The sequence below is a fragment of the Streptomyces muensis genome (genome assembly GCF_021474425.1).
GTDB classification, from domain to species: domain Bacteria; phylum Actinomycetota; class Actinomycetes; order Streptomycetales; family Streptomycetaceae; genus Streptomyces; species Streptomyces muensis.
In genome coordinates, this window is record NZ_JAKEIP010000011.1 from 1 (window position 1) to 56,749 (window position 56,749).

Here is a 56,749-nt window from a genome sequence, read left to right on the forward strand (position 1 = left end):
ACGTACAAGTGCCCCTCCGACACCTCGCAGACCTGCATGAAGGGCGGCGCCTACTCGGCGCCCGCGCTCGCGCTGCGCACCAAGGGCGACACCGCCGAGGAGGTCGCCAAGGCGGACATCGAGGCGAACGCCGAGGAGTCCTACGGCAAGGGGTACGGAGAGATCGCCTCGCACGACGTGCTGGCCTCCAAGGCGGTGACCGTGGCCGGGCAGAAGGGCTACCTCGTGCGGTGGAAGGCCGTCACGAGCAAGGGGTCCGACGGCTACGTCGAGTCGCTCGCCTTCCCCTCGCCCGTCAACGAGCGGCAGATCGTCGTCGTCCGCTTCGGCGTCGACGTCAGCGAGGGCCAGGCCGTCCTCGACGAGATAGCCAAGGGCATCAAGGTCGCCACGGGCGGCGGCAACGGCCAGGACGTCTGACGCCCGGCGTCCGGCGTCCGGCGTCCGGCAATGACACGGCCGGGTGGGGCGCCCCTCCGCTCAAGAGGAACCCCACCCGGCCGGGTGGTGCGCGCCGCCCCCGTCCCCACGGTGCGGCGCGGATCAGGTCACCGTCCAGTCATCCCGTGGACGGCGTCCTGAGTCTCAGGTGAGGCCGAGTGCGGGCAGCACGGCGGCCTCCACGAACCGGACGAGATAGTCGGGGTCGGCGTCCTCGCCCTCCAGCACGGGCCGGGCCCGCAGCACGCCGAAGATCTGGGCGGGGACGTACTCCAGGGCGGGATGGTCGGCGGCGACCTCCCCGCGCTCCACGCCCCGCCGGAGGATCTGCCGCAGCGCGTCGATCTCCGGGTCGATGAGCGCCTCGCGCAGCGCGCACTTCAGTTCCGGGTCCTCCATCACGGCGTGCCCCAGTGCCTGGAACAGCCGGGTGTCCTTGCCGGACCAGGCCCCCGCGGCCCGCGCCGCCTCGCGCAGGTCACCGGCGAGCGTGCCGGTGTCGATGCCCTCGAAGCGCGTGAGCCGGCTGGCCCGCAGGGCCGCCGCGACGAACTGGGGTTTGGTCCTCCACTGCCGGTACAGCGTGGACTTGCTGCACCGGGTGCTGCTGGCGACGCCCTCCATGGTGACGGCGTCATAACCGCACGCGCGGATCTGTTCGAGCACGGCGTCGAAGAACTCCTGCTCACGCTCGGGCGTGATCTTGGAGCGGCGCGAGGCGACGACCGTCTCCGGTCCGTCCGCGGCCTGCGACGTCATCGCTCTTCTCCTGACTTCCGGTGTGTCGTACGTCTATCGATACGCCACTGTACCGGAACGCTTCCGTATCGGTACAGTGACGTATCGGTACAGCAGCGTTTCGGTACATTGACGTTTCGGCACATCGACGTTTCGGTACGCCGTCGTATCGATGAGTTCGCCGGGTGCCACAGGTACCACCCAGCACCACCCACCGTTCGGCGAAAGGCCGGGGGAACATGAATGGCCGCACCGAGGCTGATCGGACGGAGACCGACGCGATAGCGCGGCCCCCACTCGTCCGGGAGCTCCTGCTCGTCGCAGGGCTCTTCCTCGTCTACAAGTTCGGCCGGCAGCTGGTCTCCGGCCACACCGGCGAGGCGTTCCGCAACGCGGACCGGGTGTGGGACCTGGAACGGGCCGTCCACCTGCCCGGCGAGGGCTCGGTGCAGCATCTGCTGCTGCACGGCGACACGCTGATACACATCGCGAACACCTACTACGCGACCGTCCACTTCCCGGCGACCGCGGCCTTCCTGGTCTGGCTGTACCTGCGCCGCCCCGCCCACTACGTCTGGGCCCGCCGCGTCCTCGCCGCCGTCACCGCCGCCGCCCTGGTGGTCCATCTGACGTTCCCGCTGGCCCCGCCCCGCATGCTCGCCGCGACCGGCCTGATCGACACCGGCCGGGTCTACGGCCCCTCCGTGTACGGCTCGCCCCAGACCGACCACCTCTCGAACCAGTTCGCGGCGATGCCCTCCCTGCACTTCGGCTGGGCCCTGATGGTGGCGATCGGCCTGATCGTGGCGACCCGCTCCCGCCGGCGCTGGCTGTGGCTGCTCCACCCGCTGCTGACCCTGCTGGTCATCGTGGGCACGGCCAACCACTACTGGCTCGACGCGATCGTGGCGACGGCCATGCTCGGCATCGCGCTCGCGGTCATCCAGGTCCCGCGGCGCACGGCGACCACGGCCGGACGCGGCACCCGCGAGCTCGCACCGGCAGCCCCTGACGCGAGCGCCGACGACGAAGCCGTACTCGTGGGAGCGGGCCGATGAACGCCACCCTGATCGCCGTCGTCCTGTCCCTGTTCTCCGCGGTCGCCTACGCCGCCGCGGCCGTCGCCCAGGAGCGGCTGGCCTCCCGCGCCCCGGGAACGAGCCTGATCCGGCTGCTGCGGTCCGGCGCCTGGTGGGGAGCCGTCCTCCTCAACGGCTCCGGCGCGCTGCTGCACGTCGTGGCCCTGAAGTACGGTCCGCTGACCGTGGTGCAGCCGCTCGGCGCGCTCACCCTGGTGGCCGCGGTGCCGCTGGGCGCGCGCGTCGCCGGCCGGCGGGTCAGCGCGGTCGAGTGGCGCGGTACGGCGCTGACGCTCGCCGGTCTGGCGGCGATCCTCGTCACGGCGTCCGGGCCCGCGCCCGAGGAGGTGCTGAGCACCTCCGAGGCGGTGGCGGTCGCAGCCGTGACGGTGGCACTGATCGGCATGCTGTCGCGGCCGGGCGCCCGGCCGGGGCTGCGGCACGCGACCGCGTCCGGTTTCGCCTCCGGGGTGGGCTCGGCGCTCACACAGACCGTGACCGTGGCCATGACGGACCACTCCGCCCCACTGCTCAGCCCGCAGGTGATCGGGGTGGCGCTGCTGGTCGCCGCCCTCGCGGCGAGCGGGCTGCTGCTGTCGCAGACCGCCTACCAGGGCGGCCTCGGCGCTCCGCTCGCGATGGTGACCCTGGCGAACCCGCTGGCGGCCGCGGTGATCGGCCTGGTGCTGCTGGGCGAGCGGTTGCAGGGCGGCGCGGAGGGGGTACTCCTCGCGCTGGCCGGGGCGGGCCTGGCGTCCTGGGGCGTGGTCCTGCTGAGCCGGGCGACTCCCGAACCGGGCGTCATGAAGTCCCGCGAGACGAACGGCAAAGACCCGGTGGCCCCACGAACTCCCCGCACGGCAGCGCCGCAAAAGGGGCGCGGGCCGTATCGATTCGCGGCTCCGCCGCGTGGGCGCGACCAACCACGTTTTACCCGCACCCGACGAACAATCCGACGCGGCACCCCCGTAGTCGCCTCCGTAGTCGCCCCCGCCCAGGAACCGGCGTTGGTGCCCCGGCAACCGGAACCGAGGCACCTCACACCACTCTGAGCAACACCCCTGTCCGGGCTACTCGGTGATGATCGCCGGATCGCTCACACCCGGCCGCCCGTTCTCGACATGCCCGGCGAACCGCCGCAGGAACGCCGGGTCCGCGTCAGCGGTCACGGTCAGGTCGTACCAGCGCCGGCTCCCGGCGAGGTCGACCGTGCGGCACACCGTGGCGCCGGGCCGCACCGTCACCGTCGTGGCCCGACCCCCGTATCCGTTGGCGATCTTCAGCCGGACGCTCGCCGCTCCCTTGTTGGTGAAGGTCAGCTCGACGTCGTCCCCGGTGTGCCGGGCCGTGACCTCGGGTCCGGCCGTCTTGTTCGAGCCCTTGAACCAGCGCACGAAACCGCCGGGGCCGTGCACGGTCAGGTCATAGGAACCGTTGGAGTACGCCGAGTTCCAGGTGTCCGCGATGCTCTTGCCGGCCTCGGTGGTGTACGTCCAGGGGCCGTCGGTGCGGTTGCCGGAGGTGACGTGGAAGGCGGCACCGGCCTTGGCGCCGGAGGCGAAGGTGAGCGTGAACCTGCCGGCCGCCGCGTCGACGGAACCGTCCACGTGCGGGGCGTACTTGAGCGGCCGGGTCGGGCGCAGGCCGCGCTCCTGGCGGGGCATGTCCGGGTCGGCCGGCGGGGTCGGCTTGTAGTCGGGGTGCCGCTCGCGGTCCTGCGGCTCGTACTCGTCCGTCCCCGGCAGGGCGGCCGGACGGCTGTCCTTGCGGGAGAAGTCGAAGGCCGAGGTCAGGTCGCCGCAGATGGCCCGGCGCCAGGGGGAGATGTTCGTCTCCCGCACGCCGAAGCGGCGTTCCATGAACCGCAGGATCGAGGTGTGGTCGAGGGTCTCGGAGGTGACGTAGCCGCCCTTGCTCCACGGTGAGACGACCAGCATCGGCACGCGCGGGCCGAGGCCGTAGGGGCCGGCCGGGCGGTTGCTGTCGCCCTTGTAGAGGTCGGGCGAGACGTCGACGGTGGACTTGCCCCGGGAGGCGTCCTTCGGCGGCAGCGGCGGCACGACGTGGTCGAAGAAGCCGTCGTTCTCGTCGTAGGTGATGAACAGGGCCGTCTTCGACCAGACCTCCGGGTTGGCGGTGAGGGCGTCCAGGACCTGCGCGATGTACCAGGCGCCGTAGTTCGACGGCCAGTTGGAGTGCTCGGAGAAGGCCTCGGGGGCGGCGATCCAGGAGATCTGCGGCAGCTTGCCGGCCTTGACGTCGGCCTTCAGGCGGTCGAAGTAGCCGTCGCCGCTCTTGGCGTCGGTGCCGGTGCGGGCCTTGTCGTACCAGGGGTCGCCCGGCTTGGCCTCGCGGTACTTGTTGAAGTACAGCAGCGAGTTGTCGCCGTAGTTGCCCCGGTAGGCGTCCTCGATCCAGCCCCAGGAGCCGGCCGCGTCCAGGCCGTCGCCGATGTCCTGGTAGATCTTCCAGGAGATACCGGCCTGCTCCAGGCGCTCGGGGTAGGTCGTCCAGCCGTAGCCGAGCTCGTCGTTGCCGAGGACCGGGCCGCCGCCAGTGCCGTCGTTGCCCGTGTATCCCGTCCACATGTAGTAGCGGTTCGGGTCGGTGGAGCCGATGAACGAGCAGTGGTAGGCGTCGCAGACCGTGAAGGCGTCGGCGAGGGCGTAGTGGAACGGGATGTCCTCGCGGGTCAGGTACGCCATGGTCGTGGTGCCCTTGGCGGGGATCCACTTGTCGTACTTGCCGCCGTTGTAGGCCTGCTGGCCGTCGGTCCAGCCGTGCGGGAGGCCCTCCAGGAACTGCATGCCGAGGTCGTCGGCGGTCGGGTGGAACGGCAGGATGTCCTTGGTGCCGTCCGACTGGTGCCAGTTCGACTTGCCGTTGTCGAGCTTCACCGGGCGCGGGTCACCGAAGCCGCGGACGCCGCGCAGCTTGCCGAAGTAGTGGTCGAAGGAACGGTTCTCCTGCATCAGGACGACAATGTGCTCGACATCCTCGATCGACCCGGTGCGGTGGTTCCCCGGGATCGCTGCGGCCCGCTGGATGCTGCTCGACAGAGCCGTGAACGCCGTGGTCGCGCCCGCGAGTTGAAGGAATCTGCGGCGATTGACTTCGGGCATGAGAGAGGGACCTCTTCCCATAGGGGGTGATTTGACCGCCGGCTGGTGACGGAAGCCGCGCGGAAGGAGTGTTCCAGGAGCACCAAACGTCAGGGAAGGGTCCGGTGGCGCTCGTGTGAAAGTCGTCGGTACGGGAGGTGTGCCGGGACTCGGGTGCGGGGATGGTCGCGATCATGACAGAGACGACGCGCACGGATTCCCCGCCGACGAATCGGCCCGTACGCCAGCTCCTCGCCGCCTCGGTCGGCAACGCCGTGGAGTGGTACGACTGGTACGCCTACACCTTCCTCGCCACCTACATCGCGGCCGAGGTCTTCCCGAAGAGCGCGGACAACTCCCTGGTGCCGCTGCTCTCGACGTTCGCCGTCTTCGCGGTGGGCTTCTTCATGCGGCCGGTGGGCGGGCTGCTGATGGGCGCCGTCGCGGACCGCCGCGGCCGGCGCGCCGCGCTGACCGTGACCATTCTGCTGATGGGCGGCAGCAGTCTGCTGGTCGGTCTGACCCCGACCTACGAGACGGCCGGTGTCCTCGCCCCGGTGATCCTGGTCCTGGCGCGGCTGCTCCAAGGCCTGTCCGTGGGCGGCGAGTTCGCGGCGTCGACGACGTTCCTGGTCGAGTCGGCGGGTCCTGGCAGGCGCGGACTGTTCTCCAGCTTCCAGTACGTGTCGACGACGGCCGGGCAGCTGGTCGCCTCGGGTATCGCGACTCTGCTGGTGGACACGCTGAGCGACGGGCAGATGAACGGCTGGGGCTGGCGGGTGCCGTTCGTGCTCGGGGCCGTGCTCAGCCTGGTCGGCTTCTGGATCCGGCAGGGCGCCGAGGAGACCAGGAGCGCCGAGCAGCGACAGGCCCCGCGTCCGGGCCTGTTGGAGGCGCTGCGCCGCCATCCGCGCCAGTCCCTGCTGATCTGCGGCATCACCGCGGGCGGCACCATCGCGTACTACACCTGGACGTCGTACCTGCCGACGTACGCCGAACTCAACGCGGGCATCGAGAAGTCGGACGCGTTGCTCGCGGGCACGATCTCGCTGGCCTTCTTCGGCCTGCTCCAGCCGCTCGGCGGCCTCCTCTCCGACCGCTTCGGCCGTCGCCCGCTCCTCCTCTTCTTCGGTCTGGGCTTCGCCCTGCTCACCGTCCCGCTGCTGCACGCCCTGCACGACTCGTTCGTGACGCTGCTGCTCGTGCAGTGCGCGGGCATGGTGCTGCTGACCGGGTTCACCTCGATCAGCGCGGCCGTGAACGCCGAGGTGTTCCCGCCGCGGGTGCGGGCGGCCGGCATCGGGTTCCCGTACTCGCTGACGGTCGCCATGTTCGGCGGTACGGCGCCGTACGTCGGCACCCTGTTCAAGGAGCTGGGTCACACGGACCTCTTCCCCTGGTACGTCGCCGTCCTGTGCCTGGGCTCGTCGCTGGTGTATCTGCGGCTGCCCGAGACCGCGCACCGGCCGCTGGAACGGTGACCGAGGCTCCTGATCAGCCCGTCACGGCTGCCGTGCCGGGCGTCTCACAGCGAGGCCCCGGCGCACTGGACGAGGTGCTGGCCGGTGATCGCGCCGCCCTCCGGGCCGAGGAGGAAGGCGGTGAGGCCGGCGACCTCGTCGGGCGAGACCAGCCGGCCGAGCGGCGGGAGGGCCGGAGGCGTGTGGGCGCGGCCGGGGTCGGACAGCATCGGGGTGTCGGTCGGGCCGGGGGCGACGACGTTGACGGTGATGCCGCGGCCGGCCAGTTCGGTGGCCCAGGAACGGGCGAGCGCGGGCAGCGCGGCCTTGGTCGCGGCGTACTGGCTCTTGCCGGGCACACCGGTGGCCGTACGACTGCCGACGAGGACGACCCGGGCGCCGTCGGGCAGGCGGTCGGCGAGCGTGTCGAGGAGGACGGTGGCGGCCTGGACGTGGACCCGCCACATCAGCTCGCCGTCATCGGCCGACAACTCGCCCAACGGTGCGGAGCGTTGGAGCCCGGCGGCGTGCACCACCGCGTCCGGGGCGGGTACGTCGTGGAGGACCGGCGGCAGTGCGGCGGGCTCGGCCAGGTCCGCCCGGAGCCAGGTGAGGCCGAATGCGAGGGCCGGACGGCGGCGGCTGATTCCGGTGACCTGCCAGCCGTCCCGCAGCAGACGGCGGCAGATCGCCTCTCCGATGCCCGAGCTGACGCCGGTGACGAGGGCGTGGCGGCTGTGCTCACCGTTCGGCTCGGTCATGCGGCGTCCGGCTCGGTGGGCGGCGGTACCTCGGTCAGTACCACCTGGATGTCGCGCCCGCGCAGTTCGGCCACGATCGACGGGTCGGCGGCGGCGTCCGTGATCAGGGTCCAGCCTGCGGGCAGCGTCGCCCAGGCGTGGAAGGGGCGGCGGCCGAGCTTGGCCGCGTGGGCGAGGACGTACACCTGGTCGGCGCGCCGGGCCATCAGTTCCTTCAGCCGGGTCTGGCGCAGGTCGGCCTCGCAGATGCCGTGCTCGGGCGAGATGCCGTCGGTGCCGAGGAAGACGCGGTCGAACGTCATCCGTTCCAGCGCGGCCTCGGTCAGCGGGCCGACGAAGCCCTGGCTGAGCGGTCGCAGGGTGCCGCCGAGGCATTCGACGTGGACCGTCTCGACGTCGGAGAGCTCCTGAAGGGCCGTCAGTCCTGTGGTGGCGACGGTGAGTTCCTTCGCCGAGCGCAGTTCGTGGGCGAGGGCGCCCACGGTCGATCCGGCGTCGAGCAGGACGGTCTCGCCCGCGCGCACCTCGGCTGCGGCCCGGCGTGCGATGGCCCGCTTCGCCTCGAACGCCTCACCCGTGCGCTGCCTGAGCGACGCCTCGGGGTGGGCGGTCAGCGCCATGGCGCCGCCGTAGGTGCGGGCGAGCCGCCCGTCGGCGGTGAGCTTGGCGAGGTCGCGGCGGATGGTGGAGGCGGTGACGCCGAAGCGCTGGGAGAGCTCTTCGACGCTGGTCAGGCCGGTCGTGGTGGCCAGGTGCAGGATCCGGTCTCGCCGGGCCTGGGATCCGTTGGGAGACATCTGTCGTGGCGTCCTTCGCTGCGGGTGCCGCCGGCCTGCGGCGGTCTCGGTGGGCCGGTCGGCAAAGGGGTCAGGGGGCCGGTACGGACGACATCTCGGCTGCCTGGCGCAGGGCCTCGACCATGCTACCGGCCTCGGCGATTCCCTTGCCCGCGATGTCGAAGGCCGTTCCGTGGTCGACGGAGGTGCGGATGACGGGCAGGCCCACGGTCATGTTGACGCCGGCCTCGATGCCCAGCACCTTCACCGGGCCGTGTCCCTGGTCGTGGTACATGGCGACGATCAGGTCGTAGTCGCCGCGCCCGGCGAGGAAGAAGGCCGTGTCGGCGGGGAGCGGACCGCGCGCGTCGATGCCGTCGGCGCGCAGCACCTCCAGGGCGGGGACGATCTTCTCCTCCTCCTCGCCGTAGCCGAACAGGCCGTTCTCGCCGGCGTGCGGGTTGATGCCGCAGACGCCGATGACCGGGTTCGCGACGCCCGCCCGCACCATCGCCTCGTGGCCGCGGCGCACGGTGCGTTCCACGAGGCCGGGCTCGATGCGGTTGACGGCGTCGATCAGGCCGATGTGGGTGGTGACGTGGATGACCTTCACCTTGGGCGTCGACAGCATCATCGACACCTCGGCGACACCGGTGAGGTGGGCCAGCAGTTCGGTGTGCCCCGGGTAGACGTGTCCGGCCGCGTGCAGGGCCTCCTTGTTGAGCGGTGCGGTGCAGATGCCGTGCACGGCGCCCTTCATCGCGAGGTCGGCGGCCACCCGTACGTAGTGGTAGGCGCCCTCGCCCGCGACCGGGGACAGTTCGCCCCAGGGCAGGTCGGCGGGGAGCAGGCCGAGGTCGACGACGTTGATGCGGCCCGGCGTGAACTCGGCCTCGTCCGGGGCTGCCACGGGGACGATGTCGCAGTCGACGCCCAGGATCGCGGCGGCCTGCCGCAGCCGTTCGGCGTCACCGACGACGACGGGTCGGCAGCGGGCGAGGGTGTCCGGGTGCAGCAGCGCCGGGACGATCACCTCGGGGCCGATGCCCGCGCCGTCTCCCATGGTCACCGCGATCAGCGGCAGAAGGCGGCGGTCGCCGGCGGTGGGGGTGGCGTTCACCAGGGAGTCTCCTTGCAGTGAAGGGGGTTGGAGGGCCGCGGCGATCCGCAGCAGCGAGTCGGTGTCGCCGAAGCTGCCGGGCCGGGTGACGACGTGGCGGCCGTCGGGGGTGCGGGAGCGGACGGCACCGTGGTGGATCCGGCCGAGCGGCGTCAGGTACGGAACACCGAGGGCGTCGAGCACGCGGCGAGCGGTCTCGCCGCCGGTCAGGACAAGGTCGGCGTCGTCGGCGTGGTCGGCGGCGAGGCGCGCGAGTGCGTGCACCGCGCGGCGCGCCGAACCGGGCCGGACGCCTCGGGTGTTGTCGATGCTGAGGACGGTCACGTCCGACGTGCCGTCAAGGACGGGTCGTGCCGCGGAAGATGACGGCTCATCGAGCGATACGGCGATGTGGTGCGCCCCGCGCTCGGTGAGTTGCGCGATCTGCGCAGTCGCGGTGGGTTCGGCGGTGCCCACGACGACCAGGAGGGGACGCCGCCCGCGCCGTGGCGGAGTCGAAGGCGCCGCCGTGGCCGGTTCCGGTGCCGGCAGGCGTCCGACCGCCGCGGCGAGCCCGCCCGTGCCGAGCAGCCGGACGCCCGAGCCGCAGGCGAGGGCCGCTTCGGCGATCAGATCCAGGTCGGCGTCCGTCTCGGCGTCGCAGAGCGGAAGGCGGCCGGCGGTGAACGCCTCGCGCAGCACCCGGGGCAGCCTCCCGCTCCGTACCGCCTCCAGCGGGACGACAGCCGTACGGCACTCGGCGGCGTCCCCACCGGGCCCGAGCGCCTCGGCCACCGACCGCGGGGGCGCCGCCGCCTCCGCCCGCCAGGCGTCCGTGGTGTGCAGGGGGACGCCGTCGAGGTGGACCACGCCCTCGCGGACCGTACGGCCCAGGGCCGGCAGGGCCGTGGCGACGACGACACCTTCGGCGCCGTCCGTGAAGGCGGCCGTCTCGGCGGCGAGGTTGCCCCGCAGCAGGGAGTCGACCTTCTTCAGGACCAGGGTGCCGGCGGGTACGCCGTGCAGGGCCTCGCGCACCCGTCGGGCCGCGTCGGCCGGGGGCAGGCCGCGGGTGTCGAGGTCGACCACGAGGGGCCGGTCGTCCGGCGGCGTGGACCAGGGCGTGGGGCCGAGCACGATCCGGCCGCCCGGGACACCGAGCGCCACGGCGGTCTCCGCCGCTCCGGACAGGTCGTCGGCGAGGGCGAGGAGGCGGCGCGGCGCCCGGGTGTCGCGCAGAGGGAAGGACATGTCCGCCTCCTGGGGCCTCGGTCGAAGAGCAGGCACACGGGGTGCCTCGGCGGCTCGATGATGACACAGGTTGCGCGATCTGCGCGAGACCTCTTGCGCGATCCGCGCAAGCGTGGAACGGTTTTGGCCGCGACAGAACCGGTGGCGTCCCGAAGGACAGGCCGCCGCCCCGAGCCGGTCGCCGCACCAGAATCCCCGAGAGGTCGACGATGACCCGAACTCCCCCGAGTGAGACGCTGAGCCGTCGCACCCTGCTGCGCGTCGGCGCCGCGGGCGGCGCAGGTCTCGCCCTCTCCCCGCTGGCCGCCTGCGCAGGACCCACCGGCGCCCCCGGCCCCGGCACCCTCACGCTCGGGCTGAACCGGTCCCTGGTCAGCCTGGACAACAAGCTCAACCAGTTCGACGCCGCGGTGACCGTGCAGCGGGCCGTGCGCCAGGCGCTGACGGCGATCGGGCCCGGCATGAAGCCCACACTGGTCCTCGCCGACCGGTTCGAGATGACCGCGCCCACGACGTGGAGCGTCCGGCTGCGCGAAGGGATCCGCTACTCCGACGGCCGCCCGGTGACCGTCGAGGACGTGACCACGGCCGTGCGGATGTACGGCGAGGTCGCCGGCTCGTTCATCCTCGGCCTGTTCCCGGAGCTGCCGCGCGTCGAGGCGACCGGCGGGCGCACCTTCCTGCTCCACACCCGTGAGCCGGTGCCCGTTCTCGACCGGCTGATGGCCAACATCCTCATCACGCCGGCGAAGGACAACCGCCCCGAGGAACTGCGCTCCGGCGTCGGCACCGGCCCCTACCGGGTGGTCAGCGCCAACAGCGGGGCCGGCGAGTACACCCTCGCGCGGGTCCCCGACTACTGGGGCCGGCGGCCGCCGGTCGAGCGGGTCCGGGTCCGCTTCGTACCGGAGGAGTCCAGCCGGGTCGTCGCCCTGCGCAGCGGCGAACTGGACGTCATCGACACCATCACCCCCGACTCGGCGGAACAGCTCACCGGACTGCCCGGAGTGCACCTGGAGAAGACGTCCGGGGTACGGCTGTGCCAGCTCTTCTACAACTTCCGCAAACCGAAGACCCACCCGCTGTCCGACCCCCGGGTGCGCCAGGCGCTGACGTACGCCATCGACGGCGAGTCCCTCGTCCGGGACGTGCTCACCGACTCGGCGGAGCAGGCCCAGGGCGTCGTCCCGCTCTCCCTCCAGGGCGCCGAACGCACCGGCCGCTTCGTCCACGATCCGGCCCGCGCACGGCAGTTGCTGAAGTCGCTGGGCGCGGACGGGCTGCGGATCAGGATCATGTGGGAGTCCGGGGAGTTCGCCGCCGACACCTCCGTGATGGAGGCCGTCGCCGAGATGCTGAAGGACGTCGGCGTGCGGGCCTCCCTGCTCCAGTTCGAGCCCGGCGGCGACATCCTGAAGTGGCGTCAGGGCAAGGGCGGCGACTGGGACGTCATCGGCAACGGCTTCCCCGGCCCCACCGGCCAGGCCGTCACCATGCTCCAGGCGATGTACGCGGGGACCGCCGAGGACGAGCGCACCGGCGACGCGTTCATGGGCTACGTCAACCCCGCCATCGCCCGGCAGATCTCCGACGCCGCCACCGAGGCCGACCCCGCCGCACGCGACCGCAAGCTCGCCGCCGCCCAGCACGCGGTCTGGGACACCTGGCCCTGCATGTGGGCGTTCGTGCCGAAGACGCTGCTCGCCCGTCGCACCCGCGTGGAGGGCATCGGGCTGCTGCCGGTCAACTCCTACGACCTGACCGCCGTACGGCTGGAGGGCTGAGCCGTGTCGAAGTACCTCGCCCGCCGTCTGGGCCAGAGTCTGCTCACCGTCTTCCTGACGATCTCCACCGTGTTCGTACTGGTCCGGCTGGCGCCCGGCGACCCCGCCTCCGCGTACGCAGGGCCGACCGCCACCAGCGACGACCTGGCCCGGATCCGCGAACAGTTCGGCCTCGACAAGCCCTTGATCAGCCAGTACGGCATCTTCCTGCGTGACCTGCTGACCGGCGATCTCGGCACCAGCTACTCCTTCCACTCCTCCGCGCTCGACGTCGTCCTGGACCGCATGCCGTACACGATCACGCTGTCCGTCGCGGCCATCGCCGTCACGGTGGCCGTCGCCGTGCCGCTCGGCGTGTGGATGGCCCGCCGCGCGGACACATCGCGCGAACTCGGCGCCAACGTCCTCACCATCGCCGGACAGTCCATGCCGGACTTCTGGACCGGCGTGATGCTGCTGACCGTCTTCGCCGTGCTGCTGCCGGTGCTGCCCGCCTCCGGGTTCACCTCCTGGAGCGGTCTGATCCTGCCCACGGTCACCATCGCGGTCCTCCAACTCGCCCTGATCTCCAGGCTGGTGCGGCGCGAGATGACCACGGCGCTCGCCTCGCCGTACATCACCGTGGCCCGCTCGCGCGGTGTCTCCGAGCGGGCCCTGACCTGGCGCTACGCCCTCGCCAACTCGGCCGTCCCGCTGGTCACCGCGGTCGGCACCCGCTTCGCGGCGCTGCTCAACGGCGTGGTCGTGGTCGAGGTCGTCTTCGGCTGGCCCGGCGTCGGCTCCCTCGTGGTCCGCGCCCTGGAGACCCGTGACTACCCGCTCATCCAGGCCACCGTCCTGGTCACGGCGACCCTCGCCATCCTCGTGCAACTCCTCGTCGACCTCGCCTACCCGCTGCTCGACCCGCGGGTACGACTCGGAAAGGCGGCCTGAGCCATGACCACCACCGTGGCCGATCCGGCCCGTCCTGAACGGCCGAGCGCCGTCACCACCCGGCAGCTCGCCCGCTCCACCGCCGCCCGGCAGCGGCGCAGCGCCCGGATCAAGCTGTGGGCCGGAGCCGTCTGCACCGCGCTGGTCGCCCTGCCGGTGGCCCTGGCGAGCCTGCTGCCGCTGCCGGACCCGAACGCCCAGGACCTGTCCCGGCGCCGGCTGGCCCCGTTCACCGACGGGCACCTCTTCGGCACCGACCAGCTCGGCCGCGACCTGCTGTCCCGTCTGCTGCACGGCGGTCAGGTGTCGCTGTCGGTCGGCATCCTCGCGGTCATCGTCTCCGGTCTCATCGGGATCGCGGCGGGCTCGACGGCCGGCTACTTCGGGGGCTGGGTCGACGCGGTCGTCAGCCGGTTCCTCGAAGCCCAGCTGGCGCTGCCCCTGCTGATGATGCTGCTGCTCGTGGTCGCGCTCTTCGGCCCGTCGGTCACCGTCATCACCTGCGTGATCGCCGTCGCCCAGTGGCCCGAGGTCGCCCGGCTGACCCGCTCCCTGGTCCTCGTGGAACGCGAGAAACCGTACGTGGCGGCGGCCCGGCTGCTCGGGATGCGCAGTTGGTCCGTGCTGGCCCGGCACATCGTGCCCAACATCGTGCGCCCCGCGAGCCTGGTGATCCTGTTGCTGCTCGCCCAGGCCGTGCTCCTGGAGAGCGCGCTGAGCTTCCTGGGCGCCGGACCGCAGCGGCCGTTCGCCACCTGGGGCCGCATCATCTCCGACGGCCAGGACTACATCACCACCTCCTGGTGGCTGGTCACCCTCCCCGGCCTGGTCATCGCCCTCCTCGTGGTCGGCGTCAACCTCCTCGGCGACGGCCTGCGCGACCGCGTCCGTACGACGAAGCCGACCAAGCTCGCGAAGGGAGCCTGAGTCATGACCTCTCCGGCTCGCGACCCGCTGCTGGAGGTCGAGGACCTCCAGATCGAACTGGTCACCCACCGCGGGGTCGTCCGCGCCGTCGACGGCGTCAGCTTCACCGTCGGACGTGGCGAGACGGTCACCCTCATCGGCGAGTCCGGCTCCGGCAAGTCCACCACCGCGATGGGCGTGCTGCGGCTGCTGCCCGAGGGACTCGCCGTGCTGTCCGGTGCCGCCCGTATCGGCGGCGAGGACGTCGTCGCCGACCCTGACGCGGCCCGTCGGGCACGCGGCCGCACGGTGTCCCTGATCCCGCAGGACCCGATGACCGCCCTGAGTCCCGTCCACACCGTCGGCCGGCAGCTCGGCGACGCCCTGCGGCTGCGCCACCCCGAGCTGTCCCGGGCCGAAGCGCGGGAACGCGGCACCCAACTCCTCGACCAGGTACGGATCACCAAGCCCGAGACCCGCTGGAAGGCGTACCCGCACCAGTTCTCCGGCGGCATGCTGCAGCGCATCCTCATCGCCATCGCCCTGGCCGCCGAACCGCGGCTGCTGGTCGCCGACGAACCCACCTCCGCCCTGGACGCCACCGTCCAGGCGAGCATCCTTGACCTGCTCATGGACCTCCAGGAACGCACCGGCGTCGGCATGCTGATGATCACCCACGACCTCGGCGTCGCCCGTCTGGTGTCCGACCGCATCCACGTCATGAAGGAGGGCCGGTTCGTGGAGTCGGGGCCGGCCGAGCAGATCGTCGAGCGGCCCGCGCACGCGTACACCCGCAAGCTGCTCGCGGCCGTCCCGAGCCTCGGGCCCTGGGACGAGGACGGGCTCACCGACCACACCCCGTTGGGAGCCGCACGATGAGCCGTCCGGCAGCACAGTCCCCGTTCCTCGACGTCGAGGACCTCGTCGTCGACTACTCCACCCCGGCCGGCCCCGTACGCGCCGTGGACCACGTCAGTTTCGGCGTGCCGCGCGGCGGGTCGCTCGCGGTCGTCGGCGAGTCGGGCTGCGGCAAGTCGACCCTGGCCCGCGCGATCGTACGGCTGCTGAAGCCGGCGGCCGGACGGCTCGTGCTGGACGGCACCGACCTCGCCACGCTGTCCGAGCGACGGCTGCGGCCACTGCGGCGCCGGGTGCAGATGGTCTTCCAGGACCCGTACGGCTCCCTCGACCCGCATCTGACCGCCGAGGAGATCGTGGCGGAACCGCTGCGCCTGGCCGGCGTGCGGGACAAGGGCGAACGTCGTCGCCGCGCCGGCGAGTTGCTCGACCGCGTCGGGCTGCCGACCACGGCACGGGAGCGCCGGCCGGCCGAGTTCTCCGGTGGGCAGCGGCAGCGTATCGGCATCGCCCGTGCCCTGGCCTCCGAGCCGGATCTCCTGGTGTGCGACGAGGCCACCTCCGCCCTCGACGTGTCCGTGCAGGCCCAAGTCCTCGATCTGCTAAGGGAGTTGCAGGCGGAGACCGGCATCACGTACATCGTCATCGCCCACCACCTCGGCGTGGTGAGTGAGATCAGCGACGATGTCGTCGTACTGAAGGCGGGACGGGTCGTCGAGAGCGGTCCCACCGCGGCCGTGCTCTCCTCGCCCGCCGACCCCTACACCCGCGCGCTGCGGCGCGCCGCACTGGACCCCACGGCGATCCGGGGGCTCAAACCCCGCGCGGCCGCGGCCCCGGCCGCGGCGGCCGTCTCATCGGAAGGAACCGGCAAGTGACCACCGGCATCGAACTGCCGAACGTACCCGTGCCCCTGTCCCGTCTCGTGCTCGGCACCATGACCTTCGGCGACACCGTCGACCATAAGGGCGCGGCGGACATGCTCGCGGTGGCGCTGGACGCCGGTGTCACCGGCGTGGACACCGCCAACGGCTACGCGGGCGGAGAGAGCGAGCGCATCCTCGCCGAGCTGCTGCCCGCCCACCGCGACCGGATCGTGCTCGCCACCAAGGCCGGCATCCCGCACCCCGACCAGGGCGACCACGCCCCGCTGTCCGCGGCCGGGCTGCGGGCCGCCCTGGAGGGCAGCCTCAAGCGCCTGGGCACCGACCACGTCGACCTGTTCTATCTGCACCAGCCCGACCGGGCCACGCCGCCGGCCGAAACCCTCGCCACGGTCGCCGAGTTCGTGGCCGAGGGCAAGGTCCGCGCGCTCGGCGTCTCCAACTTCGCCGCCTGGCAGATCGCCGAGCTGGTGCGGGTCGCCGACGAGGTGGGCGCGCCGCGTCCGGTCGTGGCCCAGCAGCTGCACAACCTGCTCGCGCGCCGGATCGAGGAGGAGTACGTCGAGTACGCCGCCGTGACCGGTCTGCGCACCATGGTCTACAACCCGCTCGGCGGGGGCCTCCTCACCGGCCGCCACCGGTTCGAGCAGGCCCCGGACGCCGGCCGGTTCGGCGACTCCCGGCTCGCGGAGATGTACCGGGCCCGGTACTGGGACGAGCGCCTCTTCGACGCCGTCGCCGAGCTGACCCGGATCGCCGGCGAGGCCGGGCTGCCGCTCACCGAACTGGCCCTGCGCTGGCTGCTCGACCGGGACTCCACCGACGCCCTGCTGCTCGGCGGCTCCCGCACCGAACACCTGCGCGCCAACATCGCCGCCGCCCAGGCGGGTCCCCTGCCCGCCGACGTGACCGCCGCCTGCGACGCGGTCGGCGCCGCGCTGCGCGGCCCCATGCCCGCCTACAACCGCTGAACTCCCCCGCTGCGAAGGAACGCCCACCCATGACCCCGGCAGAGTTCACCACCGCCCTGCGCGCCCGCGAGCAACTCCTCGGCTACTGGAGCCTGTTGGACGCGCCCGTGGCCACCGAACGCATCGCCCGGCTCGGCTACGACTACGTCGCCCTGGACGCCCAGCACGGCCTGTTCGGCTACTCCGGCATGCTCAACAACCTGCTCGCGATCGACTGCAAAGGCTCCACCGCCGTCGGCCTGGTTCGGGTGGAGGCCAACGATCCGGCGCCGATCGGCCGGGCCCTGGACGCCGGCGCGACCGGAGTGATCGTGCCGCTGATCGACACCGCCACGCAGGCCGCCGAGGCCGTCGCCGCCGTCCGCTACCCGCCGCACGGCCGGCGCTCCTACGGCCCGATGCGCTCGGCCCTGCGAATCGGCCCCGACCCGGCCGACACGCACGACGCCACCGTCGTCCTCGCCATGATCGAGACGGCGGAGGGCCTCGCCAACGTCGCGGAGATCTGCGCGACGCCGGGCCTGGACGGCGTCTACGTCGGCCCCTCCGACCTGCGTATCGCGCTGGGCGGTGCCACCTCCACCGACCCGGCCCTGGCCGACACCTTCGAGGCCGCGCTCGTCACGATCCGCGAGGCGGCCGCGGGCGCGGGCATCGCCGCCGGCATCCACAACCCGGACGGGCCGAGCGCCGCCAAGCGCCTGGCCGAGGGCTTCACCTTCGCGACCGTCGCCTGCGACCTGGTCCACCTGGAGCAGGCCGCCCGCCACCATCTGACCTCGGCCCGCACCCCTGGAGCTACGCAGTGACGACCGCACTCCTCGACGCCTACGACCGCACCGACACCACCCTGCCCGCGCCGACGGTGCAGAGCCACGCGGCCAACCTCACCGTCCTGCCCGGCGGCGACCTCGGCTGCGTCTGGTTCGGCGGCACACAGGAGGGCATGGCCGACATCGCCGTGTGGTTCTCCCGGCTCGCGCCCGGCGCCACGACCTGGACCGACCCGGTCCGGCTCTCGGAGGACCCCACCCGCTCCGAGCAGAACCCCATCCTCTTCCCCACGCCCTCCGGCGCCCTGTGGCTGCTGCACACCGCCCAGCGGGGCGGCGACCAGGACACGGCGGAGGTACGACTGCGCGTCAGCCACGACGGCGGCACCACCTGGGACACGACCCGCACCCTGTTCCCGGCGACACCCGCGAACGGCGGCGTCTTCGTCCGCCAGCCCCCGGTCGTCCTGCCCACCGGCCGTCTCCTGCTGCCCGTCTTCCGCTGCGTGGTCACCCCCGGCGTGAAGTGGTCCGGCGACCTCGACACCAGCGCCGTGATGATCAGCGACGACGGGGGCACGACCTGGCGCGAGGAGTCCGTGCCCGGCTCCACGGGCCTGGTCCACATGAACGTCCACCGGCTGCCCGACGGCTCGTTGTGCGCCCTGTTCCGCAGCCGCCGCGCGGACCACGTCCACCGCTCCCTGTCAGTGGACGACGGAGACACCTGGAGCGAGCCCGAGCCGCTCGACCTGCCGAACAACAACTCATCGATCCAGTACGTCCCGTTGACCGACGGCCGACTGGCCCTCGTCTACAACCACAGCAGCGCCGCCGACGCCACCGACCGCCGCGTCTCCCTCTACGACGAGATCGACGACACGGGCGGGCTCGCCGACGGCAACGCCTCCGCCGCCTCGACGACCGCCACGGTCCAGCAGGCCGCCCCCTCCGCCGCGTTCTGGGGAGCACCACGTGCCCCGCTCAGCCTCGCCCTGTCCATCGACGGCGGCCACACCTGGCCGCTGCGCGCCGACCTCGTGACCGGCGACGGCCACTGCCTCACCAACAACTCCCGCGACGGCCTCAACCGCGAGCTGTCGTACCCCTCGATCACGCAGACCCCCGACGGCGCCCTGCACATCGCCTACACCCACCACCGCAAGGTCATCCGCCACATCCGGCTCACCCCTCGGAGGCGCTGATCAGCGGCCCATGCCGGCGGGCACGAGGGTGCGGTGAATCGGTCCCGTGCCGTGGGACAACGGCAGGCCGGTGGCCTGGTTGGCGTGGGAGATGATCTCCGCGGTGATGGAGACGGCTGTCTCCTCGGGTGTGCGGGCGCCGAGGTCGAGCCCGATCGGTGAGCGCAGCCGGGCCAGTCGCACCTCGGACACACCGGCTTCGCGGAGGCGGTGCAGGCGTTCGTCGTGGGTGCGCCGGGATCCCATCGCGCCGACGTAGCCGACGGGTAGGTTCAGAGCCAGTCGCAGCAGGGGGATGTCGAACTTGGCGTCGTGGGTGAGGACGCAGACGGCGGTGCGGGCGTCCACATGCGTGCGTTCGAGGTATCGGTGGGGCCAGTCGACCACGACCTCGTCCGCGTGCGGGAAGCGGGCACGCGTGGCGAAGACCGGGCGGGCGTCGCAGACGGTGACGTGGTAGCCGAGAAAGTGCCCGGCCTGGCTGAGGGCCGCGGCGAAGTCGACGGCGCCGAAGATCAGCATGCGCGGGCGGGACGCGTGGACATGGACGAGGACGGACAGCCTCTCGGGGCAGGTGCCCGCGTCGCCGCCGACCTCGACGCGGGCGGTACGTCCGGCCCGTAGAAGGGCACCCGTCTGTGCCGTAACCGCCCGGTCGACCTCCCCGTCGTCCAGGGTTCCGTGGGCTACGTCGCCGTCGCCGAGGAGGCACAAGGTGAGGCCGAGGAGTTCCTCGGGACCGTCGACGACCTGTGCCACGGCTGTGGGCCTGCCCCGTCGGACCTCTTCGAAGGCGGTGGCAAGGTGGGGCCGCGCTGCGGGGTCGACGCGCTGGACGAGGACGTCGAGTTCGCCGCCGCAGGTCAGCCCGACGGCGAAGGCGTCGTCGTCGGAGTAGCCGAACCAGGCGCGCTGGGGCGGACCCCCGTCCTTGAGGACCTGCTGGCACAGCTCGTAGACGGCGCCCTCGACACAGCCGCCGGAGATGCTGCCGACCGCGTTGCCGTCCATGTCCACGGCGACCGACGTACCGACCGGCAGAGGTGCGCTGCCGTGCACGTCGACCACGGTGGCCAGGGCGAAGGGGCGTGCCTCGCGGCACCAACTGTGCAGTGTGTCCGCGATGTTGAACATGGGCCTGTCTCCGTGGGTATGGGGAAGAGCCGCCGCCGCGCTCGACGGGGGCGCGGACGCGGCGGCGGCCCGGCTCAGATGAACGCCTCCGCTGTGATGGGCAACTCGCGGATACGGCGACCGGTGGCGTTGTGGACCGCGTTGGCCATGGCGGGCGCCACCCCGACCTGGACGATCTCTCCGATGCCCTTCACGCCGAGCGGGTCGGCGTCGGGGTCCTCGCCCTCCAGGTAGATGGCCCTGAGGTCGGGGATGTCGGCGTTGACCGGGACCAGGTAGTCGGCGAGGCTCGCGTTGACGATACGACCGTCGCGGTGGTCGGTGACCGTGTGTTCCAGCAGGGCCTGGCCGATGCCGCCGACCATGCCGCCCAGCGCCTGGCTGTCCGCCAGCTTGGGGCTGACGATGCGGCCCACGTCGTACACGCCGAGCATCCGCCGCACCCGTACCAGGCCGAGGGTGGCGTCGACGCCGACCTCGGTGAAGACCGCCCCGTAGGAGAAGTACGAGTGGCGCGCGGGCTCCGGCGCCCCGGCGTACGCGCCGTCGGCTTCGAGGTGGGTGAGCTCGTTGCGGGTCAGCAACCGCTGGTAGGTCTCGCCGCGCGTGGGGTTGCCCTGCACGTGCAGCCGGCCGGCGCGCACGACGACGTCCCCGGCCTCGACGCCGTACAGCGGCGACTCCTCGTCCTCGACGGCCAGCTTGATGGCCTGGCCGCGGACCTTGTTGCAGGCGTCGAGGACGGCGGAGCCGACGACGGTCATGGTCATCGAGCCGCCGTGCGGCGGGGTCGGCGGGTAGAGGGAGTCGCCGAGGCGGAAGGTCACCGTGCGCATGGTCAGCCCGAGCGCGTCGGCGGCGACCTGGGTCTGGGAGGTGTAGGTGCCCGGCCCCATGTCGATGGTGGCCGCTTCGGCGACCGCCGTGCCGTCCGCGTCCAGGCGGACCCGGGCCTGCGCGGGGAAACGCCCGGGGTCGTACACGGCCGCCGCCATGCCCATTCCGACCAGCCAGTCCCCGTCCCGCGTCGAGCGGGGCTCGGGGTTGCGACGGTCCCAGCCGAACTCCCGGGCGCCCACGCTGTAGCACTCGCGCAGCTTGCGGGTGGACCAGGGCAGGCCGTTCGACTCGTCCTCCGCCGGCTCGTTGCGCAGCCGCAGCTCGATCGGATCGACACCGAGCCGGTTGGCGAGCTCGTCCATGGCCGACTCGATGACGAAGGACGCGTTCGCGAAACCGGGGCCCCGCATATACAGCGGTGTGTTCACGTCCAGCGGCATCTTGCGGTACGCCTGGCTGACGTTGGGCATGCTGTAGAACATCTGGCCGGCGAGCATGATGGCCTCTTCGAACTTCTCGTACGACGAGGTCTCCGCGTCCATCTCGTGCACCATGGCCGCCAGCCGGCCCCGCCGGTCGCTGCCGAGGCGCAGCCGGTAGTCGTAGGAGGGCCGGAAGCCGGTGCCGAAGTACATCTGACGGCGGGTCAGGACGACCTTGACGGGACGCTTCATCTCGCGGGCGGCCAGTGCGGCGACCACGGTGTGCGGCCAGCAGCGCAGCCCGCTGCCGAAGCCGCCGCCGACGAACGGCGAGATGACCCGCACCGACTTCATGGGCAGGTCGAACACCGTGGAGAGTTCGGTCTGGGTGCCCACCACCCACTGGGTCTTGTCCCACACGGTCAGCTTGTCGCCGTTCCAGCGGGCGATGGTGGCGTGCGGTTCCATGGGGTTCTGGTGGTTGCGCGCCATGCGGTAGGTCAGGTCCATCCGCACCGCGGCGTCGCGCAGTCCGGCGGCGGCGTCACCGCGCGCGTACCTGGTCGGCTCGTCCGGCTTCGCCTCGGCCAGTTCGGTCGAGGGCTTCTTCGCGTCGTAGCGCACCTCGACCAGGCTCGCGCCGTGCTGCGCGGCCTCCAGGGTGGTGGCGACGACGACGGCGACCGGCTGGCCGTGGAAGAGGACCTTGTCGTCCTGGAAGACGCGCAGCCGCCGGCCCTGCGGGTTGTTCGACCCGGGGTTGTCGAGGTACGGCAGCTTCGGCGCGTTGCGGTGATGGATCACACGCAGCACGCCGGGGTGGGCGAGCGCGGCGTCCGTGTCGATGGACGTGATGCGGCCGAGGCCGACGCTGCTGTCGACGATGACCGCGTGCAGGACACCCTTCACGTCGTGCTCGGCGGCGTACCGGGCCTGACCGGTGACCTTCAGCCGGCCGTCCACCCGGGACAGCGGGGCGCCGACGGCGGCCTGGGGCTGGGGACTCACTTCGTACCTCCCACGACGCGCAGCTGGCGCTCGACGGTCCGCTTGAGCAACTCGGGCTTGAACCGGTTGTGTTGCAGGGGGCGTGCCCCGTCGGCCGCCTTGTCCGCGGCGGCTGTCCACAGGGCCGCCGAGGGGCGTTCGCCGACCAGGTGCCGCTCGACGGCCGGCAGTTTCCAGGGCACGGTGCCGACGCCTCCGGCGGCGACCTTGGCCTCGCGGATCACTCCGCCGCGGATGTGCAGGGCGACGGCCGCCGAGGTGAGCGCGAACTCGTAGGACTGCCGGTCGCGCACCTTCAGATAGCCCGACCGCAGCGGACGCGGAAGCGCCGGGATCTCGACCGCGGTGATCAACTCGCCCTGTCGGACGGCCTGTTCACGGTTGGGGGTGCTGCCGGGCCGTAGCAGGAAGTCCGCGAAGCGGAGACGGCGCTCCCCGTCCGGGCCCAGCAGGTGCACGGTCGCCTCCAGGGCGGCGAAGGCCACGGCCACGTCGGACGGGTGGGTGGCCACGCAGGCGTCGGAGGTGCCGAGGATCGCGTGAGTGCGGTTGTGGCCCTTCAGCGCGGCGCAGCCCGAGCCCGGCTCGCGCTTGTTGCAGTCGGCGGTCACGTCACGGAAGTAGGTGCAGCGGGTGCGCTGCATGATGTTCCCGCCGATGGTCGCCATGTTGCGGAGCTGGGCGGACGCGCTCAGCTCCAGCGACTCGGAGATGACCGGATACAGCGCGCGCACTTTGGGGTGTGCGGCGGTCTCGGCCATGGTCACCAGCGCGCCGATCCGCAGGCCACCACCCTGGGTGGCTCTGACCTCGCGCAGCGGAAGCCCGCTGATGTCGACCAGGGTCTCGGGGCGCTCCACGGTTTCGCGCATCAGGTCGACGAGGGTGGTGCCCCCGGCGATGTAACGGCCGCCGTGGCGACCGGCGTCGAGGGCCTCGCGCGTGTCGGAGGCGCGGGTGTAGGAGAAGGGATGCATGGCGGCCGCACCTCTACTTCCGGCCGGCGGTCTGTTCGACCGCGCGGGTGATTTTCACGTAGCAGCCGCAGCGGCAGATGTTGCCGCTCATCCACTCCCGGATCTCCTCCGGGGAGCCGGTGTGACCCTCCTGGATGCAGCCGACGCCGGACATGATCTGGCCGGGCGTGCAGTAGCCGCACTGGAAGGCGTCCTCGTCGATGAACGCCTGCTGCAGCGGGTGCAGTCGGTCGCCGTCGGACAGGCCCTCGATCGTGGTGACCTCGGCGCCCTCAAGGCGCACCGCGAGCGTCAGACAGGCGTTGACCCGCCGCCCGTCGACCAGCACCGTGCACGCACCGCACGCACCGGCGTTGCAGCCCTTCTTGGAGCCGGTGAGCTCGAAGTGCTCGCGCAGCAGGTCCAGCAGCGAGGTGCGGTTGTCGACCGTCACCGTCCGCCGGGTGCCGTTCACCGTCAGGGACACACGGCTGGCGGGCGCCGCGGCGGCCGCCGCCTCCTCCGAGCCGAGAAGGAAGGACCCTCCGATCACGCCGCCCGCGACGGCGACGCCACCGACCGCGGTGGTGGTGGCGATGAAGGTCCGCCGCGTGGGTGCCGAGGGGGACTCGTCCGGTTCGGTGGGGGGTGGGACAGCAGACACAGAGTCAGTGGACATAGGTACGCCTTCGCGTCAATGGGCGGATCGGCCGCAACGGCGGCAGGGCGGGAGGAGAGCTCGTCAGCTGGAGAACTCGTCAGCTGAAGAGCGCGTCAGCTGTTGACGAGGACCTTGAGGGTCTTGCGGTCGGCCATGTCCTGGTATCCGGCCGGGACGCCGTCGAGGGTGGTGGAGACGTCGAAGACCTTGCCCGGCTCGATGGCCCCGCTGAGGATGTCGGGCAGCAGTACCTTGATGTAGGCGCGCACCGGCGCCGGACCGCCGGCCAGGCGGATGTTGCGGCGGAACAGGCTGCCGAAGCCGATCGGCGCCTCCTCGTACTGCGGGACGCCGACCCGGCTGATCACGCCGCCGGGACGGACGATGCCGACGGCCTGCTCGTAGGCGGGCATGTTGCCGACGCACTCCAGGACCACGTGCGTGCCGTGCCCTCCGGTCAGCTCCCGCACCTGGGCGATGCCTTCCTCGCCCCGTGCGGAGATCACGTCGGTGGCGCCGAACTCCCGGCCGAGGTCGGTGCGCGCCTGATGACGGCCCATCAGGATGATCTGCTCGGCGCCGAGCCGCTTGGCCGACAGCACGCCCAGCAGGCCGACGGCCCCGTCGCCGATGACGGTGACACGGGTGCGCTCACTGACACCGCCCGCCACGGCGGCGTGGTAGCCGGTGCCGAACACGTCCGAGAGGGTCAGCAGGGACGGGATCAGCGCGGAGTCCGGGGCGACGGGGAGCTTGACGAGGGTGCCGTCGGCGAGCGGCACGCGCACCGCCTCGGCCTGACCGCCCTCCTCCGCCTCGCCGTCCCAGAAGTTCGCCTGGGCGTGGGCGCAGGAGGTGTGCAGGCCCTCGCGGCAGAACGCGCAGGTGTTGTCCGAGATGGCGAAGGGTGCGACGACGAGGTCGCCGCGCTTGACGGTGGTCACCTCGGAGCCGGTGTCCTCGACGACGCCGATGAACTCGTGCCCCATCCTGGCCGGGCCGTCGTCCGGCTTCATCGAGGCGTACGGCCACAGGTCGCTGCCGCAGACGCAGGAGGCGGTGACACGGACCAGCGCGTCGGTGGGGTGCTTGACGACGGAGTCCGGGACGTCCTCGACACGGACGTCGCCGGCGCCGTACATGAGGGTTGCTCGCATGAGGTGTTCTCCGATGGTGGTACGTGATGCGGGTCTTCGTCGGCGCGGAGGAAGGGCGTGCCCTGCTCACGCTCCGGGGCACGCCACCAACGCCACAACGGACTGCGTTACAGCGGTCGACCCCACCCAACCGGCCTCGCCACGCCGGAGGAAGGTCGTGTTTATGGGGGGTATAACCTCAACCCCCCAAGCGGCGGCCAGCCGGACACGGAAACCGGCCCGCAGCCCGATCCGGCCCCGGCACATGGCTCTGGGACCCGCGAGGACAACCGCCTCCGCTCAGGTGTGCAACCCATGGAGCATGACGCTCAGGTAGCGGCGGCCGGACTCGAGGCGGGTCTTGTGGTCGGTGGCGTGAACCTGGGCGGCGTAGGCGGCTCCGCACATGAGCGGTCGCAGGTCTTCCCAGGTCACCAAGGCTCGTACGGTTCCTGCCGCGTGCGCGCGTTCGAGCACTCGGCCCGCCAGGGAATCCATCGCGGCGGCGAGTTCCGTGGTGCGGGGCAGCACGTGTGCGGGAGCGGAGCGCACGATCGAGATCGAGGGGTCGGTCAGCTGCGCCTCCAGCGTCGTGTCGAGGAAGTCCGCCAGCGCCTGCCAGGGGTCCTCCTCGGTCAGGGCCTGTTCCGCACGCGCGATCAACGCTTCCAGCCCGGGGGCGGCCACGGTCTCCATCAGGGCTTCCGGTGTCGGGAAGTGCCGGTAGACCGTGGCCACCCCGACCTTCGCGAGGCGGGCGACGTCGGGTCCTGGCCACCACCGCGAACAACGTCAACGGCGTCGCCATCCCCACCATGGACGGCTTCCGTACCTCCTTCCTCATCGCCGCAGGCGCCATCTCCCTCGGACTGCTCCTCGCCTTCCTCCTGCCGAGCCACCGTCCCGCGACCAAGCACCGACCTCGCGGCGTCGACATCGACGAGGAGGACACAGCCCTGCGGCCGGCCGCCTAGGGCGTGTTGCGAAAGTCCCGCCTGCCGGGCGAACGGCCACAGCCCGTCGCCCCTTCCGCACCAGCAGCAACCCAGCCCCAGGCGGAAACAACCGTGCGACCGGTACCGGACGAGCGGTAGCACCAGGCCACAGCCCGAGGTCCCAGGGCTCTGACCAGCTCTTTCACAGATACGCTTCCGCCTGGCAGAAGCCGCCTTGCCTCGCCGCCGCCGTCGTCAGGAACCTGTTCCCAACCACGGCACGCGGGGCGATGGCGCCCCGCCGACAGGGACGGGAACCCTCATGCCTCACATGACCGCCTTCGCAAGGAACCAGTGGTACGTCGCCGCCTACAGCCATGAGGTGGGGCGGGAGTTGCTCGGCAGGACGATCCTCGGTGAGACGCTCGTGCTGTACCGCACGGAGGAGGAGGGGACGCCGGTCGTCCTGCACGACCGGTGTGTGCACCGCCGGTACCCGCTGTCCGAGGCGCCGACCCGGCTCGACGGCGACCGGATCGTGTGCGGGTACCACGGGTTCACGTACGACACCACCGGTACGTGTGTGTACGTGCCCGGGCAGAAGCGCGTCCCGCGGACGGCCCGCGTGGCCTCCTACCCGGTCGTCGAGCAGGACTCCCTGATCTGGGTGTGGATCGGCGACCCCGCGCTCGCCGATGCGCAGAGCATCCCGCGGGCCAGGCACCTCGACTCCCCCGGCTGGGTCACCGTGCGCGGCATGGAGCCCATCGACTGCGACTACGGGCTGCTCGTCGACAACCTCCTCGACCTCTCCCACGAGACCTACCTCCACGGCGGCTACATCGGCACCCCCGAGGTCGCCGATACCCCGATCACCACCGAGGTCGACGAGGGCGCCGGCATCGTCCGGGTGAGCCGGCACATGGACGACGCCGAGTGCCCGCCGTTCTACGCCAGGTCGACCGGCATCGAGGGCCGGATCACGCGCTGGCAGGACATCGAGTACCACGCGCCCTGCCTCTACCTGCTGCACAGCCGGATCGCGCCGGTCGGTGTGCTGCCCGAGGCCGACGGCAGCGACCCGAACGGCTTCCACACCGAGATCACGTACGCCATCACCCCGTCCGGCGACGGCAAGGTGTACGACTTCTGGGCGGTCTCCCGGGACTGGGCGACGGACGACGCCGAGGTCACCGAGTTCCTGCGGGGCAACAACCACACCGTCGTCATGCAGGACGTCACCGCCCTCAACCTGCTCCAGAAGACCCTGGGCACCGAGCGCACCGGCTACCAGGAGCTGAGCATCAACATCGACACCGGCGGTCTGGCGGCCCGCCGTATCCTCGCCCGGCTGGTCGAGGAGGGCGACAAGCCCGTGGAGAAGGTCCTGTGAGCGCCGGCCCCACCGGCGAGATCTACCGCATCGACTGGCTGCCGGGCACCGACATCCTGCACGGCACCTGTCACTGCGGACGCGAGCACACCGCGCAGGACCCGATCGAGATGTGGGAGTGGATGCTCGCCCATCCGCAAGGACACCAGCCACAAGGACACCAGTCCCAGGGACAGCAGCCGCAGGGGCGGCCGCCGCAGGGCCACGAGCCGCGAGGAAACAGCTCATGACCGTGTACGAAGCCGAACTCGTCGTCGAGAGCAGGGAGTCGGCGGCCGACGGCGTGCTCGCCCTCACCCTGCGCCACCCGCTCGGCGAGGACCTGCCGGAGTGGGAGCCCGGCGCCCACATCGACGTCGTCCTCGGGCCGGAGCTGGAGCGGCAGTACTCGCTGTGCGGCGATCCGGCCGACCGGGGCGCCTGGCGGATCGCGGTGCTGCGGGAGGCGGACGGGCGCGGCGGATCGGCCCATGTGCACGAGGAGTTGGGGCTGGGTGACAAGGTGCGGGTGCGCGGGCCGCGCAACCACTTCCGGCTCGAGCCCGCTCCCCGCTACCGGTTCATCGCGGGCGGGATCGGCATCACCCCCATCCTGCCGATGCTGGCCGCGGCCGAGGCGGCGGGCGCCCAGTGGACGCTGCTGTACGGCGGCCGCACGCGCAACTCCATAGCTTTCACCGAGGAGTTGGGGCGGTACGGCGATCGGGTCACCGTCGCCCCGCAGGACGAGACCGGGCTGCTGGACCTCGCCTCCGTGCTGGAGGACCTGCCCGACGGCACGCTGGTGTACTGCTGCGGTCCCGGTCCGCTGCTGGACGCGGTCGAGGAGCGGTGCCCGGCCGAGCGGCTGCGCGTCGAGCGGTTCTCACCCAAGGAGCAACAGGCGGGTGAGAACAGCGAGTTCGAGGTCGAGCTCGCGCAGAGCGGCCGAACGGTCACCGTGCCCGCTGACGTCTCCGTGCTGGACGCCGTGCGCGCCGCCGGTGTCGAGGTGCTCTTCTCCTGCACGGAGGGCACCTGCGGGACCTGCGAGACCGATGTCCTCGACGGCACCCCGGACCATCGGGACTCCGTGCTCACGGCCGAGGAGCAGGAGAGCGGCGAGACGATGATGATCTGTGTGTCCCGGTGCCGTGGGAAGCGGCTCGTGCTGGACCTGTGATCCGGAGGTCGGCCTCGATCCGGGCCACCGCGGCCAGCAGATGCGGCAGCAGCTCCGCACGGATCGAGTCCACCGAGGTACGGCCGGCGTGCACCGCGATGTTCACGCCGGCCACCACCTCGCCGTCCGGTTCCCGCACCGGGGCCGCCACCGACCGCAGCCCCTCCTCCAACTCCTGGTCGACGACGGCGTAACCCTGCCGCCGGATGCGCCCCAGCTCCGCCCGCAGGGCGTCCGGCGCGGTGATGGTGCGCGAGGTCAGCTGCTTCAACTCGCCTGCCTCCAAGCGGAGTCGGACCTCCTCCTCCGGCAGATGGGCGAGGATGACCCGGCCCACAGACGTCACATACGCCGGGAATCGGGTGCCCACCGCGATGGCCGCCGTCATGATGCGCCGGGTCGGCACCCGTGCCACGTACACGATGTCTTCGCCGTCCAGGACGCACAGCGACGACGACTCCCGTACCTGCGCCACGAGTTGCTCCAGATGCGGCTCGGCGATCTGCGGCAGGGTGACGCTGGAGAGGTAGGAGTAGCCGAGTTCCAGGACGCGCGGGGTGAGGCGGAAGTGGCGGCCGTCCTGGTGGACGTAGCCGAGGTCGACGAGGGTGAGCAGCAGCCGGCGGGCGGCGGCGCGGGTCAGGTCGCAGGTCTGGGCGACCTCGCTGAGGGTACGGGCGGGGTGGTCGGCGTCGAAGGAGCGGATCACGGCGAGGCCGCGCTCGAAGGACCTCACGAAGTGCGGTGCGCGGTCTGCCGGAAGCATCGCCACCTCCAATGGTGTCAACAATGTTGTCGGCGAACTCATCGCCCCCCGACCGGTTGAGAACCGGTTGAGACCCCGTTGAGAACCGGTTGAGGCTTCTACCTTCCCGCAGAGCGTTCCCGCGCACTACTGTGCGCCTTGCGCACAACCTGTCGGAACACCGCTGCACCGTTGTCTGTACAGGAGGAGCCATGCGTCGTCTGTCGGCCGGTCTCACCGCCGGCGCCCTGCTGCTCGTCGCGACGGCCTGTGGCTCGTCCGACGACGGTTCGTCTCAGGCGGGCGCGTCGTCCGGCGGGGTCACCACCGTCAAGGTCGGACTCATCCCGATCGTCGATGTCGCACCGCTGTATCTCGGCCAGAAGCAGGGCTTCTTCGAAAAACAGGGCCTGAAGCTGGAGTTCACCACCGCACAGGGCGGCGCGGCGATCGTGCCGGGTGTGGCGAGCGGGCAGTTCCAGTTCGGGTTCAGCAACGTGACGTCCCTGATGGTCGCCCAGTCCAACGGCGTTCCGGTGAAGGCGGTCGCCAACGCCATCGCGTCGACCGGCGTGTCGGGCAAGGACTTCGGCGCCCTCATGGTCAAGAAGGGCAGCCCGCTGAAGTCGCCGAAGGAGCTTGAGGGCAAGAAGGTCGCCATCAACACGCTGAAGAACATCAACGAGACCGCCGTACGCGAGTCGGTGCGCAAGGCCGGCGGCGATCCCGACAAGGTGAACTTCGTCGAGCTGGCCTTCGACCAGATGCCGGCCGCCCTCGACCAGAGTCAGATCGACGCCGCCATGGTCGTGGAGCCGGCGACCGCCACCATCAAGAGCCAGGACGGCGTCGAGATCGCCTCACCCCTGGTGGACGTCGCCCCGAATCTCACCGTGGCCATGTACTTCGCGTCCACGCAGTACGCGCAGCAGAACCCGGAGGTGGTGAAGAAGTTCCAGGACGCCACCGCCGAGTCCCTCGCCTACGCCGACGCCCACCCGGACGAGGCCCGCCAGATCATCACGACGTACACGAAGATCCCGGCGGACGTGCTGGCCAAGGTCACCCTTCCGAAGTGGCCGGCCGAGGCGAACCGGTCGTCCATCGAGGCCCTGATGAAGCTCGGTGAGACGGACGGCCTCTTCAAGAAGACGCCCGACCTGGACGCGCTCCTGCCGTGAGGGGCGGGCATGTCGCACTCGGTGCGGCCGGGCTCGCGGCCTTCCTCGCCCTGGGCGAGGCGGCGCCGCGGCTCGGCCTGGTCAAGGAGGCCTATGTCCCGCCGACGAGCCGGATCGCCGAAGCACTCGTGGACGAGGCCGCCGACACCGCCTTCTGGAGCGCGCTCGGCGACACCCTCACCGGCTGGGCGCTGGGCCTGGCCATCGCGGTCTGCGCCGGTGTCGTCGTGGGCGTGGCCGTCTCGGTGGTGCCGTATCTGCGCGAGGCGACGGCGTCCACGATCGAGTTCCTGCGCCCCATCCCCTCCGTGGCGCTGATCCCGCTGGCGGTACTGCTCTACGGCACCGAACTGAAGTCGGTGCTCCTGCTGGTGGTGTACGCCAGCTTCTGGCAGGTGCTGATCCAGACGCTGTACGGCGTCCAGGACGTCGACCCGGTCGCCGAGGAGACGGCCCGCAGCTACGGCCTCGGCACCTGGGCGCGGGTCCGCCATGTGCTGTGGCCGACGGCCCTGCCGTACGTCATGACCGGGGTGCGGCTCGCCGCGGCCGTGGCGCTGATCCTTGCGATCACGGCCGAACTGGTCATCGGTGCCCCGGGGTTGGGCCGGCAGATCGCGGTGGCGCAGACCTCTCAGGCGGTGCCGGAGATGTACGCGCTGATCGTGGTCGCGGGGCTGCTGGGGCTGCTCATCAACGTCGGCGCGCGGACGGTGGAGCGGCGGGCGCTGGCCTGGCACCAGTCGGTGCGCGGGGAGGTGGCGGTGTGATCGGGCGCCTGCTGCTGAGGCTGCTCTTCGTCGTCGCGCTGCCCGCGGTGCTGGTCGCCGTGTGGTGGGCGGCGTCGAACGGCAGCACGGACCCCTTCTGGCCGCCGCTGCGAACGATCCTCGACACCTTCCCGGACGTCTGGACCGCCGACCGTCTGCGCACGGACGTCGTACCGAGCCTCCTGCGCCTCCTGGGCGGCTACGCGCTGGCCGCGGCGGTCGGGGTCGCGCTCGGCACGGTCATCGGCTCCTACCGCCGGGTGCGCGCGGTGTGCGAGCCGGTCCTGGAGTTCCTGCGGGCCGTGCCGCCGCCCGTGCTGGTGCCGGTCATCATGCTGTTCGCGGGCATCGGCGACACGATGAAGATCGTCGTGATCGCGAGCGGCTGTGTCTGGCCGATCCTGCTCAACACCGTGGAGGGCGTGCGCGCGGTCGACTCGGTGATGCTGGAGACGGCCCGCTCGTACGGTGTCACCGGGTTCGCCCGGCTGCGCCATCTGGTGCTGCGCTCGGCGAGTCCGCAGATCTTCGCCGGGCTGCGCCAGGCCCTCTCGATCGGCATCATCCTCATGGTCATCAGCGAGATGTTCGCCGCGAACAACGGCATCGGCTTCACCGTCGTGCAGTTCCAACGCAGCTTCGCCATCCCCGACATGTGGACCGGCATCCTCGTCCTCGGCCTGCTCGGCTTCCTGCTCTCCGTCGTCTTCCAGCTGGTCGAGCGCCGGGTGCTCGGCTGGTACCGCGGCCTGCGCGCGACCACCCGGCGGTCTTGAGTGAACACCGTGAAGGGGCGGGTCATGCTCGACGTACGCGGCCTGAAGAAGGTCTACGAGGGTTCCGGGCGGCGGGTGGAGGCAGTGCGCGACCTCACCTTCACCGTCGACGCGGGCGAACTGGTCTGTCTCGTCGGCCCGTCCGGCTGCGGCAAGACGACCCTGCTGAAGTGCATGGGCGGGCTGCTCACGCCGACGAGCGGCGAAGTGCTCCTGGAGGGGCGGAAGGTGAGCGGTCCGCCGCCCGGGATGGCGTTCGTCTTCCAGGAGTACGGACGCAGCCTGTTCCCCTGGATGCGGGTCGGCGACAACGTCGAACTCCCGCTGAAGCAGAAGGACTTGAGCAAGGCGCGTCGCCGGGAGCTGGTGCGCGACGCGCTGGAGTCGGTCGGGCTGACGGATGCCGTGGGGGCGTATCCGTGGCAGCTGTCCGGCGGGATGCAGCAGCGGGTCGCCATCGCCCGCGCGCTCGCGTACGAGCCCCGTGTGCTGCTGATGGACGAGCCGTTCGCGGCCGTGGACGCGCAGACGCGGGCCGATCTGGAGGATCTGGTCCGGGGGCTGTGGCGGGACCGCGGCATCACGATCCTGTTCGTCACGCACGACATCGACGAGGCGGTGTACCTGGGCGAGCGGGTCCTCGTCCTGTCCGCCTCCCCCACCGTCGTCCAGGAGCAGCTGAAGGTCGATCTGCCCGCCGAGCGCGACCAGCTGCACACCCGCGTGGACCCGCGCTTCGCCGAACTGCGCACCCATGTGTACGAGCAGATCCAGGCGGCGAAGCGCGGGGTCGTGCGGGACGCGGTCACGAAGTCGGATACACCTCCACCTCACTGAACTGGCCCGCCGGCCATCCGGTGTTGGCGCTGACCGACAGCCGCAGACAGCGCAGGCTGGTGCCGCCGGGCAGGGATACGGTGGCCGTGTTGCCGGTGGCCGGGTCGAAGCGGTAGCCGGTGGCGCCCACGACCGTCGAGTAGGTGGAGCCGTCGGTGCTGCCCAGCACGGTCACGGTCTGGGTGCGCGCTCCCCACGCCGAGGAAGGCGGCAGCTTCAGCACCAGTCGCCGGACCGCCTCGGTCGAGCCGAGGTCGACCGTCAGCGCCTGCGGGAAGGCGTTGTTGGTGGACTCCCAGTAGGTGTTGGCGTCACCGTCGACCGCCTTGCCCGGGGTGTAGACGTCCTGCGATCCGGTGGCGGTGGCCGGACGGCCCTTGGCGAGGTTGCGGTTCGGATCCGGGTCGGGGTTGCCCTGGCCGGGCTGGGGCCAGGTCGAGCAGTCGGACCAGGTGCTGCTCCAGCCGGAGTTGCCGCCGCCGTCGGTGAGGGTGAAGGTGCCGGAGCCGGCCGGGTAGGGGCAGTTGTAGACGCCCGCCGCGCCGACGCCGGTCGCCGCGACGTTGCGGAAAGTGGCTGCGCCCTGCGTCTCGGCCTGGACGACGACCGTACCGGTGTCACGCACGGTGGCGCCGTCGACGGTGATGTTCTTCGCCGCGAAACCGCGACCGCTGCCCGACACGAACTCGAAGGCGCTGTACGGGCTGTCGATGACGGTGGTGTCGGTGATCCGGACGTTGGCCTCGATGGCGCTGTCGTAGGAGTCGACGCGCAGGGCGCCCATCGGGTGGTTCCAGTTGGGGTTCATCGCGCCCGTGCGGACGAGTGTGTTGCCGTCGACCGTGATCGTGCCGGCCAGCGGGTGGAAGGGGTCGAGGAACTTCTGGTTGGAGATCGCGATGCCGCTGCCGAGGGCGTTGGTGTCGGCGATCAGGTTGTCCTTGACGGTGATGTCGGTGCCGCCGTAGATCGCGATGCCGTTGGCGAGGTTCGGCTGGGTGATCGTGTTGTTCTCGAAGCTGCTGTTCGTGTCCGGCGCGTACAGCGACCACATGGCGAGGGCGTCGTCGCCCTGGTTGCGCAGGAAGTTGTGGCGGACGCGCACGCCGCGTGCGTTGCCGTTGAGGTTGAGTCCGTCGGCGGTCATGTCGAGGAACCGGTTGTTCTCGACGACGAGGTTGTCGTTGTCGCCCATCAGCCAGAGGCCGACCTTGAGGTGCTGGAGCCACATGCCGGAGACGGAACTGTTCGGCCCGAGCGAGCCGTTGACGAAGTTGTCGGGGTTGGAGTCGACGCGCTCGGTGACCTCGCCGATGACCGCGAAGTCCTTGATGTGGACGTCGCCGGTCGAGCTCGACTGGTCGATGAAGCGGGAGGTGCGCACGACGGAGTGCCAGTGGCCGGCGCCCTGGAGGGTGACGTTCTGGACGCCGTTCAGGGACGAGGTGAGCCGGTACTCCCCCGGTGGGATCCAGACCACGCCGCCCCGTGCCGCGGCGATGGCGTCCCGGAAGGCCTGCGTGGAGTCGCCCTGGCCGCTCGGGTCGGCGCCCTTGGAGGTGACGGACACCGATCCGGCGGGCTGCGCGGCGGGCCCGGCGGCCTGCTCGAAGTCGGCGACGTCGACGGTGACCTGGACGCCGGTCGCCTCGACGGCGATCTTGTCCCCTGCCTGCACATCGCGGCCCAGCAGCAGCCGGGCGTTGTCGTAGAAGTGGTGGCTCTTGGCGCCCGGGATCCACGGGGTGTCCACGTACGAGTACTTGGACGTCACGAGGATGGTCCGGTCGAGCCGGGTGCCGTTGACGTACACGTTCAGCGAGCCGGACCGGCCGTCGGGGACGCTGTAGGCGACGTTCACCGCGTTGGCCGCGCGCGGCACGGTGAACTCGACGCGCCGGCCGGAGTCGAGCCGTACCGCCTGGCGGCCCGAGGCCTCGGAGGCGAGGGTGCCCTGGGTGTGGTCGGGGCCGATCCTCGTGCCCGTGGTGGTGGCGGACTCCGCTTCGACGGAGGTGAAGGGGAGGGTGGCGCCGGCCGCCGCCCGGGCCGTGGGGGCGGCCGCGGTGAGCAGGCCCGCCGCCAGAGCGGCGACCATTATGGCTGGCATGACCCTGACAGTCCTGGATCTGTAGGTGTGCATGTGCTGGTCCCTTCGACAGTGGGGGGTGCGGTCTCAGGCGCGCAGCCAGACCGCGGTGTCCTTCGGCAGCCTCCCTTCCGTGTCCAATGGCGCGCTGCTGACGAGGAGTTCGGTGTGCGCGGGCAGGTCGCTCGGCTGGTCGGCGAGGTTCACCAGGCACAGCGCGCCGTCGCCGCGGCGGAAGGCGAGGATCCCCTCCGGGGCGGGCAGCCAGGTCAGCGGGCCCTTCCCGAAGACGGGGCGCAGGCGAATCGCCGTGCGGTAGAGGCTGAGCATCGAGCCGGGGTCCGCGGCCTGGCCGCCGGCGGCGTACGACGGCCAGTCGGCCGGCTGCGGCAGCCAGGGCTCGCCGCCGAATCCGGCGTACGGCTCGCCCGCCACCCAGGGCAGCGGCACCCGGCAGCCGTCGCGGCCCGGGTCGGTGCCGCCGGAGCGGGCGTGCATCGGGTCCTGGACGCGGTCGCGCGGGATGTCGGCCTCGGGCAGGCCCAGTTCCTCGCCCTGGTAGAGATAGACGGCGCCGGGGAGGGCGAGGGAGAGCAGGGCTGCGGCGCGGGCCCGTCGGGTGCCGAGGGCGAGGTCGGTCGGTGTGCCGAAGGCCTTGGTGGCGAAGTCGAAGGCGGTGTCCTCGCGGCCGTACCGGGTGACCGTGCGGGTCACGTCGTGGTTGCACAGCACCCAGGTGGCGGGCGCGCCGACGGGGGCGTGCTCGGCGAGGGTGTCGTCGATGGAGGCACGCAGGCGCCGGGCGTCCCACGGGCAGGACAGGAAGGCGAAGTTGAAGGCGGTGTGGAGTTCGTCGGGGCGCAGGTAGCGGGCGAAGCGTTCGGGGTCGGGGAGCCAGACCTCGCCGACGAAGATGCCGCCGTACTCGTCCGCGATGGCGCGCCAGGAGCGGTAGATGTCGTGGAGTTCGTCGCGGTCGACGTAGGGGTGCGGGTCACGGCCTTCGACGAAGTCGGGCAGGCGGGGGTCCTTGGCGAGGAGGGCGGCGGAGTCGACGCGGACGCCGGCGACACCGCGTTCGAACCAGAAGCGTAGGATGTCCTCGTGTTCGCGCCGGACGGCGGGGTGGGCCCAGTTGAGGTCGGGCTGTTCGGGGGCGAAGAGGTGGAGGTACCAGGTGCCGTCGGGGAGCCGGGTCCAGGCGGGGCCGCCGAACTCGGAGCGCCAGTCGTTGGGCGGCCGGTCGCCGCGGCCGGCCCGGAAGTGGAACAGCTCCCGTTCCGCTCCGCCTTTCAGCGCCGCCCGGAACCAGGGGTGCTGGTCCGAGACATGGTTGGGCACGATGTCGGCGATCGTGCGCATGCCGAGCTCCCGCGCCTCCGCGATGAGTTTCTCCGCCTCGGCGAGGGTGCCGAACGCCGGGTCGATGGCACGGTAGTCGGCGACGTCGTAGCCGCCGTCCTTCATCGGTGAGACGTACCAGGGGGTGAACCACAGCGCGTCCACTCCGAGTTCGGCGAGATACGGCAGCCTGGCGCGCACGCCGGCGAGATCGCCGGTACCGTCGCCGTCACCGTCCGCGAAGCTGCGGACGTAGACCTGGTAGATGACGGCGTTGCGCCACCAGTCCGGGCGGTTGCGGGCAGGGGTGGGCTGGGCCACGGTGCATCCTTTCTGTCGGGGCAGGTCAGGGCGTCAGCCCTTCGTGCCGCCCGCGCCGATCCCGGCGATGATGTGCCGCTGGAAGACCAGGAACATCGCGACCATGGGGATGCCGGCGATCACCATCGCGGCGATGAGCACGGTCAGCGGGACGTTCTGCGACAACTGGACGAGCGCCACGCTGATCGGCTGTTTTTCGGTGTCCGAGAAGACCATCAGCGGCCACAGGAAGTCCTGCCACACGGCCACCAGGGCGAAGATCGACACCACGCCGAGGACAGGCCGGGACATCGGCAGCACGACGGACCACAGAATGCGCAGCTTCCCGGCGCCGTCGAGCTCGGCGGCCTGGAGGACATCGCGCGGGAGCTGGTCGAAGAACCGCTTCAGCAGATAGAGGTTGAAGGCGTTGGCGACGGCCGGCAGCCAGATGGCGAGGGGGTCGTTGAGCAGTCCGAGGTCCGCCACGGTCAGGTACTTCGGCACGACCAGCGCCTGGGCCGGCACCATCAGAGTGGCGAGGATGCCGCCGAGGACGAGGTTGCCGAAGACGGGCCGCAGCTTGGACAGCGCGTAGGCGGCGGCCGTGCAGAACACGATCTGGAACAGCCAGGCGCCGGTGGCCTGGACGACCGTGTTCCCCAGGTGGGTCGGCAGCCGCATCAGGTCCCAGGCGTCCGTGTATCCGCTGAGCCGCCACTGCTCCGGCACGACGGTGGGCGGGGTCCGCGTCACCTCGTCCGGTGACTTCATCGCGCCCGTCACCATCCAGTAGACGGGGAAGAGGAAGGCCAGTGTGAACAGCAGGACGGTGCCGGTGAGGACGGACCAGTACACGGCCTTGCCGCGCGGGCGGGCCAGGGCCGCCGGGGAGACGAGCGTCCGGGTGCTCATACGTCCTCCCCCGACGTGCGCGTCAGCCGCAGATATACGGCGGAGAAGGCGCCGAGGAGCGCGAGCAGCAGGACGCTGAGGGCGCAGGCGCCGCCGAAGTCGTTGTAGAGGAAGGCGTACTTGTAGATCAGGTAGAGGACGGTCACCGTGGCGTTCTCGGGGCCGCCGCCCGTGATCACGAACGGTTCGGTGAAGACCTGCATCGTGGCGATGATCTGAAGGAGCATCAGCATCAGGATCACGAAGCGGGTCTGCGGGACGGTGACGTGCCGGATGCGTTGCAGGAGGTTCGCGCCGTCGAGTTCGGCGGCCTCGTACAGCTCGCCGGGGATGGACTGGAGCGCGGCGAGGTAGATGAGGACGGTGCCGCCCATGTTGGCCCAGGTGGCCACGATGACAAGGGAGATGAGTGCGGTGTCGGCGCCGTTGGACCAGTTCGAGGTGGGCAGGTGCAGGAAACGCAGCGCCTCGTTGGCCAGGCCGGTGCCGGGGTCGTAGAACCACTTCCACAGCAGGGCGCTGACCACCGGCGGAATCATCACGGGCAGATAGACGACGACCCGGAAGAACGCCTTCGCGTGCCGCAGTTCATTCAGCACCAGGGCGAGTACGAAGGGGATCGCGAAGCCGATCAGCAGGGCGAGCAGCGTGAAGGTGAGGGTGTTTCGCCAGGCCGCCGCGAACTCCGGGTCGGCGAAGACGCGGGTGAAGTTGGCGATGCCGACCCATTCGGGGTCGCTGCCGGGCGTGTACTTCTGGAAGGCGATCACGACGGCACGGATCGCCGGGTACCAGGAGAACAGGGCGAAGCAGACGAGGCCGCCGAGGAGGAAGCCGTAGGCGCGCATCTGGTCGGTGAGGCGGCGCCGCCTCCGGTCCCCTGCCGGGGGCGGCGCCTGCATGGGGCGGACCTCGACCTTCGCCACGGTCCGTCGCTGAGCCGTCTCGGTCATGGCCCGTCAGCCCCAGTCGAGGATGCCGTCGATCTTGCCGGAGGCGTCCTTCAGGAGCCGGTCGATGTCGGCGTCCTCCTTGGTGAGTACGGCGGAGACGACACCGTCGAGGACGGAGTAGATCTGCTGGGCGTGCGGTGGCTCGATCTTCATGTCAAGGCTTTGGTTGCCGTCGAGGAAGGCCTGGTAGTTGGTCACCGGGACGTTGGCGTTGGCCTGCTTGACCTGCTGGTCCTTGGCGTCGGCGGCGCCGGTGAACAGCCGGGGTTCGGGCAGTCCGACGGGGGCGTCGTTCTGCTTGGCGCGGGCGTAGTCGCCGAGGAAGCCGTCGCCGGGCGTGAGGAACATGTGGTCCAGCCACTTCAGGCCGGCGCGGATCTGCTCAGGGCTCGCCTTCTTGTTGAACATGTAGCCGTCGCCGCCGATGAGCGTGCCCTCGCCGCCGGGCATCGGGGCGAGCGCGAGGTCCTTGTAGTCGCCGCCCTTCTCCTTGACCAGGATCGGGATGTTGTCGGGCGCGGCGAGGTACATGCCGAGCTTGCCGCTGCCCATCATCTGCTGGACGTCGTTGATGACCAGGAGCTGCTTGCTGCCCATCGAGTCGTCGGTCCAGCGCATGTCGTGCAGGTTCCGGAGCACGGCGCGGCCCTCGGGGGTGTCGACGGTGGCCTTCTCGCCGTCGGCGCTGACGACGTCGCCGCCCTGGGAGTAGAGCTCGGCGGTGAAGTGCCAGCCGCCCTGGTTCTGGGCGCTGTAGTCGGCGTAGCCGACGGTGCCGTCGCCGAGGCCGGCGATCTTCTTGGCGGCGGCGCGCAGTTCGTCCCAGGTGGCCGGGGGCTTCTCGGGGTCGAGGCCCGCCTGTTCGAACAGCTTCTTGTTGTAGATCAGGCCCATCGAGTAGCCGGTGCGCGGGATGCCGTAGACCTTGCCGTCGACGGTGTAGATGTCGCGCAGCTGCCGCTGGATGGTGTCGTAGCTCTTCAACTCCTTGATGTACGGCGTGAGATCGGCGGCCTGGTTGATGTCGACGACGTGCCGGGCGTCGGTGAAGTACGTGTAGAAGACGTCCTCCATCTGTCCGCCGGCGAGCTTGGCGTCGAAGGTCTTCGGGTCCTGGCAGGGGAAGGCGTCATGGGCGACGACGTCGATGTCCGGGTTCTGCTTCTCGAAGGCGGCGACGTCCTGCTCGAAGAACTGCCGGTCGACCTTGGCGCTCTTGGGCGGCATGCAGTTGACCGTGATGCGGGTCTTGCCGCTCGCCGAATCGTCGCCCGACCCGCAGGCGGAGGCGGCAAGAGCCAAGGAGCAGACGCTGAGCGCGGCAAGGGTACGGCGGAATCCGGTGCTTCTCATCGGTGGACCCCTCTGGGCAGGAGCGGTGGGCGCCGCACACTCAAGCACCGGCGACATTTGATCGCAAGATGTCGCGCGCGATTTGAAATTTTTGAACAGAGGATGGGTTCTCAGGGACGAGGTGCCTGTGCCGTCGAACCGCGCACCACCAGTTCCGGCTCGAAGAGCAGCTCCTCGGCCGGTACGGCACTGCCCGCGATCTGCGCGTTCAGCAGCTCCACCGCGGCCCGGCCCATGGCCTCGATGGGCTGTCGGACGGTGGTGAGCGGGGGCTCGGTGCAGTTCATGAACGCCGAGTCGTCGTACCCGACCACGGAGATCTGCGAGGGGACGCCGAGCCCCTTGCGGCGGGCGGCCCTGATGGCACCGAGCGCCAGTGGGTCGCTCGCGCAGATGATGCCCGTGACGCCCCGGTCGATCAGCCGGGAGGCGGCGGCGTGACCGCCCTCGATCGAGAAGATGGCCCGCGCCACCCGCTCCTCGGGCAGGTCTGCGGCGACGCTCCGCGCGGCGGCCAGCTTGCGCGCCGACGGCATGTGGTCGGCCGGTCCGAGCACGAGCCCGATGCGCTCGTGGCCCAGCGAGGCCAGATGCCGCCAGGCCTGCTCCACGGCCACGGCGTCGTCACAGGAGACGCCCGGGAAGCCGAGGCGCCCGATGGCCGCGTTGACCAGCACCACCGGGATGTTGCGGTCGGCGAGCTCCTTGTAGTGGTCGTGCGGTGCGTCGGCCTGGGCGTACAGGCCGCCGGCGAAGACGACTCCCGAGACCTGCTGTTGCAGCAGCAATGCGACATAGTCGGCCTCGGAGACCCCGCCCTTGGTCTGCGTGCACAGCACCGGGGTGAGCCCCAGCTGGGCGAGCGCACCGCCGATCACCTCGGCGAACGCGGGGAAGATCGGGTTCTGCAGCTCGGGGAGCACGAGGCCGACGAGACGGGCGCGTTCGCCGCGCAGCTGCGTGGGCCGCTCGTAGCCGAGGACGTCCAGGGCGGAGAGCACCGCCTGCCGGGTGGCCTCGGAGACGCCGGGCTTGTCGTTGAGCACCCGGCTGACCGTGGCCTCGCTGACCCCGACCTTCTTCGCCACTTCAGCAAGTCGTCGCGTCATGCGCGCAAGAATAGCGCAAGAAGCGCAAGCCGCTTGCGTGACGAGTGGTCTGACGGGGCGCCGTCGACGACCTGAACGCCGACGGTGCCCCGTTCAGTCCTCGGGGGTGGGCACCACGCGCAGATGGGCGGCGCCGCGCCGCACCGCACGCGCCCGGGGTCGGTCCCTGCGCACCTCGCGCAGCACCAGAGTCAGCCGGGTGTACCCCATCTCGCGCAGGGTCCGGGGTGTCTCGTCGACGACCCGGCAGTCGGTGGCGCCCCAGCGCGGATCCGGGTGCAGCAGCGGACGTACGGCGCCGTCCTGGGCGACCGCCCGCTCGCCGACCGCGCGGATCCAGTGCGGCAGGCCCTGCCGGTAGGCGGCCTCCATGATGGGGTCCTGGGCGATCTCGCGGCGGACGGCCTGGAGGCCGTGGTCATGGCCGTGCAGTTCCACGGCGGCGGCGAAGTGGGCCAGCATGGGCAGGCACCAGCCGGCCTCGTGGTCGCCGAGGACCGTGCTCGCGTCCGGGTGGAAGAGGACGAACCTGAGGAAGTTGTCGTCGGGCATCGCCGTCGGATGCGGGCCCACGCCTTGGAAAAGTGACGCGAAAGCGGTGTTCGCCAGAACGACGTCCCAGCGGTGGTCGACGACGACGGACGGGAAGGGCACGGCCTCCACGAGGGTGGCGTAGTCCCGTAGGTACGCCTCGGCCTCGGGCCGCTCGGGGACGGACCGCGGTACGGACCGCTGCCCACCTGCCTGATATGCCATCGGGAGGTCACCCCTCTTGCCTATGCGGCCTTCACGCGGCGCCTTGATCCTGCTGCCCACGCCGGAGCCGTGTCAACTATCGTGGCATTTCGTGCCGGTTGACGGCTGAAATTGGACACAGTTGTGGCGAGACCTGGATGTGAGTTCGAACTACCCGGTAATCTCCGTCGAGTTCACGGCAACCGCTTGTGAGAAGCCTGTGAGAGACGTAGGAGATCTGTCGGTGACGGATGGCATCGAGGGTCCGGGCGTTGCGCCGACGGCTGAGCTGCCGGCCGTCGTCGCTCGCGTCACCGCGCTCGCCGACCGGCTCGGTGTGCCGCACGCGGAGGTCTTCGACACCGGCCGTCTGTCCGTCGCCTCCGGCGTCCCGGTCCCCGTGGTCAAGGCCCTGCTGAGCGGGCGTCCCGCGGGTGAGCCCGATGTACAGGCCCGGTTCCTGCAGCGCCTGGACCTCCTGCGGCGCACGCGCCTCAAGCCGAACGGCCGCAAGTACACCCAGCAGGAGATCGCCGACGGCGCCGGCATGTCACGGCAGCAGGCGGGCGCCCTCATCAACGGCGACCGGCGCCCCACCATGGAGCACTGCGACGCCATCCAGCGCTTCTACCGGGTACACGCCGGATTCCTCACGGCCGAGGACCCCGAGGCACTCGCGGGCGCGCTCCAGCGCACCGAGCAGGACCTGCTCCAGAAGCTCGCCGAGCGCGAGGCGGCCCAGGCCGCCGAGGATCCGCTGGAGAGACTCCTCCAGGACCACGGAGTGCGCGGCATCGCCTGGCGGGCCGCCCAACTCCCCACAGACCAGCATCGCGACAAGGTCGCGGAGTGGCTGGACATGCTCCTGGAGAGCGTCAAGCGGCCCGAGTCGTGATCCGGGGAGAACAGGAGAGCAGTGGGCATCGGTAGGGAAATGCGCCGCCTGTGCGGCGAGTTGGTCGCGGAACTGGCGCTCTCGGCGCCCGCGCCGCCGGAGAAGCTGTACCGCGCGCTGTGCGACGCGATGAGCAGACGCCGCGGCCGCCCCGTCCACTTCCGCACCGCCGCCTTCCCGCCCGGTACCGCGAGCGGGCTGTGGCTCGACATGGCCGACCAGGACCTCGTGGTGATCGAGGAACGCACCGCGCCCGACCACCAGCTGGTGATCCTGGGCCACGAGCTGTGGCACATGAAGGCCGGCCACGGCAGCCACAGCGTCGAGGGCGCCACGGTGGCGGCCCGGCTCCTGCACGACGACGCCGACTTACGGTCGACGGTGCTCAAGGTCGCCGCCCGCGACCACTTCGACCAGGCGGAGGAGAAGGAGGCCGAGAGCTTCGGCCTGCTGCTCGCCAGCAAGTGCCGTACCTGGCTGGCGGTTTCCTCGGCACGCGGACAGCGGGACCATCTGGCCGGGCGGATCGAGGCGTCACTGGGCTACCTGGGGCCACAGGGCTGACCCTCCGCCCTGCCGAGGGCCGATTGTCAGTGGTGGACGGCAAGCTGGTGGTACGCCCTGATGTGCGGGGCGTGACGCCACGACGCCGACCCGGGGAGAGCCGACCGATGCCCACCGCCGTACTGACCGACCGCGAGCGCACCGCCGTCCAGGCCTATCTGCGGCTGTTGCACACCGTACGAGCCGCGTTCGACAGTCCTCCCGGGGGCCGCCGACCACCTGTCGTGCCGCCCTCCGTCCTCGCCGAGGCGGAACAGGCCCTGGCGGACGCGGGACTGACGGGCAACGAGGAGGAGTTCTTCCGGCTGCTGCAGAGCTGGTGCCCTGCGCAGCCGTAGCGGACCGCGCGCCGGACCCACGGGGGCTAGGGGGTGTTTTGAAAGTCCCGTGCGGTGCCCGCGGCGTTCGGTGCGTGCCCTCGGCGTGCCGGACGAAGGCCCTCGTAGCGGAGCTACTTGGGTCTTTGGCCGGTGCGGCGAGGGTGCGTGCCGGGCGCCGCGGGTGCTGTGCGGGACTTTCAAAACACCCCCTAGGTGTGCGGCACGCTCACCGCTGTCGCCACCAGCCCCCGCTGGACGGTCCACCGGCCCTCGAACAGCTCCAGCCGGCGCTCGCCGACCCACGGGCCGGGCACGAGAAGCCGGGCGCGGAAGCCGCCGCGCTGTTCACCGGCGTCGGTGAAGATCTCGATGTCGGCCTCGGTGAAGTCCAGCCACTTTCCAGTGAGCGGGAACCACGCCTTGTAGACGGATTCCTTGGCGCTGAACAGCAGCCGGTCCCAGTGGATGCCGGGGTGGTCGCCGGAGAGCCGGCGCAGCCGCTCCGCCTCGGCGGGCAGGGCGACGGCGGGCAGGACGCCGTCCGGGAGCGTCTGGTGGGGTTCGGCGTCGATGCCGAGGGAGGCCAGGTCGGGGGCGCGGACCAGCGCGGCGGCGCAGTAGCCCTCGCAGTGGGTCATGCTGCCGGTCAAGCCCGTCGGCCAGGTCGGGGCGCCGCGTTCGCCGGGCAGGATCGGCTGGGGTGGCACGCCGAGCTTGTCCATGGCGCGGCGCGCGCAGGAGCGGACGACGGCGAACTCGCGGCGGCGCTTGCCGACCGCCCGGGCCACGACCGCCTCCTCCTCGGGGTACAGGGCCGTGTTCGCGGGCTCCTCGTCGCCGTACGCCTCGACGGTGACCACCGAGGCCGGCAGCAGTTCCTCGATCAACGGGTCCCGTCCTCCCTGGGCAGAATCCGGCGCAGCCGTCCCGGCGGGTCCGGCCGCTTGCGCCACTCGCGCGGGTAGCCCACCGACACCTCCTCGAAGCGGACGCCCTCGTGCCAGGTGGTCCGCGGGATGTGGAGATGGCCGTAGACCATGGTCTCGACCCGGAACCTGCGGTGCCAGTCCGCGGTGAGCCGGGTGCCGCACCACATGGCGAACTCGAGGTACCACAGTACGTCGGTCGGGTGCCGGTCCAGCGGGTAGTGGTTGACGAGGACGGTGGGCAGGTCCGCGGGCAGTGCGGCGAGCCGGCGCTCGGTCTCGGCGACCCGCGCCTGGCACCAGGCCTCACGGGACGGGTACGGGTCGGGGTGCAGGAGGAACTCGTCGTTGCAGACGACCCCGGTCCCGTGGGCGTACTTCAGCCCCTCCTCCTTGGTCGTGCAGCCGGAGGGCAGGAACGAGTAGTCGTACAGCAGGAACAGCGGGGCCACGGCGACCGGGCCACCGGGGCCGTCCCAGACGGGGTAGGGGTCCTCGGGGGTCGTCACGCCGAGTTCCCGGCACATCTCGACCAGATGCTCGTAGCGGGCGACACCGCGCAGGGTGACGGTGTCCTTCGGGTGGGTCCACAGTTCGTGGTTGCCGGGTGCCCAGACGACCTTGCGGAAGCGGCCTGCGAGTGTCTCGAGGGCCCAGCGGATGTCGGCCACGGTCTCCGCGACGTCACCGGCGACGAGCAGCCAGTCGTCGTCGGAGTCCGGCCGCATCTTCTCGACGAGGGCGCGGTTCTCCTCGTAGCCGATGTGCAGGTCACTGATGGCCAGCAGTTGTCCGGCACCGCCGACCCTCGACGTCACCCCTCGCCCCTTTCGATCACACGAACGACACCACGAGAACACAGGATGTGTTCACCGTACAAGGGGGACACGCGCGGCTCCGGCGGAGGCGGGCCCGGGACGGGCGGGGCGGTCAGGAATGATCCGCAATTCCGTAACACGTACGTTGCACGCGGCACCCTTTGAAAGCCGTATGATCGCCCCAACACCACCGCCTGGACTTCCCTTCGCACGGGGCGGTTTGGTGTCCCTCCAACCACCCTGCCCGGGCACGGGCCTGCTTCGCCCTGCCCGCGAACCCCGAAAGGACGGCCCTGCATGGTCTCTCGCGTACGCGTCTGGCTCAACCGCACGTACGCGGAGAACGTGTTCTTCATGGATCAGCTGCGGAGAAATCCCAGCGATCGGGCCGTCGAGATCCATGCGACGCACGGGGACGCCGACTCGCCCGTGCTGGCCGCCGCCGACACCGCCGACCTGGAGCCAGAGGGCCTGTCCCCGGCCGGATATGTCGAGTACGCGCTCGCCCAGTGCCGGCGCCGTGGCATCGACGTGTTCGTGCCGCGGCTGCACCAGTCGGCGATCGTGGCGCACCGCGCGGAGTTCGAGGCGGTGGGTACGGCGCTGCTGGCGCCGCCGCCGGAGGCCGTGGCGGTCTTCCAGGACAAGGTGATCGCGTACGAGGCCGTGCAGGCGGTCGGGGTGCCGGTGCCGCCGTGGTGGCGGGTGCGGGACGCCGATGAACTCGTCGCGGCGGTCGAGGAGTTGGAGGCGGGCGGATACAAGGCCTGCTTCAAGCCGGCGTCCGGTGCGGGCGGGGTGGGCTTCCGCGTGATCACGCGCGCCCCCTTCTCGCTCACACACCTCAGCGGGTTCCCGACTCCGTATGTGCAGCTGGATCTTGTCGTGGAGGCGTTGCGGCGGGCCGAGGAGCCGGTGGACTGGCTGGTCATGCCGCGTCTTGAGCAGCCCGAGGTGTCGGTGGACTGCCTCACCGGTCCCGACAACCGGGTGCGGCTGGCGATCGGGCGGATCAAGAACGGCCGGCGTCGTGGGTTCACGCTCCAGGAGCAGTGGCTGGAGCCGGCGCGGCTGATCGCGGAGGGGTTCGGGCTGCACTACCTGTCCAACATCCAGTTCCGGATGTTCGGGGAGACGCCGGTGCTGATGGATGTGAACACGCGGCCGGCCGGGGGCTTGCACCAGCTGTCGCTGTGCGGGGTCAACGTGCCTTGGCTGGCGGTCCAGTTGGCGCTCGGTGAGGATCCCGGTGAGGTGGCTCCGCCGTTCCTGGGGCAGGACTACACGGTGGTTTCGGGGCCGCGGCCGTTGCGGGCGGTGTCCATTCCGCAGCAGCGGGCGGAGGTCGAGGGGCCGTTGCTGCCGGCGTTGCCGACGCCTCCGGCGGTTGACCCGTTGGAGACGGCTCAGGCACTGCCGCTTTAGGTTGTCTGCCGGTGCGGGTTCGTCGTGGCTTGTCGCGCAGTTCCCCGCGCCCCTTGCGGCGTTGGCCAATCCCGGCGTCATCTATTGACACCGGGATTGGTCCATACCAACTTGGTTGCGCATCGTTCTGCATGTCTCTGCACTCCCGAACACCCCACAGCCTCAGGGAGATCGCGTGCGCAGCTCACTGTTCAGACGTTCCAGACGTCGTCTTCTCGCTCTGCTCGGCTCCGCAGCCCTCGCGCTCGCCGGAGCCGTCGCACTTCCCGGTACGGCCCATGCGGCCAACATCCTCTCCAACGCCGGCTTCGAATCCGGCGCCCTCTCGCCCTGGTCCTGCACCGGCAACCTCGGGTCGGTCGTCTCCTCCCCCGTGCACGGCGGGTCCAAGGCCCTTGCGGGCGCGGCCGGTTCCAGTGACATCGCCAAGTGCACGCAGACGGTCTCCGTCCAGCCGAACACGACGTACTCGCTCAGCGGCTGGGTGCGCGGATCGTACGTCTACCTCGGTGTGAACGGCGGTGCGTCCACGTGGACGTCGTCGCCGTCGGCGTACAGCAAGCTCACCGTGGGCTTCACGACCGGTGCCTCCCAGACCAGCGTCACCGTCTACGTCCACGGCTGGTACGCCCAGGGCACCTACTACGCCGACGACATCAGCCTCGACGGGCCGGGTGGCGGCTCGGACACCCAGGCGCCCGGCGTGCCGGGGAACCTTCGGTCCACCGGCAAGACCGCGTCCAGCGTGTCGCTGACGTGGAACGCCTCGACGGACAACGTCGGGGTGGCGGGGTACGACGTCTACCGGGGTTCGAGCCAGGTGCTCAGCGTCTCCGGCACCAGCGCGACGGTCAGCGGGCTGTCGCCGAGCACCGGTTACGCCTTCACGGTCAAGGCGAGGGACGCGGCCGGGAACGTCTCCGCCGCCTCCAACGCCGTCACCGTCACGACGGACGCGGGCGGCGGTGGCGGTACCGGCTTCAAGCAGGCCGCGCCCTATCTGTACCTCGGCTGGGGCGATCCGCCGAGTGCGACGTCGGTGATGAGCGCGACCGGGATCAAGTGGTACACGATGGCCTTCATCCTGTCGTCCGGTGGCTGCAACCCGGCCTGGGACGGGCAGCGGGCCCTGACCGGCGGCAACGACCAGGCCGTCATCAACTCCATCCGGGCCGCGGGCGGTGACATCGTGCCGTCGATCGGCGGCTGGAGCGGCAACAAGCTCGGCCCCAACTGCTCCAGCGTCGAGGCGCTGGCCGGGGCGTATCAGAAGGTCATCGACGCCTACGGGCTGAAGGCGATCGACGTCGACATCGAGAACACCGACGAGTTCGAGAACGCCACGGTGCAGGACCGGATCCTGAACGCCCTGAAGATCGTCAAGGCGAACAACCCGGGGCTGCGGACCATCATCACCTTCGGTACGTCGACCACCGGACCGAACTACTGGGGCAACCGGCTGATCGAGCAGGCCAAGGCGCTGAACGCGGACATCGACGTGTTCACGATCATGCCGTTCGACTTCGGCGGCGGTGCCGACATGTACGGCAACACCGTGAACGCCACGGAGGGGCTGAAGACCAAGCTGAAGTCCACCTTCGGCTGGGACGACGCCACCGCCTACGCCCACATCGGCATCTCCGGCATGAACGGCCTGTCCGACCAGCAGGAGCTCACCTCGCCCGCGACCTGGACCCAGATCCGCGACTGGGCGAACTCCCATCACCTCGCCCGTCTCGCGTTCTGGTCGGTCAACCGCGACCGGCCGTGCCCGGGCGGCGGCGTGACGAGCAACTGCTCCGGGATCAGCCAGAGCAACTGGCAGTTCACGTCGATCACGGCCGGGTTCACCGGCTGAGGTCACCCTCGTCCCCGACGGAAAGAATCTTTCCGGAAGGGTGTATCAGGGCGCGGTCGGCGCGCTCATAAGAGTGAAAGGCAACGGGGAACCACGGGGGATCAACGGGGGGACGCACCACCACGGGGGATGTACGGGGGCTTCGGGTCGGCCGGCGCTGTCACGGGGGCGGCGGCCGGCCGACTCGAAGATGAGCCGCGGGGGGCAGATCAGAAGCGGCCCGCGCCGCGGTACAGCTCCAGCTCCCCTTCCAACTCGACGGCGAGCACCGTGGCGTGCGGGTCGAGGTCGGACCCGGTGGGCGGTTCGATCCAGAGGACGCCCGGTGTCTCGTGCAGGCCGCCGGTGACGCGGTGGGCCAGTTCGGTGCCGCTGCCGAGGACCGTGACCCGGCGTACCGAGCCGAGCAGTCCGCGTACGTTGATCTCGGCGCGCGGGGCGTCGAAGAGGATCAGGTACAGGGTGCGGCGGTCCTTGGAGAGGGTGCTCGGGCCGTAGTGGTGTCCGGGCGGGAGGCCGCGCTCGGTGCCGTACACCGCCTCCGCGTGCCGCGCGATCCAGTCGCCGAGCCCTTCCAGACGTTCGGCCTGCTCGCGCGGGATCGTGCCGTCCTCGCGCGGTCCGACGCTGAGCAGCAGGTTGCCACCGCCGCCGATCGTCTCCGTGAAGTAGCGGATCAGCTGGTCGACCGACTTGTGGTTGTGGTCGTGGTGCTGATGGCCCCAGGAGTCGTTGATCGTCAGGCACAGCTCCCACGGGCCGTCCGGCGGGAGGACCGGGGCGCCCTGTTCCGGCGTCGCGTAGTCGCCCTCGCTGAGCATGCGGGCGTTGAAGACGACGTCCGGCACCTCGGAGCGGATCAGCGCGGCCAGCTCGGGGATCCGCCACTGCTCCTCGCTGCGGTCCCACTCTCCGTCGAACCACAGCAGGTCCGGCCGGTAACGGGACGTCAACTCCCGGATCTGGCCGTCCCGGTAGGCGAGAAAGCGTTCCCAGGCGTCCAGGTCCTCGTCCTCGGCCGCGACCTCCGAGTAACGGTTGTCCTCCAGCTCCGGCGGGCGGCCGGGCTTGCGGGTGGAGGCGTAGTCGGGGTGGCTCCAGTCCGAGTGCGAGTAGTACAGACCGACCTTGAGGCCCTGCTCGCGCAGGGCGTCCGCGTAACCGGCGATCAGGTCGCGGCCCACGTTCAGATCGCCGTGGGCCGTGTCCCAGAGGGCCACGCCGTCGTGGTGACGGCTGGTCAGCACGGCGTACCTGGCGCCGGCCCGCGCGAAGAGCTCGGCCCAGTCGCGCGGGTCGTAGCGGGAGGCGGTGAAGCGGTCGAACTGGGACATGTACCGGTCGTACGGGACGATGTCGTCGTAGAACGACCAGGACTCCTGGACGCCGTCCACGGCGTAGATGCCCCAGTGGATGAAGATCCCCAACTTGGCGTCGGTGAACCAGGGTTGCATCGGCACGGGGTCAGCCCCTCCGCAGCCGGAGCGTCAGCACCTGGAAGGGCCGCAGCGAGACCGCCACCCCGCCGTCGGAGATCTCGACCGTCTCCTCCAGCGGGCGCTCCAGCAGGTCGGTGACCTGGGCGCCGGCCAGCGGGAAGCCGGTGCGCAGCACGCCCTGGGCACGGCCGCCGCCCGACTCGTACAGGCGCACCACCACGTCACCGGACTCGTCGTCGGCGAGCTTGACCGCCTCGACGGTCACGCCCTGGCCGTCGACCGAGACGACCGGCTCGGGTGCGCCGGCCGCGTCCGCCACCCGGAGCGGCAGGTTGAGGGAGTAGCCCTCGGCGACGGTGTCCTCGATGCTCGCGCCGGGCAACAGCGAGTAGGTGAAGCGGTGCTTGCCCTGGTCGGCCTCCGGGTCCGGGATGCGCGGGGCGCGGACCAGGCTGAGCCGGACCGTGGTCGTCGTACCGCCGTCCTCGCGGACCGTACGGGAGACGTCGTGGCCGTAGGTGGAGTCGTTCAGCACCGCGACGCCGTAGCCCGGTTCGCCGACGTGCACCCAGCGGTGGCCGGAGACCTCGAAGCGGGCCGCCTCCCAGCTGGTGTTGGTGTGGGTGGGGCGCTGGATGTGACCGAACTGGATCTCGGCGGAGGAGTGCGCGGCCCGGACGTCCACCGGGAAGGCGGCCTTGAGGATCTTCTCCGCCTCGTACCAGTCGATCTCGGTCTCGAAGTCGATGCGGGGGCTGTCGGCGCGCAGCGTGATGGTCTGGGTGATCGTCGAGCCCCTGCCGAAGGCGCGCGTCACACGGATCGCGCCCAGCAGCGGGCCCTCGGAGACGACCTCGATCGACGAGGGCTCCAGAAGATCCGTGTACCGGTTCTTGTAGTGCTTGTCGATGTCCCAGGCGTCCCAGTAGTTCGGGAGGTCGGTGTGCAGCCGGAGCAGGTTGCCCTTGTCGCCCAGGACCTCACGCCCGGCGCGCAGGTCGAGGACGGAGGACAGGGTGCCGTCGTCCGCCACCGCCACGCGCACCAGGCCGTTGTCGAGGATCCGGCCCTCGGCCTTCACGGGCTGGGCGGGCTCCACTCCCGTCAGCGGCGCGCTGCCGCTCGCGGGCACCTCGACATACGCCGTGGCCCCCTCCGCCATACGGACGACCTCGGCCCGGTCGAACGGGCTGGTGTTGAAGACCCGGGCCTCTCCGGCACCGAGCGCCGCCACCGCCTCGGCCGTCAGCGCCTCCAGTTCCTCGGCGACACGGGCGTACTCGGCCTCCGCCTCGCGGTGCACCCAGGCGATCGACGAGCCCGGCAGGATGTCGTGGAACTGGTGCAGCAGCACCGTCTTCCACAGCCGGTCGAGCTTCTCGTACGGGTAGGAGTAGCCCGGCGCGTGCAGCGCGGCCGTCGTCGCCCACAGCTCGGCCTCGCGGAGCCGGTGCTCGGAGCGGCGGTTGCCCTGCTTGGTGCGGGCCTGGGAGGTGTAGGTGGCGCGGTGCAGCTCCAGGTAGAGCTCGCCGACCCAGACCGGGGCGTCGGGGTACTCGGCGCGGGCCTGGGCGAAGAACTCGTCGGGGTGTTCGACGACGACCTTGGGTGAGCCCTCCAGGTCGGCGAGACGGCGGGCGCGCTCCATGATCTCGCGGGTGGGGCCGCCGCCGCCGTCGCCCCAGCCGAAGGGGGCCAGCGAGCGGGTGCCGCCGCCCTTCTCGGAGTAGTTGCGAACCGCGCGGTCCATCTCCTCGCCGCTGAAGCGGGCGTTGTAGGTGTCGACGGGCGGGAAGTGCGTGAAGATGCGGGTGCCGTCGATGCCCTCCCACCAGAAGGTGTGGTGGGGGAACTTGTTGGTCTGGTTCCAGGAGATCTTCTGGGTCAGGAACCACTCGTTGCCGGCGAGCTTGGCGAGCTGCGGGTAGGCGGCGGTGTAGCCGAAGGAGTCGGGCAGCCAGACGCCCTTGGTCTCGACGCCGAAGTGCTCGATGAAGAACCGCTTGCCGTGGATCAGCTGGCGGGCGATGGCCTCGCCGCCGGGCAGGTTGCCGTCGGCCTCCACCCACATGCCGCCGACCGGCGCCCACTGGCCCTTCTTCACGGACTCCTGGATGCGGGCCCACACGTGCGGGTAGTTGTCGCGCACCCACTCGTACTGCTGGGCCTGGGAGCAGGCGAAGATGAAGTCGTCGTACTCGTCGGCGAGCGACGTGACGTTGGAGAAGGTGCGGGACGTCTTGCGCTTGGTCTCGCGGATCGGCCAGAGCCAGGCGGAGTCGATGTGGGCGTGGCCGACGCCGGAGATGGTGTGCGCGCTGGCGTGCGCGGGACGGGCCAGGACGGGGGCGAGCACCTCGCGTACGGCGGCCGCGCTGCCGGAGACGTCGTCCAGGTCGAGGGCGTCCATGGCCCGGTCGAGGGCGTGCATGATCTCGTGGCGGCGCGGCTCGTGCTCGCCGAGGTGGACCATGAGCTCGCGCAGCACCTGGATGTCCAGGTCGAGGTGCCAGACCTCCTCGTCCAGGACGGCGAGGTCGGCGCGCTGGAAGGTGTAGAGGGGCTTGTCTCCGGCGGTGAGGATGTCGCCGAGCGGGGTCGTCTTCGAGAAGTTGTCGGCGAGGATGTCCGGGTTGGAGGCGGCCTCGACCAGGTAGTCGATCTCCTCGCCGCCCACTGCCGGGTTGCCGATCGGCACGTACTGGTTGAGCGGGTTGACCGCCTTCAGCGGCCGGCCGTCGGGCAGGTGGACCAGGGCCTCGGCCTGGTTGCCGGGCCAGTCCCCCACGAAGCCGAGGTCGATGACCGCCTCGACGCGCCGGCCCGCCCACTCGGCGGGCACCCGCCCGCGCATCCGGAACCAGGTCGTGCCCCAGGGCGGGCCCCACGGGGTGTCCATCGCGAAGGGCGTGTACCGGGCGGCCGCGGCCTCCTCGAAGGAGACGGGCTCGCCCGGCGCCTGCCATGCCTCGACGTCGAAGGGGACGGTGGCCGAGTAGATCGCGGGCTTGATGCGCTGGTTGTGGACGCGCTCGACGCGTTCCTCGATCCGGCGGCGTTCGTCGTGCATCAGGGTCTCCAGGGAGGGAGAGAACGGAGGGGAAGCGAGGGGCTCCTCGGCGACTGCTGAAAGCGCTTTCCAGCGCCGGCGCTACTTAAGGTACGCCAGACCCGGGTGGACCGAGGAGTAGCCCTCGACCAGCCTGCGGGCGACATTGACCGAGTCGACCAGGGGGTGCAGCGCGAACGCCTTCACCGCCGTCGAGCGCGAGCCGGCCTCGGCCGCCGCCAGCACCTCCCGCTCGACCGCCTTGACCGAGCAGACCAGGCCCGTGGCGTGGTCGGGCAGCGGGGCGACGGCGACCGGGTGTGCGCCGTTGGCGTCGACCAGGCAGGGCACCTCGATGACGGCCTCGGAGTCGAGCACGGACAGCGTGCTCCGGTTGCGGACGTTGAGGATCAGGGTGGTGCGCTCGTCGCGGGCGATGGCCCGCATCAGGGCCAGCGCGACCTTCTCGTAGCCGCCGGACAGGTCGTCGGCGTCGCGCTCGCCGGCGCCGGCCGTCTCCCGGTTCTCGGACATGTAGGTGGCCTCGCGCTCGGCGCGGGTGCGGTCCCAGATGTCCAGGGCGGAGGCGTCCGACCGCTCGACCTCGCGGTAGAAGTGCGCCTGCTGGTCGGCGAGGAAGGCGCCGCGGGTCTTGTCGGCCTGCTGGTAGGCGCGCACGGCCTCGCGGTTGAAGTAGTAGTAGTGCAGGTATTCGTTGGGGATGGCGCCGAGGGACCGCAGCCAGTCGACGCCGAAGAGCTTGCCCTCCTCGAAGGAGCCGAGCAGATCGGGGTCGGCGAGCAGCCGCGGAAGCTCGTCGCGGCCGGCGACGCGCAGGCCGCGCACCCAGCCGAGGTGATTGAGGCCGACGTAGTCGATCCACGCCTCGCCGGGGTTCTTGACGCCGAGGACGCGGGCGATACGGCGGCCGAGGCCGACCGGTGAGTCGCAGATGCCGATGACACGGTCGCCGAGGTGGCGGGACATGGCCTCGGTGACCAGTCCGGCGGGGTTGGTGAAGTTGATGACCCAGGCGTCCGGCGCGAGTCGGGCCACGCGCTGGGCGATGTCGACGGCGACGGGGACCGTGCGCAGGCCGTAGGCGATGCCGCCCGCGCCGACCGTCTCCTGGCCGAGGACGCCCTCGGCGAGCGCGACCCGCTCGTCGTTGGCCCGGCCTTCGAGACCGCCGACGCGGATCGCCGAGAAGACGAAGTCGGCGCCGCGCAGCGCCTCGTCCAGATCGGTGGTGGCCCTCACCTCGGGCGCGTCCGGCACCCCGGCCGCCTGCTCGGCGAGGACGCGGGTCACGGCCTTGAGGCGGCCGGCGTCCAGGTCGTGCAGCACGACCTGGGTGACCCGGCCCTCGGCGCGGTCCGTCAGGAGCGCCCCGTACACGAGCGGCACACGGAATCCGCCGCCGCCCAGAATCGTCAGTCTCACTCTTGCACCTTTCCTGCCACGACCACCTCGACGCCCGCCTCCTCCAGGGAGGACCGGGTCGCCGCGTCGACCGGCGCGTTCGTCACCACCACGTCCAGGTCGTCCGGACCGCACACCTTCGCCATCCCCGTACCCGGGAACTTCGCCGCGTCCGCGAGCAGGACGACCTTGTCGCCGGCCTTGATCATGGCCCGCTTGACCGGCACCTCGACGACCGTCGTGTCCATCACCTGACCACCGGGCCGCACTCCACTGGTGCCCAGAAAGAGCCAGTCGGCATGCAGCTGGCGCAGATTGTCCTCGGTGAGGAAGCCGACCAGCGAGCGGTACTCGCGGCGGACCATGCCGCCCAGCAGCACCAGCTCGATGCCCTCGTCGTCGGCGAGCTCCTCGTAGACCACCAGGTTGCTGGTGATCACCGTGAGACGGCGGCCGTGCAGCTGGCGGGCCAGCCGGAAGGCGGTGGTGCCGATGTCGAGCAGCACCGACTGACCGTCTTCGATCATCGCGGCGGCACGCGCGGCTATGGCGTCCTTCTCGGGCACGCGCATCTCGGCGACCTCGGCGAAGGGCTGGTCGCCCTCCTCCACGACCGCCCCGCCGTGCACCCGCGTGAGCAGCCCGTCCTCCTCGAGTTTGACCAGGTCACGCCTGATCGTGGCCGGGCTCACACCCAGCTGCTCGGAGAGATCGGTCACGGCCGCGGGGCCCCCGGCGCGCAGGGCCCGCAGGATGAGTTGGTGTCGTCGTTCTGCCAGCACGACGTGAACACTACTCGTCATCTTCAATCATCGCCATGCTCATTTCTGCTCGGGTATTGACCAATCTCTCCGATCGGCGCACGATTCCGCTCACCGAAATGAAGAGTTTTGACGAGAGGACCCAGCCGTGGACGACGACCGGCCCGATGCGCTGCTGACCGGGCTGCTCTTCTACGACCTCGTCCTCACGGGGCTCGGGAAGCCGCCCACACCGGGTGAGGAGATCTGGACCGGCGGCATGGGCTGCGGTCCCGGCGGCATCGCCAACCTCGCGGTCGCCGCCTCCCGCTTCGGCCTCACGACCTCGCTGGCCACGGTGTTCGGCGACGACCTCTACGGCGAGTACTGCCGGGACGTGCTGTGCGACCAGGAGGACATCGACCTCTCGCTCTCCCGCACGGCGGACGGCTGGCCCACCCCGGTCACCGTCTCCCTCGCCTACGGCCACGACCGGGCCCTGGTCACCCACGGCCAGGAGCCCCCGTACTCGCAGGACGCGCTGATGGGCGACCCGCCCGAGGCGCGCACGGCCCTGGTGCACATCGAGGCCGAACCCCGCGCCTGGCTCGCCAAGGCCGCCGCGAACGGCACCCACATCTACGCCGACGTCGGCTGGGACCCCACCCAGCAGTGGTCCACCGACCTGCTCGAACAGCTCTCCCTGTGCCACGCCTTCCTCCCCAACGAGACCGAGGCGATGGCCTACACCCGCACCGACAGCGCGGTCGCGGCCCTCGGCACGCTCAGCGAGCTGGTGCCGGTGGCCGTGGTCACCCGCGGCGGGGACGGCGCCGTCGCCGTCGACCAGACGACCGGCGAGTACGCCGAGGTCCCCGCCCTCGACGTCGACGTCCTCGACGCGACGGGCGCCGGTGACGTGTTCGGGGCGAGCTTCGTCGCGGCCTCGCTCGGCGGCTGGTCCCTGGAGGAACGGCTCAGGTTCGCCGTCCTGGCCGCCGGCCTGTCGGTCGGCCGGCACGGCGGCGCCCTGGCCGCCCCCGGCTGGTACGGCGTCGACCGCTGGTGGCGCTCCCTGACCGACCCCGAGCTGAAGCGGACGTACGGCTTCCTAGCGGACCGGCTCCCCGAGAACCCGGGGCCGCCCGTCGCGTACGCCCCCGTGACCCCGCCCGCACGGCAGAACTGACCCCCACTGTTCTCCTCCCCCCACGCCCCTCTCATGCGAAGTCCCGAAAAGATCCGAAAGGCGGTGGGAGCTGTGCGGCTCTCACGAAGAGGCCTGCTCCGCGCGGGCCTGGCCAGTACGGCCGCCACGGCGCTCGGCGGCCTGGCGTCCGGCTGTGCCGTTCCGACCGGCTCGACCGGCCGGAACATGGTCCTGTGGTATTGGAGCGGCGGACTGAGCGACACGGTCGTCAAGAACGCCAAGGCGCGTTACGACAGCTCCGTGGACCTCGACGCCATCCAGATCGGCGGCCAGTACCGCTCGAAGCTCATCACCACCATCACCGGCCGGGCC

At 71.1% G+C, this 56,749-nt stretch carries 51 protein-coding genes and 1 pseudogene (1 of these 52 cut by a window edge); 27 read left to right on the forward strand and 25 right to left on the reverse strand.

Features of this window, described 5'->3' with window-relative positions:
• Positions 1-420: pseudogene (locus tag L0P92_RS05045) on the forward strand (hypothetical protein); the annotation flags it as partial.
• A 165-nt stretch (positions 421-585) separates the two neighbouring features.
• Here the strand turns inward: L0P92_RS05045 and L0P92_RS05050 are convergent.
• Positions 586-1,200 (reverse strand): TetR/AcrR family transcriptional regulator, encoded by a 615-nt coding sequence (locus L0P92_RS05050; protein WP_234761279.1) that lies wholly within the window; start codon positions 1,198-1,200, stop codon positions 586-588.
• 218 nt (positions 1,201-1,418) lie between these two features.
• Between L0P92_RS05050 and L0P92_RS05055 the strand changes: the two genes are divergently transcribed.
• Together L0P92_RS05055 and L0P92_RS05060 are read left to right on the forward strand one after the other, a co-directional pair.
• Complete coding sequence (locus L0P92_RS05055; RefSeq protein WP_234761280.1) at positions 1,419-2,237, forward strand: phosphatase PAP2 family protein; 819 nt, start codon at positions 1,419-1,421, stop codon at positions 2,235-2,237.
• Positions 2,234-3,310 carry a DMT family transporter gene (locus L0P92_RS05060; RefSeq protein ID WP_234761281.1) on the forward strand — a complete coding sequence of 359 codons (1,077 nt, stop codon included), beginning with the start codon at positions 2,234-2,236 and terminating at the stop codon, positions 3,308-3,310. Before L0P92_RS05055 ends, L0P92_RS05060 begins: the two co-directional genes overlap by 4 nt.
• An 18-nt stretch (positions 3,311-3,328) precedes the next feature.
• On the opposite strand, the gene L0P92_RS05065 is transcribed toward L0P92_RS05060, so the two are convergent.
• Positions 3,329-5,380: a phosphocholine-specific phospholipase C gene (locus L0P92_RS05065; RefSeq protein WP_234761282.1), complete on the reverse strand. Its 2,052-nt coding sequence runs from the start codon at positions 5,378-5,380 to the stop codon at positions 3,329-3,331.
• A gap of 161 nt (positions 5,381-5,541) precedes the next feature.
• On the opposite strand from L0P92_RS05065, the gene L0P92_RS05070 reads away from it, so the two are divergent.
• Positions 5,542-6,840 (forward strand): MFS transporter, encoded by a 1,299-nt coding sequence (locus tag L0P92_RS05070; protein WP_234761283.1) that lies wholly within the window; start codon positions 5,542-5,544, stop codon positions 6,838-6,840.
• A gap of 44 nt (positions 6,841-6,884) precedes the next feature.
• Here the strand turns inward: L0P92_RS05070 and L0P92_RS05075 are convergent, their stop codons facing one another.
• The 3 genes from L0P92_RS05075 to pdxA all read right to left on the reverse strand — a co-directional run bounded on the left by L0P92_RS05075 (position 6,885) and on the right by pdxA (position 10,706).
• A complete protein-coding gene (locus tag L0P92_RS05075; protein ID WP_234761284.1) occupies positions 6,885-7,580 on the reverse strand; it encodes an SDR family NAD(P)-dependent oxidoreductase in 696 nt (231 codons plus the stop codon).
• A complete protein-coding gene (locus tag L0P92_RS05080) occupies positions 7,577-8,377 on the reverse strand; it encodes a DeoR/GlpR family DNA-binding transcription regulator (protein ID WP_234761285.1) in 801 nt (266 codons plus the stop codon). The genes L0P92_RS05075 and L0P92_RS05080 overlap by 4 nt, the downstream gene beginning before the upstream one ends.
• Before the next feature lie 70 nt (positions 8,378-8,447).
• A complete protein-coding gene (pdxA, locus tag L0P92_RS05085; protein WP_234761286.1) occupies positions 8,448-10,706 on the reverse strand; it encodes a 4-hydroxythreonine-4-phosphate dehydrogenase PdxA in 2,259 nt (752 codons plus the stop codon).
• Positions 10,707-10,915: 209 nt separating this feature from the next.
• Between pdxA and L0P92_RS05090 the strand changes: the two genes are divergently transcribed.
• From L0P92_RS05090 to L0P92_RS05125, 8 genes are read left to right on the forward strand one after another with little or no spacing between them, the layout of a single operon-like run.
• Positions 10,916-12,490: an ABC transporter substrate-binding protein gene (locus L0P92_RS05090; protein ID WP_234761287.1), complete on the forward strand. Its 1,575-nt coding sequence runs from the start codon at positions 10,916-10,918 to the stop codon at positions 12,488-12,490.
• 3 nt (positions 12,491-12,493) lie between these two features.
• On the forward strand, positions 12,494-13,423 hold the full coding sequence (locus L0P92_RS05095; protein ID WP_234761288.1) for an ABC transporter permease: 930 nt from the start codon (positions 12,494-12,496) through the stop codon (positions 13,421-13,423).
• Between the two features lie 3 nt (positions 13,424-13,426).
• Complete coding sequence (locus L0P92_RS05100) at positions 13,427-14,350, forward strand: ABC transporter permease (RefSeq protein WP_234761289.1); 924 nt, start codon at positions 13,427-13,429, stop codon at positions 14,348-14,350.
• A 3-nt stretch (positions 14,351-14,353) separates the two neighbouring features.
• Complete coding sequence (locus L0P92_RS05105) at positions 14,354-15,208, forward strand: ABC transporter ATP-binding protein (protein WP_234761290.1); 855 nt, start codon at positions 14,354-14,356, stop codon at positions 15,206-15,208.
• Entirely contained in the window at positions 15,205-16,065 is an 861-nt protein-coding gene (locus tag L0P92_RS05110) for an ATP-binding cassette domain-containing protein (RefSeq protein ID WP_234761291.1), read from the forward strand. Before L0P92_RS05105 ends, L0P92_RS05110 begins: the two co-directional genes overlap by 4 nt.
• Positions 16,062-17,042, forward strand: coding sequence for an aldo/keto reductase (locus L0P92_RS05115; protein WP_234761292.1), 981 nt, complete (start codon positions 16,062-16,064; stop codon positions 17,040-17,042). The genes L0P92_RS05110 and L0P92_RS05115 overlap by 4 nt, the downstream gene beginning before the upstream one ends.
• A gap of 29 nt (positions 17,043-17,071) precedes the next feature.
• Positions 17,072-17,851, forward strand: coding sequence for an HpcH/HpaI aldolase family protein (locus L0P92_RS05120; RefSeq protein ID WP_234761293.1), 780 nt, complete (start codon positions 17,072-17,074; stop codon positions 17,849-17,851).
• Positions 17,848-19,020, forward strand: a complete 1,173-nt coding sequence (locus tag L0P92_RS05125; protein ID WP_234761294.1) for a sialidase family protein — start codon at positions 17,848-17,850, stop codon at positions 19,018-19,020. The genes L0P92_RS05120 and L0P92_RS05125 overlap by 4 nt, the downstream gene beginning before the upstream one ends.
• Here the strand turns inward: L0P92_RS05125 and L0P92_RS05130 are convergent, their stop codons facing one another.
• From L0P92_RS05130 to L0P92_RS05155, 6 genes are all read right to left on the reverse strand, one after another.
• Positions 19,021-20,154 carry an XdhC family protein gene (locus L0P92_RS05130; protein ID WP_234761295.1) on the reverse strand — a complete coding sequence of 378 codons (1,134 nt, stop codon included), beginning with the start codon at positions 20,152-20,154 and terminating at the stop codon, positions 19,021-19,023.
• A gap of 74 nt (positions 20,155-20,228) precedes the next feature.
• On the reverse strand, positions 20,229-22,424 hold the full coding sequence (locus L0P92_RS05135; protein WP_234761296.1) for a xanthine dehydrogenase family protein molybdopterin-binding subunit: 2,196 nt from the start codon (positions 22,422-22,424) through the stop codon (positions 20,229-20,231).
• The gene (locus tag L0P92_RS05140) at positions 22,421-23,401 is read right to left on the reverse strand and encodes an FAD binding domain-containing protein (protein ID WP_234761297.1); all 981 of its coding nucleotides are present in this window, start codon (positions 23,399-23,401) and stop codon (positions 22,421-22,423) included. The genes L0P92_RS05135 and L0P92_RS05140 overlap by 4 nt, the downstream gene beginning before the upstream one ends.
• Positions 23,402-23,414: 13 nt before the next feature.
• The gene (locus L0P92_RS05145; RefSeq protein ID WP_234761298.1) at positions 23,415-24,059 is read right to left on the reverse strand and encodes a (2Fe-2S)-binding protein; all 645 of its coding nucleotides are present in this window, start codon (positions 24,057-24,059) and stop codon (positions 23,415-23,417) included.
• A 95-nt stretch (positions 24,060-24,154) separates the two neighbouring features.
• The gene (locus tag L0P92_RS05150; RefSeq protein ID WP_234761299.1) at positions 24,155-25,198 is read right to left on the reverse strand and encodes a zinc-binding dehydrogenase; all 1,044 of its coding nucleotides are present in this window, start codon (positions 25,196-25,198) and stop codon (positions 24,155-24,157) included.
• Positions 25,199-25,477: 279 nt separating this feature from the next.
• Positions 25,478-25,915: a TetR/AcrR family transcriptional regulator gene (locus L0P92_RS05155; protein ID WP_234761358.1), complete on the reverse strand. Its 438-nt coding sequence runs from the start codon at positions 25,913-25,915 to the stop codon at positions 25,478-25,480.
• Positions 25,916-25,992: 77 nt separating this feature from the next.
• Here L0P92_RS05155 and L0P92_RS05160 point away from each other — a divergent pair, with 77 nt between their 5' ends.
• From L0P92_RS05160 to L0P92_RS05175, 4 genes are all read left to right on the forward strand, one after another.
• Positions 25,993-26,151 carry a hypothetical protein gene (locus L0P92_RS05160; protein WP_234761359.1) on the forward strand — a complete coding sequence of 53 codons (159 nt, stop codon included), beginning with the start codon at positions 25,993-25,995 and terminating at the stop codon, positions 26,149-26,151.
• Between the two features lie 283 nt (positions 26,152-26,434).
• Positions 26,435-27,505, forward strand: coding sequence for a Rieske 2Fe-2S domain-containing protein (locus tag L0P92_RS05165; RefSeq protein ID WP_234761300.1), 1,071 nt, complete (start codon positions 26,435-26,437; stop codon positions 27,503-27,505).
• Complete coding sequence (locus L0P92_RS05170) at positions 27,502-27,735, forward strand: hypothetical protein (RefSeq protein ID WP_234761301.1); 234 nt, start codon at positions 27,502-27,504, stop codon at positions 27,733-27,735. The genes L0P92_RS05165 and L0P92_RS05170 overlap by 4 nt, the downstream gene beginning before the upstream one ends.
• On the forward strand, positions 27,732-28,667 hold the full coding sequence (locus L0P92_RS05175; protein WP_234761302.1) for a PDR/VanB family oxidoreductase: 936 nt from the start codon (positions 27,732-27,734) through the stop codon (positions 28,665-28,667). The genes L0P92_RS05170 and L0P92_RS05175 overlap by 4 nt, the downstream gene beginning before the upstream one ends.
• Here the strand turns inward: L0P92_RS05175 and L0P92_RS05180 are convergent.
• Entirely contained in the window at positions 28,582-29,433 is an 852-nt protein-coding gene (locus L0P92_RS05180; RefSeq protein WP_234761303.1) for an IclR family transcriptional regulator domain-containing protein, read from the reverse strand. The two genes, L0P92_RS05175 and L0P92_RS05180, sit on opposite strands and share 86 nt — an antisense overlap.
• A 191-nt stretch (positions 29,434-29,624) precedes the next feature.
• Here L0P92_RS05180 and L0P92_RS05185 point away from each other — a divergent pair, with 191 nt between their 5' ends.
• Genes L0P92_RS05185 through L0P92_RS05200 form a run of 4 tightly spaced genes read left to right on the forward strand, consistent with a single transcriptional unit; the run spans position 29,625 to position 32,976 of the window.
• Positions 29,625-30,593 (forward strand): ABC transporter substrate-binding protein, encoded by a 969-nt coding sequence (locus L0P92_RS05185; RefSeq protein ID WP_234761304.1) that lies wholly within the window; start codon positions 29,625-29,627, stop codon positions 30,591-30,593.
• Positions 30,590-31,363, forward strand: coding sequence for an ABC transporter permease (locus L0P92_RS05190; protein WP_234761305.1), 774 nt, complete (start codon positions 30,590-30,592; stop codon positions 31,361-31,363). Before L0P92_RS05185 ends, L0P92_RS05190 begins: the two co-directional genes overlap by 4 nt.
• A complete protein-coding gene (locus L0P92_RS05195; protein WP_234761351.1) occupies positions 31,363-32,139 on the forward strand; it encodes an ABC transporter permease in 777 nt (258 codons plus the stop codon). The genes L0P92_RS05190 and L0P92_RS05195 overlap by 1 nt, the downstream gene beginning before the upstream one ends.
• Positions 32,140-32,163: 24 nt before the next feature.
• On the forward strand, positions 32,164-32,976 hold the full coding sequence (locus tag L0P92_RS05200) for an ABC transporter ATP-binding protein (protein ID WP_234761306.1): 813 nt from the start codon (positions 32,164-32,166) through the stop codon (positions 32,974-32,976).
• Here the strand turns inward: L0P92_RS05200 and L0P92_RS05205 are convergent.
• The 7 genes from L0P92_RS05205 to L0P92_RS05235 form a co-directional block, all read right to left on the reverse strand.
• Positions 32,945-35,119 carry a discoidin domain-containing protein gene (locus tag L0P92_RS05205; RefSeq protein WP_234761307.1) on the reverse strand — a complete coding sequence of 725 codons (2,175 nt, stop codon included), beginning with the start codon at positions 35,117-35,119 and terminating at the stop codon, positions 32,945-32,947. The genes L0P92_RS05200 and L0P92_RS05205 overlap by 32 nt on opposite strands.
• Before the next feature lie 33 nt (positions 35,120-35,152).
• Positions 35,153-36,727, reverse strand: coding sequence for a glycoside hydrolase family 13 protein (locus tag L0P92_RS05210; RefSeq protein ID WP_234761308.1), 1,575 nt, complete (start codon positions 36,725-36,727; stop codon positions 35,153-35,155).
• 33 nt (positions 36,728-36,760) lie between these two features.
• Positions 36,761-37,621 carry a carbohydrate ABC transporter permease gene (locus L0P92_RS05215; protein ID WP_234761309.1) on the reverse strand — a complete coding sequence of 287 codons (861 nt, stop codon included), beginning with the start codon at positions 37,619-37,621 and terminating at the stop codon, positions 36,761-36,763.
• Positions 37,618-38,574 carry a carbohydrate ABC transporter permease gene (locus L0P92_RS05220; RefSeq protein ID WP_234761310.1) on the reverse strand — a complete coding sequence of 319 codons (957 nt, stop codon included), beginning with the start codon at positions 38,572-38,574 and terminating at the stop codon, positions 37,618-37,620. The genes L0P92_RS05215 and L0P92_RS05220 overlap by 4 nt, the downstream gene beginning before the upstream one ends.
• Before the next feature lie 6 nt (positions 38,575-38,580).
• Positions 38,581-39,927, reverse strand: a complete 1,347-nt coding sequence (locus tag L0P92_RS05225) for an ABC transporter substrate-binding protein (RefSeq protein ID WP_234761311.1) — start codon at positions 39,925-39,927, stop codon at positions 38,581-38,583.
• 110 nt (positions 39,928-40,037) lie between these two features.
• The gene (locus L0P92_RS05230) at positions 40,038-41,036 is read right to left on the reverse strand and encodes a LacI family DNA-binding transcriptional regulator (protein WP_234761312.1); all 999 of its coding nucleotides are present in this window, start codon (positions 41,034-41,036) and stop codon (positions 40,038-40,040) included.
• A 93-nt stretch (positions 41,037-41,129) separates the two neighbouring features.
• Complete coding sequence (locus L0P92_RS05235; protein WP_234761313.1) at positions 41,130-41,792, reverse strand: MmyB family transcriptional regulator; 663 nt, start codon at positions 41,790-41,792, stop codon at positions 41,130-41,132.
• A 223-nt stretch (positions 41,793-42,015) separates the two neighbouring features.
• On the opposite strand from L0P92_RS05235, the gene L0P92_RS05240 reads away from it, so the two are divergent.
• From L0P92_RS05240 to L0P92_RS05250, 3 genes are all read left to right on the forward strand, one after another.
• On the forward strand, positions 42,016-42,666 hold the full coding sequence (locus L0P92_RS05240; RefSeq protein WP_234761314.1) for a helix-turn-helix domain-containing protein: 651 nt from the start codon (positions 42,016-42,018) through the stop codon (positions 42,664-42,666).
• Positions 42,667-42,705: 39 nt separating this feature from the next.
• The gene (locus L0P92_RS05245) at positions 42,706-43,230 is read left to right on the forward strand and encodes a toxin-antitoxin system, toxin component (RefSeq protein WP_234761352.1); all 525 of its coding nucleotides are present in this window, start codon (positions 42,706-42,708) and stop codon (positions 43,228-43,230) included.
• Between the two features lie 107 nt (positions 43,231-43,337).
• The gene (locus L0P92_RS05250; protein WP_234761315.1) at positions 43,338-43,568 is read left to right on the forward strand and encodes a hypothetical protein; all 231 of its coding nucleotides are present in this window, start codon (positions 43,338-43,340) and stop codon (positions 43,566-43,568) included.
• 191 nt (positions 43,569-43,759) lie between these two features.
• Here L0P92_RS05250 and L0P92_RS05255 read toward each other — a convergent pair whose 3' ends face one another.
• The gene (locus tag L0P92_RS05255; RefSeq protein WP_234761316.1) at positions 43,760-44,437 is read right to left on the reverse strand and encodes a 4'-phosphopantetheinyl transferase family protein; all 678 of its coding nucleotides are present in this window, start codon (positions 44,435-44,437) and stop codon (positions 43,760-43,762) included.
• On the reverse strand, positions 44,434-45,294 hold the full coding sequence (locus tag L0P92_RS05260; protein ID WP_234761317.1) for a metallophosphoesterase family protein: 861 nt from the start codon (positions 45,292-45,294) through the stop codon (positions 44,434-44,436). Before L0P92_RS05260 ends, L0P92_RS05255 begins: the two co-directional genes overlap by 4 nt.
• A 297-nt stretch (positions 45,295-45,591) precedes the next feature.
• On the opposite strand from L0P92_RS05260, the gene L0P92_RS05265 reads away from it, so the two are divergent.
• The gene (locus L0P92_RS05265; RefSeq protein WP_234761318.1) at positions 45,592-46,719 is read left to right on the forward strand and encodes an ATP-grasp domain-containing protein; all 1,128 of its coding nucleotides are present in this window, start codon (positions 45,592-45,594) and stop codon (positions 46,717-46,719) included.
• 175 nt (positions 46,720-46,894) lie between these two features.
• Positions 46,895-48,577, forward strand: coding sequence for a carbohydrate binding domain-containing protein (locus L0P92_RS05270; protein ID WP_234761319.1), 1,683 nt, complete (start codon positions 46,895-46,897; stop codon positions 48,575-48,577).
• Positions 48,578-48,786: 209 nt separating this feature from the next.
• Here the strand turns inward: L0P92_RS05270 and L0P92_RS05275 are convergent, their stop codons facing one another.
• From L0P92_RS05275 to L0P92_RS05290, 4 genes are all read right to left on the reverse strand, one after another.
• Positions 48,787-50,037 carry an alpha-L-fucosidase gene (locus L0P92_RS05275; protein ID WP_234761320.1) on the reverse strand — a complete coding sequence of 417 codons (1,251 nt, stop codon included), beginning with the start codon at positions 50,035-50,037 and terminating at the stop codon, positions 48,787-48,789.
• Between the two features lie 4 nt (positions 50,038-50,041).
• Positions 50,042-53,086: an alpha-mannosidase gene (locus L0P92_RS05280; RefSeq protein ID WP_234761321.1), complete on the reverse strand. Its 3,045-nt coding sequence runs from the start codon at positions 53,084-53,086 to the stop codon at positions 50,042-50,044.
• A gap of 81 nt (positions 53,087-53,167) precedes the next feature.
• Positions 53,168-54,508, reverse strand: a complete 1,341-nt coding sequence (locus L0P92_RS05285) for a 6-phospho-beta-glucosidase (RefSeq protein ID WP_234761322.1) — start codon at positions 54,506-54,508, stop codon at positions 53,168-53,170.
• Positions 54,505-55,269 (reverse strand): DeoR/GlpR family DNA-binding transcription regulator, encoded by a 765-nt coding sequence (locus L0P92_RS05290; RefSeq protein ID WP_234761353.1) that lies wholly within the window; start codon positions 55,267-55,269, stop codon positions 54,505-54,507. The genes L0P92_RS05285 and L0P92_RS05290 overlap by 4 nt, the downstream gene beginning before the upstream one ends.
• A gap of 127 nt (positions 55,270-55,396) precedes the next feature.
• Between L0P92_RS05290 and L0P92_RS05295 the strand changes: the two genes are divergently transcribed.
• Positions 55,397-56,416, forward strand: coding sequence for a carbohydrate kinase family protein (locus tag L0P92_RS05295; protein WP_234761323.1), 1,020 nt, complete (start codon positions 55,397-55,399; stop codon positions 56,414-56,416).
• Between the two features lie 72 nt (positions 56,417-56,488).
• Positions 56,489-56,749: the 5' portion of an ABC transporter substrate-binding protein gene (locus L0P92_RS05300; RefSeq protein WP_234761354.1), read on the forward strand. It continues 1,026 nt past the right edge of the window; the window shows 261 of its 1,287 coding nt (coding positions 1-261); the start codon lies at positions 56,489-56,491; the stop codon falls past the right edge of the window.

Excerpts from the sequence above, each read along its gene's own strand:
- L0P92_RS05090 (WP_234761287.1), top strand. The coding sequence starts at position 10,916 with ATGACCCGAACTCCCCCGAGTGAGACGCTGAGCCGTCGCACCCTGCTG.
- L0P92_RS05105 (WP_234761290.1), top strand. The coding sequence starts at position 14,354 with ATGACCTCTCCGGCTCGCGACCCGCTGCTGGAGGTCGAGGACCTCCAG.
- L0P92_RS05075 (WP_234761284.1), bottom strand. The coding sequence starts at position 7,580 with ATGACCGAGCCGAACGGTGAGCACAGCCGCCACGCCCTCGTCACCGGC.
- L0P92_RS05205 (WP_234761307.1), bottom strand. The coding sequence starts at position 35,119 with ATGCACACCTACAGATCCAGGACTGTCAGGGTCATGCCAGCCATAATG.
- L0P92_RS05165 (WP_234761300.1), top strand. The coding sequence starts at position 26,435 with ATGCCTCACATGACCGCCTTCGCAAGGAACCAGTGGTACGTCGCCGCC.
- L0P92_RS05175 (WP_234761302.1), top strand. The coding sequence starts at position 27,732 with ATGACCGTGTACGAAGCCGAACTCGTCGTCGAGAGCAGGGAGTCGGCG.
- L0P92_RS05215 (WP_234761309.1), bottom strand. The coding sequence starts at position 37,621 with ATGAGCACCCGGACGCTCGTCTCCCCGGCGGCCCTGGCCCGCCCGCGC.
- L0P92_RS05070 (WP_234761283.1), top strand. The coding sequence starts at position 5,542 with ATGGTCGCGATCATGACAGAGACGACGCGCACGGATTCCCCGCCGACG.
- L0P92_RS05080 (WP_234761285.1), bottom strand. The coding sequence starts at position 8,377 with ATGTCTCCCAACGGATCCCAGGCCCGGCGAGACCGGATCCTGCACCTG.
- L0P92_RS05120 (WP_234761293.1), top strand. The coding sequence starts at position 17,072 with ATGACCCCGGCAGAGTTCACCACCGCCCTGCGCGCCCGCGAGCAACTC.
- L0P92_RS05050 (WP_234761279.1), bottom strand. The coding sequence starts at position 1,200 with ATGACGTCGCAGGCCGCGGACGGACCGGAGACGGTCGTCGCCTCGCGC.
- L0P92_RS05160 (WP_234761359.1), top strand. The coding sequence starts at position 25,993 with ATGGACGGCTTCCGTACCTCCTTCCTCATCGCCGCAGGCGCCATCTCC.
- L0P92_RS05200 (WP_234761306.1), top strand. The coding sequence starts at position 32,164 with ATGCTCGACGTACGCGGCCTGAAGAAGGTCTACGAGGGTTCCGGGCGG.
- L0P92_RS05225 (WP_234761311.1), bottom strand. The coding sequence starts at position 39,927 with ATGAGAAGCACCGGATTCCGCCGTACCCTTGCCGCGCTCAGCGTCTGC.
- L0P92_RS05185 (WP_234761304.1), top strand. The coding sequence starts at position 29,625 with ATGCGTCGTCTGTCGGCCGGTCTCACCGCCGGCGCCCTGCTGCTCGTC.
- L0P92_RS05110 (WP_234761291.1), top strand. The coding sequence starts at position 15,205 with ATGAGCCGTCCGGCAGCACAGTCCCCGTTCCTCGACGTCGAGGACCTC.
- L0P92_RS05150 (WP_234761299.1), bottom strand. The coding sequence starts at position 25,198 with ATGCGAGCAACCCTCATGTACGGCGCCGGCGACGTCCGTGTCGAGGAC.
- L0P92_RS05180 (WP_234761303.1), bottom strand. The coding sequence starts at position 29,433 with ATGCTTCCGGCAGACCGCGCACCGCACTTCGTGAGGTCCTTCGAGCGC.
- pdxA (WP_234761286.1), bottom strand. The coding sequence starts at position 10,706 with ATGTCCTTCCCTCTGCGCGACACCCGGGCGCCGCGCCGCCTCCTCGCC.
- L0P92_RS05230 (WP_234761312.1), bottom strand. The coding sequence starts at position 41,036 with ATGACGCGACGACTTGCTGAAGTGGCGAAGAAGGTCGGGGTCAGCGAG.
- L0P92_RS05265 (WP_234761318.1), top strand. The coding sequence starts at position 45,592 with ATGGTCTCTCGCGTACGCGTCTGGCTCAACCGCACGTACGCGGAGAAC.
- L0P92_RS05055 (WP_234761280.1), top strand. The coding sequence starts at position 1,419 with ATGAATGGCCGCACCGAGGCTGATCGGACGGAGACCGACGCGATAGCG.
- L0P92_RS05065 (WP_234761282.1), bottom strand. The coding sequence starts at position 5,380 with ATGCCCGAAGTCAATCGCCGCAGATTCCTTCAACTCGCGGGCGCGACC.
- L0P92_RS05280 (WP_234761321.1), bottom strand. The coding sequence starts at position 53,086 with ATGCACGACGAACGCCGCCGGATCGAGGAACGCGTCGAGCGCGTCCAC.
- L0P92_RS05250 (WP_234761315.1), top strand. The coding sequence starts at position 43,338 with ATGCCCACCGCCGTACTGACCGACCGCGAGCGCACCGCCGTCCAGGCC.
- L0P92_RS05100 (WP_234761289.1), top strand. The coding sequence starts at position 13,427 with ATGACCACCACCGTGGCCGATCCGGCCCGTCCTGAACGGCCGAGCGCC.
- L0P92_RS05245 (WP_234761352.1), top strand. The coding sequence starts at position 42,706 with ATGCGCCGCCTGTGCGGCGAGTTGGTCGCGGAACTGGCGCTCTCGGCG.
- L0P92_RS05220 (WP_234761310.1), bottom strand. The coding sequence starts at position 38,574 with ATGACCGAGACGGCTCAGCGACGGACCGTGGCGAAGGTCGAGGTCCGC.
- L0P92_RS05145 (WP_234761298.1), bottom strand. The coding sequence starts at position 24,059 with ATGTCCACTGACTCTGTGTCTGCTGTCCCACCCCCCACCGAACCGGAC.
- L0P92_RS05235 (WP_234761313.1), bottom strand. The coding sequence starts at position 41,792 with ATGGCATATCAGGCAGGTGGGCAGCGGTCCGTACCGCGGTCCGTCCCC.
- L0P92_RS05060 (WP_234761281.1), top strand. The coding sequence starts at position 2,234 with ATGAACGCCACCCTGATCGCCGTCGTCCTGTCCCTGTTCTCCGCGGTC.
- L0P92_RS05130 (WP_234761295.1), bottom strand. The coding sequence starts at position 20,154 with ATGTTCAACATCGCGGACACACTGCACAGTTGGTGCCGCGAGGCACGC.
- L0P92_RS05140 (WP_234761297.1), bottom strand. The coding sequence starts at position 23,401 with ATGCATCCCTTCTCCTACACCCGCGCCTCCGACACGCGCGAGGCCCTC.